Origin of the sequence: Halopseudomonas sp. (assembly GCF_038130085.1) — a bacterium.
Taxonomy (GTDB): Bacteria; Pseudomonadota; Gammaproteobacteria; order Pseudomonadales; family Pseudomonadaceae; genus Halopseudomonas.
Genome location: NZ_JAYPMU010000017.1, coordinates 1 through 56,401, shown reverse-complemented (window position 1 = coordinate 56,401; position 56,401 = coordinate 1). Strand labels below are relative to the sequence as shown.

Here is a 56,401-nt window from a genome sequence, read left to right as displayed (position 1 = left end):
AGGGTGCCATACGGCCACGGGCACTGGCCGCAGCGGGCGGTGGGCTGGGCGGCGCGGCCCACTGCTGGTTGGCGCCAAAGCTGTGAACCGGCGGCCCTCTGGGTTTTGGCGGCGCTGCCGGCGGCGGTGTCGGGCGCTGCACCACTGGTGGCGGCGGTTTAGGCACCGGGTCTGGCTCTGGCAGCGGTTCAGGCTCTGGCTCCGGTTCTGGCTCCGGTTCTGGCGGTGGTGGCGGCGGCACGTACAGATCGACGGCAATCACCTCCGTAGCAGGTAGCGGCTGGTGGCGAAATTGCGCCCCCTGCAGCCACGCCAGCAAAGCCACATGCAGCCCAATGGCAATAAACACCACGAGCAGCCTGAACGGCCAGCCGCTGCGTTCTCGGTAAGCGCTCATCAGGGCTCCAGTTCTTCCGAGGCTACCAGACTGATCTGGGCATAACCGGCCTTCTGCAGGGTGTTCATCACTTGCATCAGCGTGCCGTATTCAACCGCCTTATCGCCTCTCAGGAACAAGCGAGTGCGCAGGTCACCACTGGTAACTGCATTCACGCCGGCGGCCAGCTCGGAGAGAACGACGGCCTGCTCCTGCACGAACAGCTTCCCATCCTCCTGGACCGATACATACACCGGTTCTTCCGGCGGCGGGTTCGGGGTGGCCGCGTTACTTGGCAGGTCCACCGGCACATCGACCGTTGCGAGCGGCGCTGCAACCATGAAAATGATCAGCAGCACCAACATCACATCCACAAAGGGCGTGATGTTCATCTCGGCGTTTTCCTGGTAGTTGTGCCGTTTTACCAGTGGCCCTGAGTTCAGCTGGATACCCATATCAGCGCCCTTCATCCAGCTGACGCGAGACACCCGCAATCATCTCGGCGGAGAAGTTGTCCAGTGCGCCGACAAACCCGTTAATGTCCCGAGCAAACTTGTTGAAGATCATGACCGCCGGAATTGCGGCAAACAGTCCCAGAGCGGTCGCCAGCAGCGCTTCGGCGATACCCGGTGCGACCACCGCCAAACTGGCGGACTTGAGGGTGGCGATACTGGCAAAACTGTTGAGAATGCCCCACACAGTGCCGAACAGGCCGATAAATGGCGCCGTGGCGCCGATGGTGGCCAGCACGCCCATCATCGTCCCCATCCGGGCGAGATCCCGCTCTTGGACAATGCCGGCCGTCAGCGCAATGCGCTGCAGCAGGCGATTCACGCGATCAGCATCGTTGGCATCACCCGGCAATTTACGGTAGTGACTAAGTTCGGCCTGAGCCACCTTCCACATGCGGCCCATGGCGCTGTGTTCAAGTTGCTCGCCGAGTTGTTCAACCTGCCCCACGCGATATGCCGCGAGAAAATGCTTGTTACGACGACGGGCGTTGCCAAACACGAAGATTTTTTCGAACAGTACACCCCATGTCAGTACCGAGCAGATAACCAGCAGGATCATCACGGATTTGACCAGTGGGTCCGCTTGCTCATACATCTCACGAACCCCAAAGCTTGCATGCTCGCCCGCCGCTTCGGCGCCTGCTGATGTCAATGACGGTTTGGCAGGTACGCCGCTGTCTGGCGCGGCTGCGGTGCTCTGCTCTGCGGCAACCGGCGCTGGCTGCTCGTCAGCCTGCGCGAGTACCAATCCGGTAGCACTGCCAGCACCAATCAGCAGCACCAGCAGTGAGAGGGTTCGCAGGCGCTGTTGCCAGCGTGCCGAGGTGGGGGAAAACGAACGAATGTGCATGCCAACTCCAATTTATTGATGTTTTGGGTGAGTCAGGTGCGATGCCGTCTCAGGTATCGAGGTTCTGGGGTGCCAGAATGGCATGCAGTTCGGCCACGTACTGACCGAACGCGACACGCCCCTTGGCGCTCAGGCAAACCCGCGTACGCGGCTTCTTTCCTGCAAAATCCTTCTTGATTCGAACGTACTCGGCTGCCTCAAGCGTATTCAGGTGGGCGCCAAGGTTGCCATCGGTGGTGTCGACAATGGATCTGAGTGACACAAATTCCAGCCACTGATCAGACGCCAGCGTGTTCAGCGCCGCCATGATCTTCAGGCGCACCGGTTGATGAATGAGGTCGTTGGGCGACTGCATCAGCACCTCCGCAGCCAAAGCCCGGACACCACGAAGGTGCCGCCCCAGGTGAGCGCCAGCCAGTACCAGTAGTTGTCACCCGCAAGCAGGTAACTCAGGGTACTAAGCAGCGCGAGTGCCGCACCGATGGCGATATAACGGGGACGTGACTGGGCGCCGCGAACGATGTAAATGGTGGCAACGAAGAGAGGAACGATCATGCTGCCCTGACGCGGAGACAGCGGCCAGAAAATGAAATGCAGCAGAATATCGAACAGCAGAATGGACAGAATGACCAGTAAGTAGCGCCATGCGACACCGGGCACCGAGGGGGCGCTGCGCACAGCCATGCGAACGCCAAGTACCAACCCGACAATCACAATGCCTAGCCACACCAGCAGAATCTGATCGGCGAACAGGGTACTGCCGAGGCAGCCGAGAATATTCAGCAAGCCCCAGACAATTAATTGACTGGCTTCGAATCGGTAGTCCTGAAACCCGGCGACACGCGCCTGCACGTTACTGATCTCGCGCAGCGCCTGCGCCGCTTCTTCCCTTGACGGCGGCATGAATTGCATCCAGCTGGTTTTGTTCTTATGCAAAGCACTCTATTGAACAGAGTGAACAAACACAAGATGGCACCGAAAATTTTCCCTGCTGACAGCGTAACGTGCTTACGCTTGTGCTGCGGTGGTACCAAGCGGCCAGCTACTGCAGCAATTACGCCCCTCTTGCTTGGCCTGATAGAGCGCACGGTCTGCTCGCTCAACCAGCTCATGCAGCGACAGATTGCTGTCGGGAGGAACCGGGGTACAGCCGATGGATACAGTACTGGTGATCTGCTGTTGGCCAGCGGCGAAGGATTGCTGCTGCCAAGTAACACGAATGCGCTCGGCGAGTTGTTCGGCTTCGGCCAGGTTGGTGTTGGAAATCATCAACAGAAACTCTTCGCCACCAAAGCGGCAAGCAAGGTCCTGCTCACGCACCCGATCAAGCAGCACGTGGGCGAAGCGCGTCAGCACTGCGTCGCCTACCGCGTGACCATGACTGTCGTTAACTGATTTGAAGCGATCAAGGTCCAACAGCATCAGCACTGCGTGTTCCCCCCGGCGACGGTTAGCAGCCAACTGCCGCAGTGCAGCCTCCTCGAACGCCCGCCGATTGAATAAATTGGTCAACGGGTCGTGCATGGCCTGGGTCTTGAGCTCATCCTGCAAGCTACGCAACAGGAACATAATGCAGATCATGGTGAAGGCGTAGATAAAGACAATGCCTTCGAGATAGTTGAGCGCTTCGACGGTTTCGCCTTGCTCAAAGGTTACGGCGTTGGCATAGACAGGGTCGAAGCTGTAGAGCACCAGCCGGCGGAAGTACAGCGCGGCATGCATTAGCCAGATGCCGCACCAGGCATAGGTTAGAGTGCGCTGAGTGCTGCCAACGAGGACGATCTCACGGGCCATCAGGATGCCGACAACCACGACAATGCCGCTGTGGGTGATGATGCTGAAACGCAGCGAATCCTGCAGGAGATAGAACGCAGCACCCTGTGCGGCAAGTAATACGCCTGTCACGGTCCAGAAACCCGGCCGATCGTCCTGATGGCGATAACATCGGGCGCCCCACCAGAGCACCAGATACCCCTGCGTTATCACAACGGCGCTAATCCAAAGAGGAAGGTATGCGCGCGCAGACTGCAACAGGGCGCCGAAAACAATGACCGTCAGACCGATAGCCCAGTAACGGATAGCAGGAACCTGGGGGTTTAACGCGGCTGCAACCAACAGGCAAATCACAGCCGTCGCTGTGGTAAGCGCTAGCACCAACATCAACGTGGTCAGATCAAGCACGCAAGGGCTCCGGCTTTCGGGATATTCGCCCGACAGATTAGCCTTTGCGGTGATTAAAGGCTACGCCCCTGTGCGATTTGTCGAACAGGTCACTCACAGCGACTGTCGCCGTGTTTTACCCAAATCAACTCCTCGACCGGAAAACCCAGCTCCCCTGCCCTTTGCACGAAACGCTCACGCAGCGCCTGGTCGGGCTCAGGCTCGCGCGCCAGGAACCACAAATAATCCCGGTTGGGTCCGGAGACAAACGCGTATCGATACTTTTCGTCGAGCTCAAATACAGCGTAGGTGCCGTAAAACGGGCCAAAAAAGGATACTTTCAGAAAGCCGGTGTTGGTGTCGTTGACGAACCGAGCCTTGCCTTCGGCCTGCTGCCACTCACCGCTGTAGCCGTCGCAGCCGCGGTTGATTACCCGAATCCCGCCGTCGGCATCCTGCTGATACTCCGCAGTGACCTGGGTGAGACCACGTTCAAAACGATGATCAAGCCGCGCTATCTCGTACCACTGACCCAGATAGCGATCTGCTGCGAAGGGCGACACGGGCTCCACGCCGGTGGGCAGACGAACGCAACCACCTAACGCGAGTAGCGACAGCAGCAAGGGCATACTCAAGTAGGAAAGTTTCATTGGGGCTCCGTCAGGTAGGTTAGAACGCGATCAAGCAGCGCTGCAGTGGCCGTCAGCGCTGCATCGTCGATATCACGAATCTGCCCCGCACTTTGCACCCAGTCAGCTGGTACCAGGGCTTGCGCGTCGGCGGTAACGAATTGATCGATAAGTTGGCGGTTGGCTTCCAGGTGAAACTGCAGGCCAATGACCGAACGGCCCAGTTGAAACGCCTGATTGCGACAGGCATCGCTCGACGCTAGCAATACCGAGCCGTGGGGCAAGTCAAATGTCTCGCCATGCCAGTGGAGCACGCGCACCTCTTCCGGAAAGTGGAACGCAACACCGTTGTGGTGCGTGTTGCCAGACACCGGAAACCAGCCGATTTCAGGCTGACTGTTGGGGTAGACGCGTTGCCCAAGTGCTGCGGCGATCAATTGTGCGCCGAGACAGATGCCCAGCACCGCCTTGTCAGCGGTCAATGCCTTGCGAATAAAGGCTTTCTCGTCCCGTAGCCACGGCAGGGCTTGCTCATCATTCACACTCATCGGCCCGCCCATGATGATCAGCAGATCAACCTGGTCCAGATCGGGAAGTGGGTCCCCGGCGTACATTCTGCTACCAGAAACCTCGTAGCCTTTGGCATCCAGCCACTGCTCGATAATGCCCAGCCCTTCAAACTCAACGTGTTGTAGATAATGCGCGCGCACGCACTTCCCTCCTTTAACCATGGCTACACAACTCCAGAGTATGAACTACCAGGCAAGTTGAAGGTTCCCCGCGACTGCTTCTGGGTAATCCCGACATGTACGGTAGCCCAGATTCGCGGACCACACCGGACTCAGTCCGCGAATAAACCGCCTGTGCCTGTTGGCTGCCAGAGACAGTCGACTGGCCACGCTCGGCCGCAGCACCGGAATTTCTGCTCCCTATACTCGGTTGCATCTGGCCCATCGCAATAACAAGGACAACGCCATGCACCGCCTGATGCCCCACCTCTTGCTTCTGAGCATTGCCGGACTGATGCCGCTAAGCGCCGCCGCTGCCGTCGATACGCGGCCTAATATTCTGTTGATCGTCGCTGACGACCTGGGTTTCAGTGATCTCGGTGCCTATGGTGGAGAAATTCACACGCCGAACATCGACCAGCTTGCTGCGGCAGGCCTGCAATTCACCAACTTTCATGTCGCGGCAACCTGCTCGCCTACCCGCTCCATGCTGATGACCGGCGTCACCAATCATCTTGTCGGCATGGGCAACATGAAAGAGATCATGGCCGACAATCAGAAGGGGCAGCCGGGCTACGAGACCTGGCTGAATGACACGGTTGTCACCCTGCCGACCCTGCTGCAGGACGCTGGCTACAACACCTACATGGCTGGTAAATGGCATCTGGGTGATCGCCCACAGAGCCAGCCGGTTGCCCGAGGTTTCAAGCACTCGTTTGCCCTGATGGAAAGTGGTGCCGACAACTGGGAGGCAAAGCACTATCTACCGGGTGGCAGTGCCACCTGGATTGAAGACGGTAAGCATGTTGATCTGCCGGCCAACTTCTACTCATCTTTCACGTATGCAGACAAGCTGATTAGCTACATCGACGGCGGACGCACTGACGGCAAACCGTTCTTTGGCTACCTCGCGTTTCAGGCCGTACATGCCCCGCATCAAGTACCCGAGGAATATATCGAACGCTATGCCGAGACATACAATCAGGGCTGGGACGTCATCCGAGAGCAGCGCCATCAGCGCCAATTGGCCAGCAGCTTGCTGCCGGATACCGGAGAGAAAGTCGTCACTGATGACTGGGGCACGTTCTATGCCCGCCGACACATCGACTGGAATAGCCTGAGCGAAGAAGAAAAGGCCTATCGGGCGCGGCAGATGGCCGTGTTCGCAGGCATGGCCGAAGCGATGGACCAGAGCGTGGGCAAGGTCATCGACTACCTCAAGGAGATCGGTCAGTACGAGAACACGCTGATCCTGTTCATGAGTGACAACGGCGGCGAGTCGACCGTACTGCGCGAAGTCGCACCGCTGTTTTATCGCCTGCGCTACAACACCGATGTTGATTCACTCGGTGCTCCCGGCAGCTACAGCGAGTACGGACCGGGCTGGGCCTATGCATCCAACGCCCCCTTCTATTCCTTCAAGGGCTCGCCATTCAGTGGTGGTATGCGCGTGCCACTGATCGTCAGCCAACCCGGCCGGGTGACTGCGGGGACACGCACAAACAGCTTCGGATATGTCACGGATATCACACCTACCCTGCTTGATGTGGCTGGCGTAGCGCAGCCCGGCAGTGAGTACAAAGGCCGCGAAATCAACCCGATCATGGGTGAAAGCATGCGTGACCTGATTGAGGGGCGTGCTGACCGGGTACATGGTGCCGAGCGCACCACCGTCTACGAACTGGCCGGTGGCATCGCGGTGTGGCGTGGGGACTACAAACTGGTTACCTCGAGCACCAACGCCATTCCCGCGCGCAGCGGTCCGCAGCTGTTCAACACGACGAACGACCCGCTGGAACGTCACAACCTGGCAGAACAGCACCCGGAGATCGTCACTGAGCTATATCAGGCCTATCGCGACTACGTTGAGCGCTACCACGTCATTGAAGTCCCCGGCGACTACCGCGCCTGGGAGCAGGTGAGGAAGAACGGTCGCCAGCAGTTCATCGCAAAGAACCGGATCCCCTTGGCAATCGCCGGAATGGTTCTAGTGCTGCTTGTGGTTATTGCTGGACGTCGGCTGCTCAAAGGGCGCCAGAGTTGACCCGGCGCCAATAAGCCCGCGATCAGACTTGGCTGATGTACATGGTGATATCCGCCCGGAAAACGAGTTTGTCGCCAACCCGAGCCTCAACCGGCACTACAACGTTTCCTGGAGAGTTCCAGTCGATCCCACTTCCGTCGGCGACGGCGCGCACGTCGCCGTCTGCTTTTGCTAAGTATTCGACTGTCATCCCACGCGGAATCCACCGTAGTCCATCACCAACGGAGGCGTCTGACATAGTGCCGGCGGCCAGTTCCGCTGCATTACAGAGTGCTATTGCGTGGACTGTGCCCAAGTGGTTTAACACCTCCTTGCGTTTTGCAAAGCTGACCTCGGCACGGCCTGGGCGCAGATCACTGAAAACAGGGGCTATCGTTGCGAAGTAAGGAGCGGTTTTGGCGATCATCTCACCGAACGCCTCAGGGCCTGCCTGCTGGTACATCTGCAATATTTGCCTCATGGTTTGTTTCCTCAGAGATAAATTGTCGGGATGTGGCCACGGAGTTATCATGACGCAAGCTAGAATACATTTCTAGAATATTGTTCTATTTTGTTTTCCGGATATTATTGATGGCGCGCGAAAGCCGTAAAGACAGCATCCTCAAGGCAGCATTGTTTTGCTTCACCGAGCACGGGGTAGAAGCCACGACGATAGACATGATTCGTGAAGCATCAGGTGCCAGTATTGGTAGCCTGTATCACCACTTCGGTAACCGAGAACGCATTATCGGAGCCTTATACCTTGAGGGAATCAGGCGCTACGGGTTGGTGCTCAACGGGGCATTTACCACAGACAGCACTACTGAACAGCGCGTGCGATCGGTGGTGCTTGGCTACCTTGGCTGGGTAGCTGAAAATCCGGACTGGGCCCGTTTCCTTTTCAACAGCCGTGGTCAGGTAGAAGCTGGGCCGCTAGGGGATGAGTTGAAATCTATCAACGCCCTGCATGTGTCACGGATGAAAGCGGTTTGGGAAGAGATGCAGACGCACGGAGATCTGCGCACCATCCCCGCGCCCTGCATTCCGGCACTGATCACCGGCCCAGCGCAAGAAATTGCCAAGGCCTGGCTGGCAGGCAGGCTGAAGGGGGCCCTGCTTGATTATGCAGAGCCACTAGCAGAAGCAGCTTGGCGCAGCGTCCGTGCCGACGATATCAGCAGCGGAGATGAAGGTAGATTCCGTGCATGATTCAATCTCGCTTGAGCCGTCTGCGCAGGCTAGGGTTTGACTCCCCCTAGCCCGCCGAGGAATGCCACGTGAGTCTGGCCAAAGCCTTTTTTGATGTTGGTCTGTTTACCAATCAACGCTCGGCCCAGCAGCGGTTCTGGGCCGAGCGCGTGGGCCTGCCGTTCGACCATACCCTTAAGCTTGGCGGCGGTGTGCTGCAGCACCGCTATAACGCAGGCAAGGCGGTCCTGAAGCTGAACGATGCCCGTGACCCTTTGCCCATGCCGGCGCACAGCCCGATCAGGGAGCTATTGGTCGCGGTCGAGGGCATGCGCGAGCGCCAATCCCTGCAGGACCCGGATGGCAACCGGATTACCCTGCTCCCCGCTGGCACCGACGGGATTGAGGGACTAGCCGTGCGTTTGCAGGTAACCCACTTGGAAACGAGCCAGCAGTTCTACAGCAAGGTGCTTGGCTGTGAACTGATTGCAGCGGGTGTGCTTAGCTGCGGTCAGGCGACGCTGTTGCTGGAACAAAGCGAGCCACAAGCAAACGACGAGCAGGAAGAATTGGCAGCCGTTGGTTTGCGCTACCTGACGCTCCAGGTGTTCGACTGTGACGAGGCTTACGCCGAGGCGCTGAGCAATGGTGCTCGGGGCGTGCGTGAGCCGGTTACCTTGGGTACAACGGCTCGCATAGCCTTCATCCGTGATCCCGATGGCGTCTGGATCGAGCTGTCGGAGCGCGCCTCGGTGACCGGCAAACCGGTCGCCTGACGCGCCGCTGGCACCTTATCCGCAGAGGTAGGTACCGGTACCGACGGCAATCAACGTACCGTCGTTGGAATGCAGCTCGGAGCGAACTACGCCAACCTTGTTGCCGGAGCGCAGCGGGACGGAGGTGCAGACAAACTGCTCACCGCGGCCGGGGCGCAGATAATCAACGCGCAGGTCGATAGTGCCGAGCTTGGATAGCCGTACCATCCGTTCCTGAACTGTCAGATGGGCGTGGCGATCAAAGGCACCAATCAATGCCATCGCGCCGCCGCAGACGTCAATCAAGGAGGAAATCGCACCGCCATGCAGGATGCCTTGGGTGAAGTTACCGATCAGATCCGGACGCATCGCCAGACTCATCGCTACGCAGTCTCGGCGCAGTTCGTCGATCTCGATGCCGAGCAGGCGATTGAACGGAATGCGATTGAAGAAACCGTATACAGCCTGCGACAGCTCCTCAGGCAGCACGTCGGTTTCAATCTCATCGGAAGGGGTAACAATGGCAGATTCGGTCATGACTTACTCCTGAAACAGACCCTAAACCCTGCCTCATTTGCCCGAGCCGCGCCAGAGCCCAGCACATTGCCGTCCGGCATTTGGCGCTTTAGCCCTGCTCAGTGCCCAACACACCCTGCACGGTGGGCAGCGCCTCGGCGTTAAACCACTTCAGTTTGTCGTGCAGCGATACCACGTCGCCGACAATCAGCAGCGTCGGCGGCTTGATAGTCTCGCCAGCGACCCGTTCGGGCATATCCGCCAGAGTGCCTATCAGTACACGCTGATTGCTAGTGGTGCCCTGCTGAACGAGCGCGATCGGTGTCTCACCGCTGCGACCATGGGCAATCAACTGGGTGCAGATATCCGGCAGACCAACGAGCCCCATGTAGAACACCAGCGTCTGCCCGGTGGCGACCAGTTCGCTCCACGGCAAGTTAGTCGTGCCGTCCTTCAAGTGGCCGGTGACAAAGCGCACCGACTGAGCATAGTCACGATGGGTCAGCGGAATGCCGGCGTAAGCCGAGCAGCCGTTGGCCGCAGTAATGCCCGGTACTACCTGGAACGGCACCCCGTGAGCGGCCAGTTCTTCGATCTCCTCACCGCCGCGACCAAAAATAAACGGGTCGCCGCCCTTGAGCCGAAGTACGCGCTTGCCCTGCTTCGCCAACCGCACAAGCAGTTGATTGATTTCTTCCTGCGGCACAGCGTGATCGCTACGCGCCTTGCCGACGTAAATGCGGTCCGCGTCGCGGCGGCAAAGATCAATGATGGCTGGAGCCACCAAGCGGTCGTGCAAGACCACATCGGCCTGTTGCATCAGGCGCAGCGCCCGGAAGGTCAGCAGGTCCGGGTCACCAGGGCCGGCGCCAACCAGATAGACCTCGCCGCGATACACCTGTCCCTGTTGGCCATTCAACTCGTCTTCAAGCAGCTGCGCTGCCTCGTCGTCCCGCCCGGCAAACACACGCTCTGCAACCTCGCCCTGGAAGATGTTCTCCCAGAATGCACGCCGCTGGTTAATGGTCGGCAGCGCCTCTTTGACCTGCTGTCGGAAGCGCTTGGCCAACTGTGCCAGGCGACCGTACGCGGCCGGAAACAGCGTTTCGATTCGAGCCCGGGACAAACGAGCCAGCACAGGTGCGTGGCTGCCGCTGGAAACCGCAATCAACAAGGGGGAGCGATCAACGATCGCCGGAAAGATAACGGTACACAGGTGGGGCGCGTCTACTGCATTGACCGGAATCCGCAGCGCCTGTGCGTCTGCCGACACTTGCGCGTTCAGCACCTCATCGTCGGTCGCGGCTATCGCCAATACCGCCTCAGCAAGATCACTCGGCTGATAGCCGCCCTCCCGAATCGTGCCGTTGCCACTGGCAACCAGCTCGCGCAGTGCCGGTTCGACCTCAGGCGCAACCACGTACAGCGCAGCGCCTGCTTCGCTGAGCAAGCGTGCCTTGCGCAACGCAATTTCGCCGCCGCCAACAACCAGCACACGGCGGCCGGCCAGATTATGAAACAGGGGCAGGAATTCCATGCTCGCTTCCTCGACAGACTTCATCAAAAGGCAAAGCGGGAGCCAATGGCTCCCGCTGCTGGTAACGCGTTGGCTGACGGCTTAGCCGATACGCTCAACGCCACCCATGTAGCTGCGCAGGGCCTGCGGCACTTCAATACTGCCGTCTGCCTGCTGATAGTTCTCGAGCACCGCCACCAGCGTACGACCCACGGCCAGACCTGAGCCGTTAAGGGTGTGAACTAGCTCCGGTTTGCCGGTTTCCGGGTTGCGCCAGCGCGCCTGCATGCGGCGAGCCTGGAAGTCGCCACAGTTAGAGCAAGAGGATATCTCGCGATACTTGCCCTGGCTCGGAATCCACACTTCCAGATCATAGGTCTGCTGAGCACTGAAACCCATGTCGCCTGTACACAGCGCCATGGTGCGGTACGGCAGCTCCAGACGCTTGAGTACGTCTTCGGCGTGACCAGTCAGCTCTTCGAGCGCTGCTGCTGAGTCTTCCGGGCGGACGATCTGGACCATCTCGACTTTGTCGAACTGATGCTGGCGGATCATGCCGCGGGTATCGCGACCGGCGGACCCTGCCTCACTGCGGAAGCACGGGGTGTGGGCTGTCAGCTTGATCGGCAACTCTTCGGCGGCAACGATGCTCTGGCTGACGATGTTGGTCAGCGAGACTTCGGCGGTCGGGATCAGGTAGAGGTCGCGTTGGTCTTCACCGCGCTGAATCTTGAACAGATCTTCCTCGAACTTGGGCAGCTGGCCGGTGCCCTGCAGGGCTTCGGCCTGAACCAGGTAAGGGGTATAAGCCTCTTCGTAGCCATGCTCGTTAACATGCAGATCCAGCATGAACTGCGCCAGCGCGCGATGCAGACGTGCAATGGGGCCGCGCATCAAGGCAAAGCGGGCGCCGGACAGCTTGGCGGCTGTTTCGAAGTCCAGATAACCGTGCTGCTCGCCCAGCGCGACGTGATCTTTGACCTCAAAGTCAAATTCCCGCGGAGTGCCCCAACGGCGCACCTCCACGTTCTCGTCTTCGTCTTTGCCGACTGGCACGGTTTCGGCCGGCAGGTTCGGCATGCTCAGCAGCATGGCATCCAGTTCGACCTGAATCGATTCCAGCTCCTGCTTGGCTTCAGCCAGTTCATTGCCCATGCGGTCAACGTCAGCCAGCAGCGGCTGAATGTCTTCACCGCGCGCCTTGGCCTGCCCGATCGACTTGGAGCGACTGTTGCGTTCAGCCTGCAGACTTTCAGTGCGGGTCTGAACTTCCTTGCGCCGTGATTCCAGCGCTTCAAGCTGACCGAGGTCGAGCTCATAGCCGCGGGTTGCCAGGCGCTCGGCGAGCAGTTGCGGTTGGGTACGAACGAGTTTTGCGTCAAGCATGGGTCATCATCTTCAACAGTTTCAGGTGGCAGCCGGTCAGCGCGCGAGCGACAGGCCGGCCCAGGTGGCGAGCAATCCAACGCACACACTGAGCAGAATATAAGCCAGAGCCATCAGGCCTTCGCCATTCTCCAGCATCCGCAGAGTGTCCAGAGAGAAGGTCGAGAAAGTGGTAAAAGCGCCAAGAAAGCCGACCACCAGCGTTTGTCGCAGCATGGGGGACAGGTCTGGGCGATCCAGCCAGAGGCCGTATAGTACACCGATAAGCAGGCATCCGAGCAGATTCACGATCAAGGTCGGTAAAGGAAACAGCTTTGGCCAGTGCGTGACTGACCACTGTGCAACGGCGTAGCGCGCAACTGCGCCGAACGAACCACCCAGCATCACGGCCAGATACAGCTTAATCATCCTTCCTCCGTTGCCTGCTGCTCGCGGCGTCCAGTGCACGCAGGTGCTGAAGTTTCTGGGCAATCTTCAGTTCCAGTCCACGTGGAACCGGCTGGTAATACTGCCGGGGATCCAGATCCTCCGGGAAATAATCCTCTCCAGCGGCGTAGGCCTCCGGCTCGTCGTGGGCGTAACGATAGCCCTCGTTGTAACCCAGCTCTTTCATCAATTTGGTTGGCGCGTTGCGCAGATGCATCGGCACTTCAAGCGAGCCCTGCCCTGCGACGTCGCGCATGGCGGTATTGAAGGCGTTGTAGACCGCATTACTCTTGGGCGCACAGGCGAGATAAGTAATGGCCTGCGCGACCGCCAGTTCGCCTTCCGGGCTGCCCAGCCGCTCCTGCACATCCCAGGCGTTAAGACATAGCGTCAGCGCCCGGGGATCCGCGTTGCCGATATCTTCACTCGCCATGCGCACCACTCGACGGGCGATGTACAGCGGGTCACAGCCGCCGTCGAGCATACGTGCAAACCAGTAGAGCGCGGCATCCGGGTTGGAGCCACGCACCGACTTGTGCAGCGCGGAAATCTGATCATAAAAGGCTTCGCCGCCCTTGTCGAAACGTCGGCGCGTATCGCTAAGCAGCTCGCCAAGCAGGTCTGCTTCGATCAAGCCGCCCTGCTCGACCAGGTCCGCAGCGATCTCAAGCAAATTAAGCAGTCGCCGGGCGTCCCCGTCAGACGCATCAAGCAACAGCTGACGCGCCTGCGGGGCGAGTTGCAGTTGCAGGGCGCCAAGCCCTCGCTCGGTGTCCGTTAACGCCCGATCGAGCAATCCGCTGAGCGCCTCTTCGTCCAGGCCCTTGAGGACGTAAACGCGGGCGCGCGACAGCAAGGCGTTGTTCAATTCAAAGGACGGGTTCTCGGTTGTGGCTCCGATAAACAGCAGCGTGCCGTCTTCCACATAAGGCAGAAAGGCGTCCTGCTGAGCTTTGTTGAAACGGTGCACTTCATCGACAAACAAAATGGTGCGACGGCCGTTGGCGGCGTAATTCTGGCGGGCGATGTCTACCGCCTGACGAATATCCTTTACCCCGGCAAGCACGGCAGACAGCGTTTCAAAATGAGCATCGCTGACGGTAGCGATCAGGCGTGCCAGCGTGGTTTTACCAACACCTGGCGGGCCCCAGAAGATCATGGAGTGCAGCGCACCCTGCTCCAGCGCGGTTCGCAGCGGCCGACCGGCGCCAAGCAGGTGGCCCTGCCCGGCGTACTCGTCGAGATTGCGTGGCCGCATACGCGCGGCCAACGGCTCGCGGGGTGCCGGCGCTGCGAACAGTCCGCCGTTATTCACTGATGACGTCGACCCCGTCAGGCACCTCAAAGCCGAACTGCGAAGCAGCAACCGGCTCGTTCAGGATGACGTTCTGGAACAGAATATTGGTACGCTGACCGATTGGGTCGTTGAGTTGCATGTCGTTGATCAGGCCGTCGCGGAACGACAGACGCAGAGTCTCGAACATGGTGTCGCTGGCTTTAGGCGTTAGCACGAAATCATCCACGCTGCCCCCTTGGGTCCAGCTGATGCTGAAATTATCCGTGAGCGTGCTTACATCACCGGACAGCAGTAATGCCGGGGTATGAGTCAGGCGCTGATCGAGTTGCTGAATGGTGACCTGCATCAGGTCCGGGTCATACAGCCAGACCTTCTTGCCGTCAGAAATCAGCAACTGCTCTAGCGGCGGATCCGTGTGCCAGCGGAACTTCCCCGGTCGCTGCAAGGTTACCTGGCCATTGGTTTCCTGCAGGTTGGAGCCGTTTGAGCTCAGAGTCATCTGCGAAAAGTTGGCGGTCAGGGTGTTGGCCGCGGAGAGCAACTGGTTCAGGCGCTCAGCGGCGGCGGCCGGAGTTTCCTGTGCCATCGCAGGCGTGCCCAGCAATGCTGCGCACAGCCCCAGCCAACGCCAGCCAGACAATAGGTTCAACATGGTAGGGAGTTTCTCCACTCAGTCGCGGATCGGCGGCGGTGCGATGACCTCGCGCGAGCCGTTGGTATTCATTGAGGTGACCACACCGGCCATTTCCATGGCTTCGATCATGCGTGCGGCCCGGTTGTAGCCGATCTTGAGCTTGCGTTGTACTGCCGAGATGGACGCGCGACGGCTTTCAGTAACGAACCGTACAGCCTCGTCATACAGCGCATCTTCTTCGCTATCGTCACCGCCGCCACCTTCATAGCTACTGCTGGCGGCGGAATCATCAGCGCCATCCAGAATATCCTGGATGTAATCTGGCTCACCGCGCTGTTTCCAGGCATCAACCAGACGATGCACTTCGTCGTCAGATACAAAGGCTCCGTGCACACGAACCGGCAAACTGGTACCCGGTGGCATGTACAGCATGTCACCATGCCCCAACAGTTGCTCTGCCCCACCCTGGTCGAGGATGGTGCGTGAGTCGATCTTGCTTGATACCTGGAAGGCCATGCGGGTCGGAATGTTTGCCTTGATCAGACCGGTGATAACGTCAACCGAGGGGCGCTGGGTTGCCAGAATCAGGTGGATACCTGCTGCTCGGGCCTTCTGGGCAATACGCGCAATCAGCTCTTCGACCTTTTTGCCGACAATCATCATCATGTCAGCGAACTCGTCGATTACCACTACGATCACCGGTAGCGCTTCAAGTTCCGGAGGCAGGTCCTCCATGCTTTCGCGGCGATACAGCGGATCGGTCAGCGGCGTCCCTGCTTTGGCAGCATCCTTGACCTTGCGGTTGAAGCCGGCAAGGTTACGCACGCCCATCGCAGCCATCAGCTTGTAACGGCGTTCCATCTCGGCGACACACCAGCGCAGCGCGTTGGACGCTTCCTTCATGTCTGTAACGACCGGTGCCAGCAGGTGCGGGATACCCTCGTAAATCGAAAGCTCCAGCATCTTCGGGTCAACCATGATCAGGCGCACTTCCGAAGGCGTCGCCTTGAACAGGATGCTGAGCAGCATCGCGTTTACGCCCACCGACTTACCGGAGCCAGTGGTACCCGCTACAAGCAGGTGCGGCATCTTGGCAAGGTCAGCCATCACCGGATGACCGCCGATGTCGTGTCCCAGTGCCAGGGTAACAGGGGACTGCGCTTCGTCGAACTCGCGGGTTTCCAGCACCTCAGACAGGCGCACAATCTCACGGTCTTCGTTTGGAATCTCGATGCCGACGGTCGTTTTGCCCGGAATAACCTCAACAACGCGAACGCTGATAACCGCCAGCGATCGGGCAAGGTCTTTCGCAAGATTGGAAATCTTGCTGACTTTTACGCCGGGCGCCGGCTGGATCTCGAAGCGGGTAATCACCGGCCCCGGTTGAACCTTTTCAACCTGCGCCTCGACACCAAAGTCCTTGAGTTTGATCTCCAGCAGACGTGACATACCTTCGAGCGACTCGGCAGAGAAGCCTTTGGTCTTCTTGCTGGCCGGATCGAGCAGAGAAATCGGCGGCAACGAGTCAGGCTCCGCGGCATCGGTAAACAGCCGGGTCTGTTTCTCTTTCTGGGTGCGTACGCTGGATTCAACCGGCTTGGTATCCAGCGGCACAATCTCAGGCGGTGTGCGGTTTTCCTGCGAAGCAACGTGCTTGGCGAGCGCTTCCTGGCGCTGCGCCCGGGATGCATCAGCGCGGCGCTGCTCTTCGGCGCTGAACGAGGGCTCCTGACGTGGCGCAGGCACTGGACGCGCCTCGCGGGCAGGAACGGCGGCCTTGGGCGCTTCGGCGCGACGACCGCGCCAGCTAACCCACGCGCGTTTGAGCAGATCAAACAGATCCAGCGTCAAGCGACCGGTGATATCCATCACCTTGAGCCAGGACAGGTTGGTGAAGACGGTAAGACCAAACAGAAACAGCGTCAGGTACAACAGCGTGCTGCCCTGCAGGTTCAGTACGGGGCGGCTCAAGCTGCTCAGCAGCTCCCCGAGCACGCCGCCAGCGCCCGCCCCTTCCGGGAAGTTTGCACCGGGCGTGCCGTGCAGTGCTGCCAGTGCAGTACCGGCAAACAGCGTCAGCACAAACCCGATCAGGCGCCAGGAGAACAGCCAGCCGTTCCAAACCATTGGCTCGTGCCGGCGGCGAAACATCTGGTAGACCTTCACCGCAACAATGAGCGGAAACAGGAAAGCCAAATAACCCAGCGTGAGCAGCAGCACATCGGCTATCCAGGCACCCATCGCGCCGCCAGCGTTCTGCACCAATGCACTGCCGCCGCTGCGGGTCCATCCGGGATCGCTCGGATCGAAGGTGAACAGCGCCATGCACAGGTAAAGGCACAGGGCGATCATCGCCAGCAAGGCACCCTCGCGCAGGCGCAGCGTCAGCTGTTCGCGCCATGGCATCGACATTTTCTGGGCTGCAGTATCCTTCAAAACAACGCTTCCATTTGGATTCAGGCGGTCATTGTACGGCCTGATCAGACCGTTTTCACAACCGCAGAGCACATTACTCGGATAGCAGACCACCCGGGACGCTGGATGTTCCACTTGGCTGTCCTGCTTTATTCATTCAGGACAATAGCTTATAACCTGATTCTGATAAACCATTTGAATTACTGAAGCGGACCCGGAGCACGTATGGCGCAACTGACCTGGCTGACTGGGCACGACATCACCTTCCCGCCCGCCGAGCGAGCGATGAGCGAACCAAACGGACTGCTTGCCGCGGGCGGTGATCTCTCGGTAGCGCGCCTGATCAACGCCTATCGTCATGGCATTTTCCCTTGGTACTCCCCCGGCCAACCCATTCTCTGGTGGTGCCCGGACCCGCGAACGGTTGTGCGGCCAGCGCATTTGCACGTCTCACGCAGTATGCGCAAACTGATCCGTCAGAGCCGTATGCAAGTGACCTTTGATCGCGACTTTGCCTCGGTCATCCGTGCGTGCGCAGAGCCGCGCCATTATGCGGACGGCACCTGGATCACAGCAGAGATGCAGGCTGCCTATCACGAGCTGCACCGCGCAGGTGTGGCTCACTCGGTCGAGGTTTGGCAGGACGACCAACTGGTAGGCGGACTCTATGGTGTTGCGCTCGGAAAGGTCTTTTTTGGCGAGTCGATGTTCAGCCGCACAAGCAACGCGTCCAAGCTGGGCTTTATCGTACTGGTTGAGCAACTGCAGAGCTGGGGCGTTGAACTGATCGATTGCCAGATGCCGACGGATCACCTCTTCAGCCTGGGCGCCGAGAGCATGTCACGCGATGCCTTCTTGCGTTCACTGGTTGAGCTGTGTCCGGAAGATGCGTCCAGCGCCTGGCAAACGGGGGCACTTTGAACCAAGCTGACACGGGCCTTATACTCGGGCGATTGCTGCCCGGGAAGACGCCATGACCGACCTGTCGCAACTCAAGTTTTACGCAACGCACCCTCACCCTTGCAGCTACCTGCCGGAGGAGAGAGCGACCACGCTATTTCTTGACCCCCAGCAGCCGATCGATCTGGAGACCTACAGTCAGCTGTCCGAACTTGGCTTCCGACGCAGCGGCGATCACCTGTACCGCCCACACTGCAAACAGTGCAGCGCCTGCATTCCCGCCCGAATTCCGGTCGACGCCTTTACGGCCAGCTCGGCCCAAAAGCGCATTCTGAAGCGTAATAGGGATCTTCAGGTTGTTGAACTGAAGCCTGAGCTGACAGACGAGATCTACGCGCTGTATGAACGGTACATCTGCGCTCGACACGCCGATGGCGACATGTACCCGCCAAGCAGAGACCAGTTCGCGTCCTTCTTGGCTAAAGACTGGGGCTTTTGTCGTTTCTATGCCTTCCGGCACGAGGGGCGCCTGCTTGCTATCGCTGTAACCGACCAGTTGAGTAACGGCCTATCCGCGGTTTATACCTTTTTTGATCCTGATGAAACCCGTCGCAGCCTCGGTCGCTTTGCCATTCTCTGGCAGATTGAGGAGACTCGCAGGCAAGGCCTGGAGGCCGTCTATCTGGGCTATTGGATCAAGAACTGCAGGAAGATGAGCTACAAGACCGAGTATCGCCCCCTCGAGATGCTGGTCAACCAGCGCTGGGTTCGCCTGACCTGAACAGACATAAACGGTAAAAATTGCCAGCCAACCTTGGCTCATGTGCTGTTTTCAGGCACAATTGGCCACCTTTTTTGTGGGTAACCATCCAATCGCCCACCCAGAATCCACCCCGAGAGGTCGTTGCTTAATGGCAAAAGAAGACAGCATTGAAATGGAAGGCACCATCATCGACACCCTGCCGAACACCATGTTCCGCGTTGAACTGGAAAACGGCCACGTCGTGACTGCCCACATTTCAGGCAAGATGCGCAAGAACTACATCCGCATCCTGACTGGTGACAAGGTACGTGTCGAACTGACCCCCTACGACCTGACCAAGGGTCGCATCACCTACCGCGCCCGCTGATACCGCAGCACCTCGCCGGGCACCCCTCCTCGCCCGGCTGATCGCAACGCCACCCAGAATCCATCTCATCCGAGCTGCTCGGGTGCGCGTTGTTGCTCCTGCGTTTTACCTGTTCCGGCAGGCAATAAAAAACCCGCTCCGGAGAGCGGGTCTTTTTTACTGCACAGCCATCACTTGCGCGGCATGTACTTGCCGACTTCCAGTTTGCCGATCGCCGCACGGTGTACTTCGTCCGGACCATCAGCCAGGCGCAGAGTACGCTGCATGGCGTACATGTAGGCCAGCGGGAAGTCTTCGGATACACCAGCACCGCCGTGCATCTGAATGGCGCGATCAATGACGTTCAAGGCAACGTTAGGTGCAACCACCTTAATCTGGGCAATCTCGCTCTTGGCGATCTTGTTGCCCACGGTATCCATCATGTACGCCGCATTCAGGGTCAGCAGGCGAGCCTGATTGATTTCGATGCGCGACTGGGCGATCAGATCAATGTTGCCGCCCAGGTGAGCCAGACGCTTGCCGAATGCTTCACGCTCAACGGAACGCTTGCACATCAGCTCCAGTGCGCGCTCAGCGGCACCGATCGAGCGCATGCAGTGGTGGATACGGCCCGGGCCAAGGCGACCCTGAGCGATCTCGAAGCCGCGACCCTCGCCCAGCAGGACGTTGGAGTACGGAACGCGGACGTTTTCCAGCACGACTTCAGCGTGACCGTGCGGCGCATCGTCGTAGCCGAAGACCGGCAGCGGACGAATCACTTTGACGCCGGGAGAGTCCATCGGTACCAGAATCATGGAGTGCTGCTGGTGACGCGGCGCATCCGGATTGGTCAGGCCCATGAAGATCATGATCTTGCAGCGCGGATCGCAAGCGCCGGAAGTCCACCACTTACGACCGTTGATGACCCACTCATCACCTTCGCGGCGAGCGTTGGCTTGCATGTTGGTGGCGTCGGAAGACGCAACGCCCGGCTCGGTCATGCCGAAGCAGGAACGGATTTCACCAGCCAGCAGGGGCTTCAGCCACTTTTCTTTGTGCTCTTCGGAACCGTAGCGAACGATGGTTTCCATGTTGCCGGTGTCCGGCGCGCTGCAGTTGAACGCTTCGGAAGCCAGGCCAGAACGGCCCATCAGCTCAGCCAGCGGCGCGTACTCGAGGTTAGTCAGGCCAGCACCCAGCTCGGACTCAGGCAGGAACAGGTTCCACAGACCGGCAGCGCGGGCTTTGACTTTCAGCTCTTCAACGATGGCGGTGGGCTGCCAGCGGTCGCCTTCTGCCACCTGCTGGTTAAAGATGTGCTCGGCCGGGAACACGTGCTCCTGCATGAAGCTGTCCACGCGCTCGCGCAGCTCTTTGACCTTGGGGGAGTATCCGAAATCCATAGTAATTGCCTTTGTTTGGTTGGGTATCGACGAAGAAAATGCTAGATGAGGCAAATGGATTTATCTAACCTATTTTTGCCGTGTATTAACATTCATAAGCGATATATACTTGGCCCTTCTGCTGAACTGCCTTGTCTCGACTTGAGTCAATTAACGAAAGGAAGTTGCGATGAACCTCAGTAAGGTCGATCTGAATCTGTTCATTGTCTTTGACGCGATCTATACAGAAGCCAATCTGACAAGGGCTGGCCAGATTGTCGGCATCACTCAACCGGCGGTCAGTAACGCCCTCGCCCGCTTGCGTGAAACCTTCAATGACCCGCTGTTCGTGCGCACCGCCCAAGGCATGGTGCCCACGCCGATGGCGCAGAACATCATTACACCGGTCCGCAACGCACTGCAGTTGCTTCGTGTTTCGGTGCAGGAAAGCCGCAGCTTTGTACCCGAGCAGGCAACCAAGACCTATCGCATCAGCATGACCGACCTCACCGAGGCCGTTATCCTGCCGCACCTGGCTTCGCGCATCCGCCGCTCGGCTCCGAATATCAACATCGACAGCTTTCTGATCAAGCGCCGCGAAACCACCAAAGAGCTGGCTGCTGGCCGCTTGGACTTCGCCATCGACGCCCCACTGAACACCGATACCCAGGTGCGCCATGTCAAGCTGTTCGAGGATCGCCACGTTTGCGTTATGCGCAAGGGCCATCCGCTAGCGAAGAAAGACAAGATCACGCTGGACGACTACCTGGCCCAGTCACACATCCACATCTCCAGCCGCCGCAATGGTCTTGGCCATGTTGATTTGGCGCTCGGCAAGATGGGCATTCAACGTCGTGTAGTCATGCGTTCACAGCATTATCAGATGGCCCCGCTGGTGCTCGAATCCACCGACCTAATCATGACCGTGCACGAACGCTTTGCTCAACGCCACAATCTGCACTGGACCACGCTGCCGATTGAGGATGTGCCGGCCATCGAAACGCACCTGTTTTGGCACGAAAGCACCGATCAGGACCCGGCCAACCGCTGGATGCGTGAGCAGATTATCGAGCTGTCGCAGAAACTGACTCGTGAACACCAGAAACTGCGCGAGAGTGCCAACGCGGCTGCTGCTGCGGGCCAGTAAGCCAACTTCGTCGCAGCAAAAAAGGCCTGCTTACGCAGGCCTTTTTGCTTTAGGAATGAGCGTTATCCAAATGATTTAAAAGGAAAACGTCTTTTCATTGCTTGTTGCTGCCTCGCCCTCGAAACGCGCAGTTTCCATAATCAACTGCCGAGCAAGGACGCCCAGGGTCATTACCGCTTGCTCAGTCGCACGATTCCAGGGGATGCCGCAGTTCAAGCGCAGGCAGTGGTTGAACTGATCCGAGTTACTGAACACCACGCCGGGTGCAATACTGATGTCATGCTCCATGGCACGATTGAACAGCGTCAGTGTGTCTACACCGCCCGGCAAGCTGACCCAAAGGATAAAGCCACCCTTGGGGCGTGTGATCTGCGTCCCTTCTGGGAAGTACTGCTGGACCGCCAGTTGAAACTGGCTCAGGTTCTTGCAGTACTCCTGGCGAATATGCCGTAGATGCCGGTCATACCCTCCGTTCTCAAGGTACGCGGCGACAGCCATCTGGCTGACGCTGCACGCCGACAGCGTGGTAAACGTCTGCAGTTGTTCGATCGCCTCCTGATAGCGCCGCGTCACCAACCAGCCTGTGCGCACCCCAGGTGAAATGGTTTTCGAGAAACTGGAGCAATAGATGACCGTATCAGAGCAGTCGAAGGCTTTCAGCGCCTTGGACTGTCCATGATCAAACATCAGCTCGCCGTAGATGTCGTCCTCAATAATCGTCAGCTGCCGCTGCGCCATCATCGACACCAGCTTGCGTTGGCGCCCCTCCGGCATAGTCGCCCCCATCGGGTTGCCAGCCCTCGCCGTCAGCACCAGCGCCTTGATCGGCCACTTATCGAGTGCGCGTTGCAGGGCCTCCAGGCTGAGGCCGCTGTCGGGGTCAGTCGGAATCTCAACTACTTTGAGATCCAGCAGCTGGCAGAGCTGAACCAGCCCGTAATAGCTTGGAGATTCGGTGGCAATCAGGTCGCCAGGGCGAGTCACCGCCCGCAGCGCCAGTTGCAGCGCTTCAACGCAGCCATTGGTAATCACCACATTGGCCGGATCCACCATTGCGCCGGCATCACGCATGCGTATTGCCACCTGTCGCCGCAATGGTTCGTAACCCGGGCTGAAGGTATAGCTGAAGGCCTGCTGGCTATGAAAGCGCGTTACCTTGCTCATCTGCTGATGCAGTGCGCGCAGCGGCAGGTATTCGCTGGACGGCACCGCAGCCCCCAACGGGATCACGCCTTCGCGACGCGCCTGCGAAAGAATTTCAGTGATGATGCTGCTACGGGTAACTGCATAGGGCGCCTCGACCTTGGCAATTTGCGGGGTCGGTGCAGTCAGTGCGGGGGTTTGGTGGACATAATAGCCGGACTGCGGACGGGCATGAATCAGTCCCTGATCTTCGAGCGTAGCGTACGCCTGCAGCACGGTGGCGTGGCTGACTCCTTTCTGGGTGCTGAGCTTGCGCACTGAGGGCACTCGCTCTCCCGGTCGGTAGACGCCCTTCTGAATATCCTCTGCCAGCTGCCGTGCAATTTTTTGGTAGAGCAGACTGGTCATGCTGGCTTCCTCCGACAGAGCTTCATCTAATCGCTCACACTAGCGCACTGTATTGCCGCCATAACAGCTACAGATGCAGTACAGTTGACCAGTACAGATTAGCAGATGGATATCTGTTCAAAATCCGAGCAATGCGCTTGCTACTCAGAGACGGGAATCTCCACGGCCTCTGCTGTCGGCTGAAACGGAGCGGCCCAGAACTGGCGGTACTTGTCGAGCAGGCGGCTAGCCTGGTTTCGTTGCGCCAGCTCCTGCATTCCCAGCGCAAGCGCGGAGCGCAATGCCGGAGAGTTGCATACGGAATTGTGAGAAATTGCTAGGTACAGTGGCGCATTAATAAAGGAGCCCTCGAGCGTATCCAGCTGCGCATCAACGCCCATCTGTTGCGCCAGTGCCAACCCCTGATAGCGTTCAAGCACCACATAGTCCAATTGACCCGCAAGCAGTTTGCGCAGCGCGGATTCGCCGCTGCTCAGCCGTTGCAGCTGCAGGTGGTCAGCCGCGTAAGTATCAAATGACAGACCGAAGCGACTCCCCTGCTGAGCGGCGCCGCGCTTGCCTTGCAAGTCCTGCCAGCCGCTGTAGGGAAAAGCGGAACCCCTACGCACGAAAAATACGCTCGGCACGTCCATGATTGCCGGGTATACAAAGTCGAGTGCGCTTAAGCGCTCTCGCGAGAGAAATACGCCAGCCATCACGTCCACCTGACCAGCCTCTACCGCCTCTAACGCCTTGGACCGGGAGCCCAGGTCAATCAGCTCGACAGCAATCCCTGAGTCCTTCAGTGCCAACTGCAGCATCTCGACAGCAACGCCGGTCAGTTTTTCATCGCCCTCGGTAGCCCAAATCAGCGGCGGATAATCCGGGTTGCCCGTCACCACGATGCGTTCACAGCTGCTTTCAACCGCCGCATGGGTAAAGCCGCTTACCAGCAAAGCAGTCGCAGCGCAGGCACGAAGCACTGAAGATAGACGGGAATTACCCAAAATAGCCGACTTGAACATATCAATCCCTTGCTGAGAAAACAGAACGCGCCGAGTAATGACCCACCTGCGCACCTGAGAGTTCAGTGTTCAGGCCGCAACGCCACTGTGGAAACGGAATTCAGCATCATCAGCGAAAATAGCCTCACGCTCAACGCTGGCAAAGCGCGCCACATGCTCTTCAATCGGCTCGTCAGCGTAAGCCTTGGCCAACCGCAGGTAATCCTGATAATGCCGCGCCTCAGACTTGAGTAACGAACGATAGAAATCGCCCAGCTCTTCGTCCAGATGTGGCGCGAGCTTGGCGAACCGCTCACACGAGCGCGCCTCGATAAAGGCACCAACAATCAACGTATCGACTAGCCTACCGGGCTCTGTGGTGCGCACGTGCTGCCGCAACCGCTGCGCATACTGACTGGCCGAGAGTCCGCGGTAACGGATACCACGCTTGAGCATGATGGCCGTGACCTGCTCAAAGTGCCGCAACTCTTCCCGGGCCAGGCGCGACATTTTCTGCAGCAAATCGGGTTTGTCCACATAACGGAACATCAGCATCAGCGCGGTAGAGGCGGCTTTCTTCTCACAATTCGCGTGATCTATCAGTAGCTCTTCGGGATGAGTCAGCGCCTGCTCAATCCAGGCATCGGGGGTTCTGCAGGGCAGAAAGGCAAGCAGTTCTTCGGGCAGCATGGCGTCCGTCATAAGTAAATTCGTCACGCCGCGCAGTATACCCGCTGCGAGGCACCATCAGCAGCCCGAATAGACTTGGATCAACACAATGTCGGCAAAAAAGAACTACATTGAATTCAACGGTCACAAACGTTAAAAAAATGAAGACAGGGAGAACAGCATGCAAGCCGTCAAACGCATTCTAGTGGTTATCGACCCAACCCAGGAGGAGCAGGTTGCACTCACTCGCGCCAGCCTCATTGCGGGCTTTATCGAATGCGAGTTGCATCTTCTGGTGTGCGAGGATCGCCAGGACTACAGCGACCTTCTGGCGCGTCTGCGCGTTGAACAAGACGCCAAGGGTGTTCGCTGCAGCGTTACTCAGGACTGGCACCACAATCTCACCGACACCATCTGCCGGGCGGTGACTCGCGAAGGGTGTGATCTGGTCGTCAAGCAGCATCGTCCTGACAATCCGTTGCGCAAGGCGTTGCTCACACCTGATGACTGGAAACTCCTGCGCTACTGCCCTGCTCCGGTGTTGATGGTCAAGACTGGTGATAGCTGGCTGAAAGGCAACGTGCTGGCAGCCGTCGACGTGGGCAACCACGATGATCAGCACCACATTCTGCACGACACCATTGTCAGCCACGCGGCCGACATCGCCGAGATGGTCGGAGGTCAACTCCATTTGGTCAGTGCACACCCTGCGCCGATGCTCTCTTCTGCCGATCCGGACTATCAGCTGAAGGAACGCATTGCCGCCGATTATCTGGAGAAGGCTGGCCAATACACCGACCAGTACGGCATTGACGCGGCACACCTGCACATCGCCGAAGGCCCTGCGGATTTTCTGGTACCGGACGTTGCCAGCAAGATTGGCGCAAGCGTAACCGTTATCGGCACCGTCGCTCGCAAGGGGTTGGCTGGCGCGCTGATTGGCAATACCGCTGAGGTCGTGCTCGATCAGTTGGGCAGTGACGTTCTGGTGCTCAAGCCAGAGGACACGCTAGCTCACCTTGAGTCACTGCTGGAGAAGTAAGCTGGCTTTACGCGACCGGCGGCATCCGCCGGTCGTAGTAGGCCTGCGATAAAGCGAAAAACGTTTGATCCACCTCGTCACGGAGCTGACGGGTTGTCATGCCGCCCCACTCACCACGAACCCTGAGCCCAGCAGATTCCAGCGGTTCATCACCAAGCCGGGATACCAGGCGCAAGACCTTCATGGCCAGCGGCATTGCAGCATCCACCGCTACTTTCCGACTTTCCAGCGCTTGCTCAAGTTTCACGGCCGAGATCAGCTCGACCCGAGCCTGGATGACTTGCTCAAGCAACTGCTCAAGCCGTAACCAGACCGCGGCACGCTGGCTCTCGCTGTACCGGTTCCAGTCAACGATCTCGTGACTGAATCGTTTGCATCCGCGGCAGACCTGATCCCCGTAAACCGTGGAGCACAGCCCAACACAGGGTGTTTTACTGAAATAGGCGGCCTTGTTCGCCATACGTCAACCTGCTCTAGATAAAGGCAGCATGATAGACGAGGCGCACCGGCAGGCCCAGCCAACTGACTCACACGGGATACAACCGCGCTGCAACTTAACTTTGCGCTCCGCATCCTGTAGAATCAGCCCGCCGTTAGGGCTGTGTTTCAGGCGTTCGCCCGCAACCCGTTACGTATCTGCCATCAGTTACCCAGGTTGCCCCCCACCAGAACGGGCAGACGTCTGTAACAGTCTTATTGTCGGCACACTTTAGGGAAGCACTGAATAACTCCCTTGGCCAAGATGCTTATTCAGTGCTTCCCGGAGTCCGAAAGGATGATCGTTCCGCCACGAGTGGAACAGACTGATGAGGGTAATAACTGTGCTTGAAGCCTATCGCAAACACGTTGAAGAGCGCGCTGCTCAGGGCGTCGTTCCTCAGCCGCTGAACGCCGAACAAACTGCAGGTCTGGTTGAACTGCTGAAAAACCCGCCGGCAGGTGAAGAAGCGTTTCTGCTTGACCTGCTCACCAATCGCGTCCCGCCGGGCGTTGACGAAGCCGCCTACGTCAAGGCCGGTTTCCTCTCCGCTATCGCCAAGGGCGAAGCAACCTCCCCGCTGCTGACCAAAGAGCGCGCGGTTGAGCTGCTGGGCACCATGCAGGGCGGTTACAACATCGCCACTCTGGTCGAGCTGCTGGACGACGCTGCCTTGTCCGCTACCGCAGCTGAACAACTCAAGCACACCCTGCTGATGTTTGATGCGTTCCACGACGTTGCCGAGAAAGCCAAGGCTGGAAACGCTAATGCCAAGGCCGTAATGCAGTCCTGGGCTGATGGCGAATGGTTCGTCAACAAGCCTGCTGTACCGGACAAAGTATCCCTGACCGTCTTCAAGGTTCCGGGCGAAACCAACACTGACGACCTGTCTCCTGCACCGGATGCCTGGTCCCGTCCTGACATCCCGCTGCACGCGCTGGCCATGCTGAAAATGGCCCGTGATGGCATCGAGCCGTCCGAGCCGGGCGCTGTAGGTCCGCTGAAGCAGATCGAAGACGCCAAGGCCAAAGGCTTCCCGGTTGCCTACGTTGGTGACGTTGTGGGTACCGGTTCTTCCCGTAAGTCTGCAACCAACTCGGTTCTGTGGTTCTTCGGCGACGACATTCCTTACGTACCGAACAAGCGTGCTGGCGGCTTCTGCTTCGGCACCAAGATCGCTCCGATCTTCTACAACACCATGGAAGACGCCGGCGCTCTGCCGATCGAATTCGATTGCACCAACCTGAACATGGGCGACGTCATCGACGTTTACCCGTACGAAGGCAAGGTCTGCAAGCACGGTACTGACGACGTCATCACCACCTTCGAACTGAAGACTCAGGTGCTGCTGGACGAAGTACGCGCTGGCGGCCGTATTCCGCTGATCATCGGCCGCGGTCTGACCGAGAAGGCCCGTGCTGAACTGGGTCTGGGTGCTTCCGACCTGTTCCGCAAGCCTGAGCAACCGGCTGACACTGGCAAGGGTTACACCCTGGCTCAGAAAATGGTTGGTAAGGCCTGTGGCGTTGAGGGTATCCGCCCCGGCACCTACTGCGAGCCGAAGATGACCACCGTTGGTTCTCAGGACACCACTGGTCCGATGACCCGTGACGAACTGAAAGACCTGGCGTGCCTAGGCTTCTCTGCTGACCTGGTAATGCAGTCTTTCTGCCACACCGCAGCCTATCCGAAGCCGATCGACGTCAACACCCACCACACTCTGCCTGACTTCATCCACAACCGTGGTGGTGTTGCGCTGCGTCCGGGTGACGGCATCATTCACAGCTGGCTGAACCGCATGCTGCTGCCCGATACCGTTGGTACCGGTGGTGACTCTCACACCCGCTTCCCGATGGGCATCTCCTTCCCGGCCGGTTCCGGTCTGGTCGCTTTTGCTGCTGCCACCGGCGTTATGCCGCTGGACATGCCGGAATCCGTTCTGGTTCGCTTCAAAGGCAAGATGCAGCCCGGCATCACCCTGCGTGACCTGGTTCATGCGATCCCCTACTACGCCATTCAGGAAGGTCTGCTGACTGTCGAGAAGAAAGGCAAGAAGAACATCTTCTCCGGCCGTATTCTCGAGATCGAAGGTCTGGATCATCTGACTGCAGAGCAGGCGTTCGAGCTGTCTGACGCCTCCGCAGAACGCTCCGCTGCCGGCTGTACCATCAAGCTGAGCGAAGAGTCTGTTGCCGAGTACCTGAAGTCCAACATCGTCCTGCTGCGCTGGATGATCGCCAACGGCTATCAGGATCCGCGCACTCTGGAGCGCCGCGCCCAGGCAATGGAAGAATGGCTGGCCAACCCGAGCCTGATGTCTGCCGACGCCGACGCCGAGTACGCTGCCGTGATCGAAATCGATCTGGCCGACATCAAAGAGCCGGTACTGTGCGCGCCGAACGATCCGGATGACGCTCGTCTGCTGTCCACCGTTGCTGGTGAGAAAATCGACGAAGTATTCATCGGTTCCTGTATGACCAACATCGGCCACTTCCGCGCTGCTGGTAAGCTGCTCGAGAAGAACAAGGGTGCCATCCCGACTCGTCTGTGGCTGGCTCCGCCGACCAAGATGGACCAGTACCAGCTGACCGAAGAAGGCTACTACGGCATCTACGGCAAGGCCGGCGCTCGTATGGAAATGCCGGGCTGCTCGCTGTGCATGGGTAACCAGGCGCGTGTTGCTGCCAAGTCGACTGTTGTCTCCACCTCCACACGGAACTTCCCGAACCGTCTGGGTGATGGCGCTGACGTCTTCCTGGCTTCTGCCGAGCTGGCATCGGTTGCGTCCATTCTGGGCAAGCTGCCGACCGTTGAGGAATACATGGAATACGCCGCGCAGATCGACAGCATGGCGAGCGATGTCTATCGCTACATGAACTTCAACGAAATCGAGTCCTACCAGAAAGCCGCTGCGTCCATCCCGGTCGCACAGCTCTGATAGCTGACCCGAAAAAAGCCCCGCACTAGCGGGGCTTTTTTTTGGCTGTTTGTCAGCGCGCCATTACCAGGTAAGGGCTTAGGCCTTATTCCAACAGCGAAGCTCCAAGCTTGAGCGCCGTTTCTGTCACCGTCTCCACCGAGTGCGCATAGCCGCTCGCCATCCAGTGCAGAGCGATATGAATAACCCCGCCAAGAATGCCGGCTTGGAGCATTTCATCGAAGTGCTCGCCCGGATGCGCGAGCGCGCGGGTCATGTCCTCACTGCTTGCCTTCAGTGCCTGGTCGATCGCCTCGTCGACTGCAGGGCTGATACCCCGAATGTCGACAAATAACAGACGAGCCAGCTTGGGGTTGTCACGCAGGTAGCTGAAATACGCATGCAGCATCGCCCTGCTGCGCTCCATCCGGTCCTCTCCCGCAGCCTGGGCAGCGGCCATATTGAGTTCGCGCACCTTGCGAGCGGCCTGCTCGTAGCACGCAATCAGCAACTCGTCGCTGTGGCCGAATGATTCATAGAAGTAACGCTGAGTTAGCCCTGCGGCATCACACACTTGTTTGACACCGGAATGGCGATAACCAAACTCACCATAGATCTGGGTAGCAGCGTCGATAAGCTGCTGACGACGCAACGCTCTGCGCTCTTCGGTGGAGGAGCCGCGATAGCGACGTTTGACTGAGGTAGCTGTATTCATGCAGTGAATTCTGACAACAAGGATTGCCAAAGAGTATATGACAATCTAGATTGTCACCACTACCCACGTTACGGGAAACAACAATGACACAAGAACAACAAGCATTTGAACCTGTACCACTGGACGTCCTTATCATCGGCGCAGGCCTCTCAGGCATTGGCGCGGCCCACGCGCTGAGTGCCCAATGCCCTGACAAACGCTACCTGATCCTCGAGCGTCGCCAAGCGATCGGTGGCACCTGGGATCTGTTTCGCTATCCCGGCATCCGCTCTGACTCCGACATGTACACGCTCAGCTACAGCTACAAGCCCTGGACCAACCGCAAGTCCATCGCTGACGGCCCCGACATCAAGCGCTATATCGAGGAAATCGCCGAAGACTCCGGCGCCATTCACAACATCCGTTTCCAGCGCCGTGTGATCTCAGCCAACTGGTCAAGCGAGCGGGCGCGTTGGGAAATCGTCGCCCTGGCTACGGATGAGTCTGGCGCTGAGCATGAGGAACGCTACGAAGCCCGCTTCCTGCTCTCCTGCTCAGGCTACTACAGCTACGACGAAGGCTACCGTCCTGAATTCCCTAACGAAAAGGCCTTCAAGGGGCAGATCCTCCATCCTCAGTTCTGGCCGGAAGATCTCGACTACAAGGGTAAGCGCGTCGTTGTAATCGGCAGTGGTGCCACCGCGGTCACCTTGGTGCCGGCGATGACCAAAACGGCGGCGCACGTTACCATGCTGCAACGGACGCCCAGCTATGTGGTAACCCGCCCCCAGCGCGACGGGATAGCGCAATCATTGCAGAAATGGCTACCACTGCAGACTGCGCACTCGCTGACGCGCTGGAAAAACGTTTTTCTTACTCAGTTCTTCTTCCGCATTGCACGCAATCGCCCGGAGCAGTTCAAGGAGCGCGTCCTGCACATGGTCAAGACGCAGATCGGCGATGTCGATATGAAGCACTTCACCCCGGACTACAAGCCTTGGGACCAACGCGTTTGCGCGGTGCCTGATGGCGACCTGTTCCGCGATGTGCGCGCAGGCCGTGCCAGCGTCGTGACCGATACCATCGACAGCTTCACCGAGAACGGTATCCGCCTCAGTTCTGGCGAGACGCTGGAGGCCGACATCATCGTTACCGCGACCGGCCTGAAGGTAAACGCATTGGGCGATGTGACCGTTTCCGTCGACGGCACGCCAATGCCGTTCAATGAACGTATGTCATACAAAGGCATGATGCTCAGTGACGTGCCGAACATGATCGTCACCTTTGGCTATACCAATGCCTCCTGGACGTTGAAGGCCGAGCTGACCGCCAGCTATACCTGTCGGCTGCTGCGCTATATGGACAAGTACAACTACCGGACTGCGGTAGTGCGTCGCGATGCATCCGTTCAGGAACAACCCTTCCTCGACTTCACTTCAGGGTACGTTCAGCGCGCGGCCAACGTGCTGCCAAAACAGGGAGACCGCGCGCCCTGGCAGGTCAATCAGAACTACCTCAAAGATAAGTTCACCATTCAATACAGCCGTATCGACGACGGCGTGATGCAGTTTCAATAATAAGGAAAACAGACGAAATGCAGACCAAAGATCGTGTAGCAGTACTGACCGGTGCAGGCAGCGGCATCGGACGTGCGCTAGCCAATGCCCTGGCGCGCACCGGCTGTAATCTGGCGCTAGCAGACGTAAACCCGGACTCGCTCGCGGAAACTGCGGCGCAGGCGCGGGCAATGGGTGTGCGCGTCAGCGAGCACCCGCTGGACGTATCGGATCGCGCCGCGGTTGCAGCACTGCCGGCTGCGGTCGTCGCCGAGCACGGCAGCGTCGATCTGCTGATCAATAACGCTGGTGTGGCCCTGGGCGGTAACTTTGATCAAGTGAGCGTGGAAAACTTCGATTGGCTGATGTCCATCAATTTCGACGGGGTCGTGACCATGTGCCGCGCATTCCTGCCGCTGCTCAAACAGCGCCCTGAGGCACGCATCGTCAATATTTCCAGCCTGTTCGGCCTGATCACACCCGCTGGCCAGACCGCCTATTGTGCAAGCAAGTTCGCAGTTCGGGGCTTCTCAAACGCCTTGCGCCTGGAACTACTCGATAGCAACGTGGGTGTTACTGTCGTTCACCCGGGCGGTGTTGCGACGGCGATTGCAACCAGTGCGCGCTCACCGGAAGACGCCAGCGACGCAGACAAGCAGAAGAAGCTCGACCGAGCGAACCGCCTGCTTCGGATGCCGCCCCCCAAGGCAGCGCAGATCATTCTCAACGGTATTCAGCGCAACAAGGCACGAGTACTGGTGGGCAACGACGCACGCATTCTGTCCTGGCTTGAGCGCCTGATGCCGGTCAATTACTGGCGTCTGCTGGCGGGTCTGGCTACCAAAGACGAATAAACACCCACCTGATGCAAAGGATCTTAATGTGAACTATCTGTTCAGTATTCTGCTGATTGCACTGCTGCTGGGTATTGCCGGGCTGTACCTCTATACGCTGTTCATTGCCAAACGCGTTGAACTGGGTATGCCGCCGGAAGGCAGCTTCGTCACCGTGATGGGCAACCGTATTCACTACATCGAGCAAGGCAGCGGCCCAGACACGATCCTGCTGATCCATGGCCTGAGCGGGGTCGCGCAAAACTTCGGTTATGGCGTTATCGATACGCTGGCGAAAACCCACCGCGTCGTCGCCATTGATCGCCCCGGTAGCGGCTATTCCGAGCGCCCTTCCCGCTCTTCCGCCTCGCTGGCGGTACAGGCAGATGTAGTGGCCGGCGTGATTGATGCACTGCAACTGGGCAAGCCATTGCTGGTTGGCCACTCGCTCGGTGGTGCAGTTTCCCTGGCTACCGCACTGCGCCACCCTGATAAGGTCAGCGGGCTGGCGCTGGTTGCGCCGCTCACTCACATGCCTAGCAAGGTCTCCGATGCCTTCAACGGCTTTGCCATTCGCCAACCCTGGTTACGCACACTAATCGGCTGGACCCTGGCCGTGCCCGTATCCATCCGCAAACGCGAGCAGATCATGGATATTGTGTTCGGACCGGAACCGGTACCAGCGGACTTCCCAATTCGCGGCGGCGGCGTGCTCGGCATGCGGCCTAGCCACTTCATCGCGGCCTCGACCGACATGACGGCGTTGGATGCAGTGCTGCCGCTAATGCAGCTGCGCTACGACGATCTGGATTTGCCCATCGGCGTACTGTACGGACGTCAGGACCGCATTCTCGATCCACAGGAGCAGGGTCAGGCGCTGGCTGATCGGCTTGCCACGGTCGAGCTGGAGTTGATCGACGGCGGTCATATGCTGCCGATTACTCAGCCGGACGTCACGATTGAATTTATCCAGCGTCAACTGCAGCGCCGGCAGGCTGCCTGAGGAAAGTGGGGCGCGAATGCGCCCCAACCTCCCGTGATCGGCGTCACAGCATCGCCCCCCGTCATGAACCGCCTTGCACCTCCCCAGTCACAGGTTCTGTGTTTACTGAAGGAGGAACGCCCCAATGAAACACTGGAAAGTAGTCACACTTGGCCTTCTCGGCCTGTTCATTCTTGCTGGCTGCGGCAACGATTATCTGGTGCGCACCAGCGACGGTCAGGTGATGGAAGCCGAAGACAAACCGCAGATCGACGAAGACACAGGCATGATCGAGTTTGAAGACGCGACCGATCGTGACCGCCAGATGAAGCAGGAAAACGTCGAAGAAATCATCGAGCGTTGAGCTTCATCGGGGCTGCCCCGGGTGGCCCCACGTCTTTCCTTCCCCGTTGACCGCCCCCTGCCCTTCGACCCACATCACGCCTGCCGTTAGATTATTAGCGTGGTACGCGTCTTGGCAGGCGCACTGACATCAAGTACGCAGTCTGTCGGCTAGTCTATTCCGAGCATGCCGCGAAGGTGGCGAGCACGATAGCTCGACGATAAAATACGCGGTTTCCAACGATAGGCAGTCACTGCCACCGCTCTCCGTGAGGTCCCTGATGTCCACCCCGTCCAACGCCCCAAAAGTTGGCTTTGTTTCACTCGGCTGCCCGAAGGCATTGGTCGATTCCGAGCGCATCCTTACCCAGCTGCGCACTGAAGGCTATCAGGTGGTTCCCACCTACGAAGACGCTGACGTCGTGGTGGTCAATACCTGCGGTTTCATTGATACGGCCAAGGCTGAATCACTGGACGCCATCGGCGAAGCCATCGCCGAGAACGGCCGCGTTATCGTGACCGGCTGCATGGGTGTTGAAGAGAATGCAATCCGTGACGTTCACCCAAGCGTGCTTGCGGTGACCGGCCCGCAGCAGTACGAGCAGGTGGTCAATGCCGTGCACGAAGTGGTGCCGCCGAAGCAGGACCACAACCCGCTGATCGATTTGGTGCCGCCGCAGGGCGTCAAGCTGACTCCGCGCCACTACGCGTACTTGAAGATATCGGAAGGCTGCAACCACAGCTGCAGTTTCTGCATTATCCCGTCGATGCGTGGCAAACTGGTCAGCCGCCCGGTCGGTGAAGTGCTGAGCGAAGCTGAGCGCTTGGCCAAGGCGGGCGTGAAGGAGGTGCTGGTCATCTCTCAGGACACCAGCGCCTACGGCGTCGACATCAAGTACCGCACCGGCTTCTGGAACGGTCGTCCGGTCAAGTCACGCATGACGGAAATGTGCGAAGCTCTCAGCGAGCTGGGGATTTGGGTGCGCCTGCACTACGTCTACCCCTACCCGCACGTGGATGAGCTGATTCCGCTGATGGCCGAAGGCAAGATTCTGCCGTACCTGGATATCCCCTTCCAGCACGCCAGCCCGACTGTGCTCAAGGCCATGAAGCGCCCGGCCTTTGAAGACAAGACGCTCGCACGCATCAAGAAGTGGCGCGAGATCTGCCCCGAGCTGACGATCCGCTCGACCTTTATCGTCGGCTTCCCGGGCGAAACAGAAGAAGACTTCCAGTACCTCCTCGACTGGCTGACCGAAGCCCAACTCGACCGCGTGGGCTGCTTCAAGTACTCCCCTGTCGAAGGCGCCCCTGCCAACGATCTGGGCCTTGAGCCGATTCCGGAAGAGGTGCAGCAGGAGCGCTGGGAGCGCTTCATGGCGCACCAACAGGCGATCTCCACCGCGCGTCTGCAGCAGAAGATCGGCAAAACCATTCAGGTCATCATCGACGAAGTCGACGAAGAAGGCCCAATCGGCCGCTCTATGGCTGACGCCCCCGAGATTGATGGCAACGTCTATCTGGACACCGACGAAGACCTGAAGCCGGGCGACATAGTTAGTGTCGTTGTCACCGATGCGGACGAGTACGACCTCTGGGCGCAATTGGCCTGAGTCGTTACACCGGCCACCGCACTTCTGTGTGGTGGCCGGCCAACAGCCGCAGCCTTAGTCCAGCAGTTGACGATGCTGATAAAGCTGCTGCCAGTGTTCGCCGTTCTTGGTGCTGACTTCAGTATCAAAGTAATGCCTCACCCGCCGACGATCCTGCGGGTTATCTTTCAGCGCCGCGCCGATGATGAAGTGCAGCAGGTCCTCCGGCGCCATTTTGCCTTCGCGGTAATACCAGGCGTACACCATCAACGCGTGAGCAACAGCCACTGCTTCGGCGGTCGACATAACGGCCGCGGCCAGCCGGTCGGTGCTGCGACCGCTTAGCGTTTGTCCGCCACGCAACTCATGAAAAATGGTGACGAGCATCTCCAGGATGGCGGGCTCTGGCGCCATATCGACCCCCGACTGACGAGCCAGCATGGTTGCCTCGCGCAGCACAATATCCAGCTCCGCGTCGAGGTCATCGATCGGTTCTATGGTTTCAAAATTGAGTCGCCGCTTGAGCGCCGCGCTCATATCAAACAAGCCGCGGTCCAGTGAGTTCGAGGTGGCGATGACGTTGAAACCCTCGCGAGCGTAAAGCACGCCGTCGTCCCCCTGTAGCTCAGGAATCTGCAGCTGGCGTTCGGAGAGAATCGACAGCAACGCGTCTTGTACGAGCTGCGGACAACGCGCCAGCTCCTCGAAGCGCACCAGCTTGCCCTGTTCCATACCGATGAACAGCGGCCCAGGGATCAGCGTCTCGCGGCATGGTCCGAGCTTGTCTAGCAGGCTGGTATTCCAGTCGTAGATCAGTTGCCGATAATGGGAAATGGTGCCGCCCTGAATAGTCAGTCGCGACTGGCCTGATACGCCACAGGCAATCAGCTCCGACAACCAGGACTTGGCGGTACCCGGCTCACCGATCAGCATCGCGCCGCGATTAGTGGCCAGCGAGACGATTACCCGGCTGACCATCTGCCGCGGCGCAACAAATTTGCGCTCGATACCCAGTGCCTCGTTGCCGAGTACAAAATGCTCGATAGCCGTGGGAGACAGGAGCCAACCTGGCGGTACTGGCCCGCGATCCCATTGCTGCAGCTTGATCAGTTGATCATGAAAACGGTCTTCCGCCGCTGGCCGCTGGATAGCCTTGTCTGTCATGTCCATTCTCCTCAGGCCTTCCACTGACCGCGTTTTTCCGGCGCCATGCGCTCCTGCGGCAGAATTCGCGGCAGCTCGCTGAGCGGAATATTGCCCTGAATCACGTGATCCAGCGCGCTGTCGCGCATCGTGTAGAGTCCGGAGTCGAGCGCAAGCGCCCGCAGCTCGCCTACCGGGGTATGCCTCGACACGGCGTTGCGCAATTCGCCGTTGAACTGCAGGTATTCAATCACCCCTACCCGACCACGGGTGCCCGTGCCATTGCACTGCGGGCACCCCTTGCCGCGAAAGCAGCGAAAGCCCTTGGGGATTGCCTTGGGGAAAAGCTCCTTGAGAATCTCCGGGTCCGGCTCGTCCTCCACCTTGCAGTGCTCGCATACCCGCTTTGCCAGCCGCTGGGCGATTACTGCCAGCAGCTCGCTGGCCAGCGAGTTGGGGTGTACGTTGAGATCGAACAGGCGCTGAACCGCGTCAACGGCGTCGTTGCAGTGCAGCGTCGAAAGCACCACGTGGCCGGTCTGCGAGGCACGAATGGCTTCTTGTGCAGTCTCGTGATCGCGGATTTCGCCGACCAGAATTACGTCCGGATCCTGACGGACGAATGAGCGCATGGCATCGGCAAAGTTGAAGCCGATATCCGGCCGCACGCGGGTTTGCTGGATGTTATCGATCGAGTACTCGATCGGGTCTTCGACTGTGATGACCTTGCGCGTGGTGTCCTCGGCCAGCAACTGCAGACCGGCATTGAGGGTGGTGGTTTTACCTGAACCGGTAGGCCCTACCACTAGCACCAGCCCGGCGGGATTGCGCAGCAATCGCCGGTAAGCATTGGCGATATGCTCCTGCATGCCCAGCTTTTCGATGCTGATCAACGACGAGTTCTGCGGCAACAGGCGAATGACCACGTGTTCGCCGTGCAGCGACGGCTGCACCTGCACCCGCAGATCAAACCGCGCATCGCCAACCCGTGCCTGCGAGCGGCCGCCCTGCGGTAACCGGCGTTCGGCGATGTTCAGCTCCGAGCGCAGTTTGACCACGTTGATCAGCCCTGCGTATTCCGCTGGCGTGATGTAATAGTGGTTCAGATCGCGCAGCTCTCCATCTACCCGCAGGCGTACCCGGATGTTGGCGCCGTAGCGCTCCAGATGAATATCGCTGGCCCGATCGGCGACGGCATCCAGCAGCAAGGCTTCATACAGATTGACCAGCTTGGCTTCGCTGTTATCGCCCTGCGAGGCCAGCAGATCACTGTCGCTGCTACTGAGGGTCGCCTGCTCGGTTCGATCGAGGGTCTTGCCACCGCGCTCCAGCGCGCCCCAGATGCGCCGATAATCAACTGGCGTTACCAGCACCCGGTTAATCTGCAGTCCGGGAAACAGCTGCTGAACCTCCGCCATTGGCGCATTGGGATCGCGACAGGCGACCGTTACCGCCTTGCCATCTGAGCTGATCGGAATGATGTGTTCGTGGCTAAGGTAGGCGCGAGACAGGTTGGCGTGCAATTTTGGATCGATACGCGCCATCACCTCGTTGGCACTCAGCAACGGCAAGCCATACTGGTCAGACAGGGCGCGGTAGAGCTTTTGCGCGTCGAGATTTTGCAAGCGGCTGATTTCATCAACGACCAGAGTGCGGTTGCGCGCAGCCTGCGTCCTCGCCTCGCGCAGCATTTCTGGGGAGACAAACCCGAGCTCGACGTAGATGTCGTCGCCATTGGTGACGAATTCGATAAATCCGTGCTCACTGCGCGCAATCCGCTTATTGCCGCGGTTGATGTATTTGATTAGTACCTGGCGGGAGGCGTCGCCGATTTCGATGCAAAGGAACTCACCGCGCAGCGCCAATTGATCCCACAGCGGCTCGCGGGTAGTGATCTTTGGGGTGGATACCAGAATCAGATCAAAGGGGCCAAGTTCTGCTGCTCCAAGCGCGGCGTCGGCACAACGCACGGTGACATTTGTCAGCCCCTGCGCTGCGAGAGCTTGCCGAGAAAAATCGGCCAGCGGCTGTAAACGCTCCACCGCCACGACCTCTTTGGCCAGCATCGCCAGTACCGCGGTCAGATAACCTGAACCTGAGCCCAGATGCAGCACCCGCGAGTCAGGCTCGATCCGGCACGCCTCCAGAATCTGTTCGACCGCTTTCTGCGGGGGGATACCACGACCAGCAACGCGCGGCTGCCCGTCACTGAGAATAAACGCCTTGCGATCAACGCTCCCCAGTGCGTGTGCGTTGCGCTCAGCCCGTTCTTTGATCTGCAAATCAGCCCCCTGTAACTGCCAAATACAAGCACTGCACTACGCATATTTAGTACCGAACGAGACAAAGTGTAGTCCCGCCGGGCAGTCAACAAGCTGACCTTGATCAATAGCCCTATGCCATCAATCACTACAGTAGCCTATTGATACATACTTAGTACTTTGTAATTAAGCTCTTTATTTGCCATATTCGATACGCCCGCGCCCATTTATACGCTGGCACCGCACCGTTGGTTTACTTCGGTGTACCGAGCAACTAAAGAGACCAGCAAATGGCAATGGACCGCAGCTCCGCCGATACGACCGGCACCACCTTGCGTGCCCTTTTTGACTCCGTTGGCGCCTATGTTTACGCCAAAGACCGGCAAGGACGTTACATTTACGCCAACAAAGCGGTCTGCGATCTCTACGATCAACCGCAGCAGGACATTCTCGGCCGAGACGACAGTGCCTTCATGGATATGACGTACTCGGAGTCGCTGGTTCGTAATGATCGCGAAGTGCTGGAACATGGCGCCGAAATTCACGAAGAAGAGCAGATGCTGCTCTTGCATGAGAGCAAACCGCGGGTATTTTGGACCATCAAGGTGCCGATTCGGGGCGAAGATAACCAGATAATAGGCCTCAGCGGGATCTCCTCCGAGCTGAACGACAGCTTCCTCAATACCACAAACTCCATTCGCCACAACCGGCTGCTAAATACCATCCTCTCCAACGTCGACGCCTATATCTACGTAAAGGATTTCGACGGCACCTACCTCTATGCCAATCAACGCGTAGTCTCGTTATACGGTCAGCAGAACGAGGATATCGTCGGTCGGACTGACATGGATGTGCACGAACCCGATGTGGCGCGTCGATTGATGGCGCTGGACCGCGAGGTGCTCGACTCTCAGAGTCGTCAAACCAGTGAAGAGCTGTTGGTCGACATCGACGGTAAAGTTCGGCATTTTTGGTCGATCAAGATGCCCATTCATCTGCCAGGCCACCCCAACGCCCTGATCGGCTTTTCGTCTGAAATCACCGAGCTGCTGGCCCTGCGTCATAACATCGAACAGGCGCGAACCACAGACCCGTTGACCGGGCTGTTCAATCGCGTGGCATTCGACGAGCTGCTGGACCGGCAGATAAACTCGGTCGATCAGCGCGGCAAGAAGCTCGCGGTGATCGTGCTCAATTTGGATCAGTTCAAGTATTTGAACAACACGCTCGGGCAGCACGCTGGCGACGAGGTACTGCGTCAGGCAGCCCAGCGCCTGGAGTCTGCTAGCTGGCTAAGCGGCCACCTCGGCCGAATGGGCGGCAATACCTTCGCGGTGTTGTTGTCAGGCCTGGCTAACGCTGGCTAACGCTGGCGACGCGGCGTCGCTCGCCGAACGGATTCGTCTGCGCCTGAACGAACCGTTTCAGATCAACAACCAACCCTTCCATCTCACCGCCAGCCTGGGTGTCAGTCTGTATCCCGATGACGGCGACAGCGCGCAGGCGCTCATGGCCAATGCCGAATCTGCGATGTATCACGCCAAAGATCTGGGGCGAAACCAATGGTGCTTCTACTCGACCTCGCTGGGAGCTGCCGTCAGTGAACGACTGGACCTTGAGCGGGACCTGCGCGCAGCCTTACCAGCGGACCAGTTTGAGCTCTATTACCAACCCAAGATCGCCGCAGCCGACGGCGCAGTTACCGGCGTCGAGGCACTGTTGCGCTGGAGTCGCCCGGGGCACGGCATGGTCCCGCCCGACCGTTTCATACCCTTGGCCGAACAGCTTGGCCTGATCGTACAGATAGGCGATTGGGTCATCAGCGAAGCCTGCCGTCAGATGGCAGCATGGGCTAGCGAGGGTCTCAATATCTCAATCGCAGTGAACTTGTCCCCGGCTCAGCTGGCGCAATCTGAGCTGATCACGCGGGTTACTGCATTGATGAAGCAGTATCAGATTGGGCCAGACATGCTGCACATGGAAGTCACCGAATCAATGATGCTGCACGATCCCGAGATGGCGATTGCCAACCTGCAGCGCCTGCGTGACCTTGCTGTGGTGCTGTCGATAGATGATTTTGGTACAGGGTATTCGTCCATGGCATATCTGAAGCGACTGCCGGTAAACAAGATCAAGCTGGACCGCAGTTTCATCCAGCAAATTGCGAGTGATCCACGCGAGGCAGACCTCTGTGCTGGCATCATTGCACTGGCCCACAAGCTTGGTTTACTGGTCGTAGCCGAAGGTGTTGAAACCATCGAGCAGCAGCAAATTCTCGCTGCGATGGACTGCGATATATTTCAAGGCTACCTGTTCAGCAAGCCGCTGCCGAAGGATAAGGCCACTCGTTTCCTGCTGGATACAACGGCAGTGGCATGTGCCCGTTAAGCGGCACCGTGGTACAACCGAAGAACCCAATGGCAATACAACCCTGCGCTGGTCTTTACTAAGATCAAACCGTCGAACAAGGAACCGTTTCATATGGATAACCTCGCGCTGCAATGCCGCTGCGGCCACGTCAAAGGACGTGCGATCAAGGTATACCCCAGCGAAGGTACTCGGGTGGTCTGTTATTGCCGCGACTGCCAGGCTTTTGCTCACGCATTGAACGCCGCAGACGTGGTGCTCGACGCACAGGGGGGTACTGATATTTATCAACTGCCGCCAGCACGACTGCAAATTCATCAGGGCCACGATCAAATCCGCTGTCTGCGCCTGAGTGAGAAGGGTCTATACCGCTGGTAAGCCGGATGCTGCAACACCCCCATGGCCAACACTCTTGCACCGCGAGTTCCACTGGTGGGCCTGCTGCACAGTTTCATCAGCGACCCCGATGCCGAATGCAAAACTGGGCCAGTGCGTGCGCGGGTGAACCTGGGCGGAGCGACCGCAGAGGTGCCACGCGAGCAAGTCCGGGCGACCCCCTCACGCGGCTATATGCGCAAAATTCTGTTCAAAATGCTTAGCTGGAAGCTGACTGGCAAAAGTCGGCCAAACCCGTTCTTCTCTGGTAGCACCCCCGTTGCGACGCCAAGAATCATGAACCCTGGAGAGCAAATAGCGCAGTCGCGGAATAACTGAACGCTTGGTACAACCTGAACACTCAATTAATATTTGCTGGCCGAGTGCCATGACGACGCTCGTAATCTATCGATATGGATGATCCTCAATGGGTGTAAGCCGTACCTTGCTGCAGTTTTACCTGCTTATGCTGCTGAGCTGCGGCGTGGTCGCCGAACCGCGCATTCAGATCGAGTCCCCTGAAGTAAACCTCACAGACTTTCGTATCGGCTATTACATCGATGACAGCTGGGAGTTGAGCTACGACCAAGTCCGTCAGCAGCAATTCAAGGAAACCAGCAGCACAACCACATTGGGCACTAACGCCAGGGTTACCTGGTTCCGCCTTCCGATCGAGAACCAGAGCGGCCAGACCCTGGCACTGAACATTCACCTGCCTCATGCGTACCACGTGCGATCGGTTGATTTTTTCGAGGAACGTGACGGCGCGCTAGTGCACAGCGCCGAACTGGATCTTGAGCAGGCGCATGACAGCCGCATAATGTTCCGCGGCAATGCGGTTTACCCTCTTACCCTGCCCCCGGACAGCAGCACCACCCTGTATATCCGTAGCTTTGCCTATTCACACCAGTGGTTTGCCATCGACATCCTCGATCAGGAGCACTCACGCCGCGCGCTGGTAGGTGTTGCCAACGATGTTGCGCTGCTGGTCGGCATGATGCTGGCACTGGTGTTCTACAACGTGCTGCTGTATTTCGCGACCAGCAAAATCGAGAACATCTACTACTCGTTTTACCTTATTTCGGGTCTGGTCTGGATTGCCCTGTCATACGGCCTCGTCGCCAGCCTGTTCGACGTCTATGGCTCGGAGGTATTCATGTTGAATATCTCCCTGATCACGATGCCGATCTTCTTGCTGCTGTTCATGATGGCGATCTTTGAAACCCGCCAGCAATACCCGCTTGAGCACCGCTTTCTGCAAGCCGTTCTGGTGCCGCTGTGCGGCATGTTCGTGTGGGGCCTGTTTGATATTTCCGGGGCACTCAAGCCGGCGAGCAGCATGGCCCTGGTGATGATGATCGTGACCCTGTCGGTCAGCATCTCGCTGTTGCGCAAGGGCAACCCCTTGGCCAAGTACTTCCTGATTGGTCACCTGCTGTTCGTGCTGTTCAATGTGCTTGCGGTGATCTTCTACAAGGGGCTAATCAAGCCGAACTACATCGTCAGTCATGGCACGGGGCTTGGCATCATGCTCGAAGCGCTGATGCTGGCGTTCATCATCTCTCACCGTATCAAGATTCTGGAGGGTATCCGCGCCTCTCAGGATGAGTTAAAAAAGCAGGCGTCCACCGATCCCCTGACACGCTTGCATAACCGTCGCCACTTTGCAGCCGAAGCGGAATACCTGTTGGCGCTGTGCCAACAGCAGAAGCAACCGATGACGATCATGATTGCCGACATTGATCACTTCAAACAGGTGAATGATCGCTGGGGGCATCCTGCTGGCGACAAGGTGCTGGTGCGTATCGCCCAGACGTTGAAAAATTGCAGTCGAAATCGTGACCTGCTGGCCCGTTTTGGCGGCGAAGAATTTGTCATATTGCTCCCCGACGCCGACTTGAAACAGGCCATGCTCTGCGCCGAACGGATACGCACATCGGTTGAACGCACCCTGTTTGAAAGCGGCACTGATGCGCCGCTGCACGTCACGCTGAGTCTCGGGGTCACGCAGATCGACACCGAGCACGACAGCATCCAATCCGCTCTCGCCAGAGCGGATCGAGCGCTGTACGAGGCCAAACACAGCGGCCGCAACCGGGTGTGTATCAGTGAACAAGCGCCGTCATTGGCGTAGGCTGCGCCGCTCCACTCTGACTCAGTAGCCGAGTGTGAATGCCTTGCGCACGTGCCGAGGCTGTTCCACCTCATCAATCAGTGCGACCGCAAAGTCTTCAATCGAAATGTGCGATCTACCCTGGCTATCCGTCACCAACGTGTCGCTCCCCAAGCGATATTGACCTGTTCGCTCCCCGGCCTGCAGCATTGCCGCGGGTGAAACGTACGTCCAGTCCACCCGCGTCTCGTCAAGGCAGCGTTCATACTGACGCTGGCATGCCGTGGCGATGGGTACGATTTCGGGCGGCAGAAAACCGGGTGTCGTCAGCACCGTCTTACCACCCTCGCCCGGCACCAACAGGCGGGCCGCGCCACCGACCACCAGCACCCGCGAGCCAGACGCTGCAACGGCATCCAGTACTGCACCAGTCAGTTCTGGCAGGGTTTCTTCCTTGCCCTCTGTCGGACGCAGGGCACTGATAACGACGTCGTACCCATCCAGCGCCGCCTCCAGAGTGTGCGCATCTCCAATCTCGGTAACCACGATGGTGACTCCCTCCGGGATATCTGCCGCCCGACGCGATGAGCGCACGAACGCAGTCACCCGATGGCCACGCTGCAACGCCTCGCACACAACTCTGCTGCCTACGTCTCCGGTAGCACCCAAAACTGCAATATTCATGATCCGTCTCCTTGCGAGCGAGTTAAAAATCAACGTAAAACTTTGCCAAAGGTCAGCAGCGCAACGCCCGTTCCGATAAGTAGCGCCCCCGGCAGCAACCCGTGCGGTGGCGCTTCGCCTTGCAAAAAAATGGCGACCGGGACCGCGGTCAAAGCTCCGACCGAACCAAGCAAGCTCAGTAACACCGGCCCTCCGGTCTTTTGCAGCACAAACAACAACTGAAACATCGCCGCGAACACCAGCGAATGAGTGGCGATAAGGATCAGCACCGGAGCTTGATTCAGCGGGACGCGCAGCGAGAGACCGGGGAAACTTGCCGCAGCGGCCAGCAGGATGGCTGCCGCCACCAACATGCCCGGGGCCAAGGCGCTGGCAGACGCCCCGACAGGCCAGCGCAGCGTGCGATACAAATTACCCGCTGCCAGCATCCCAGTTCCGACCAGCACCGGCACAATCCACCACCGGTCACTGCCGACAGTCGAGAACTTCCCAGCGGCCAAGACTGCGGCGCCCGCCAGCGCGACGACGACGCCCGCGGCTCTCAGCCATTGGAAGCGCTCCATCTTGAGCGACAGCGCACCTGCGTATGTCAGCAAAGGAGGTAAACAGATCAGCAGCGCGACAAAACCCGCACCAACGTGCGGAACGGCGCTGAAGAACAACAGGTTGGACCCGGCGACGCCCAGCAATGCCGACACCAGGTAGTACTCCAGCGATCGCGCATTGATTGGCGGTAACTCGCGCCTGCCTGCAGCAAGGCTCAACAATATCGCTGCCGCTCCGACAACAGACCAGAACAGAAACGCCAATGGAGAAAGGCTCATCTCGCTGGCCGTTTTGGCTAGATTGGTCGACAGGCCAAGCAGCACTCCCCCACCAACCAGGCTGAGAAGCGGCACCGCCCATTTGAAACGGAGCGCGGGGGCAACTGTGGTTTCAAGATTGATCATGGCTACTCCTGAATTTATCTTGAAGCCAAGATAAATAGATTCAATCTTGACGTCAAGATAACTCCGTGAAAAGCTACGCCCCATGGATCACATTGAACGCATTCTCAGCCAGTGGCGACGCGAACGCCCCGACCTGGACGTCGCGCCTATGGGCACGATCGGCCGAATAAAGCTGCTGAACCAGATACTGGTTCAGGCGATGGAAAAGACTTGGGGCGGGTTCGGGCTCAACGGTGCCAGTTTTGACGTACTGGCAACGCTGCTTCGCGCAGGGCCACCCTATGCCCTGTCGCCCGGTGACCTCATCGCATCGACCATGGTCACCTCAGGAACGATGACCAACCGCATTGATCAGTTGGTAAAGTCTGGGTGGGTTGAACGGGTGAAGAATCCCAATGACGGCCGAGGTTTTCTGATCTCGCTAACGCCTGAAGGCCACAAGCTGATTTCTGCAGCCATCGCCGCGCACGTAGAGACCCAGCATCAGCTTGTGGCCCCGTTGCCCGAAGACCAGCTTCTGCTGCTTGATCAGGCGCTGGCAGGGTTTCTTGCTGCGCTGCAGAAGTCGTAACCTTCGCCGAATCAGATAGTGGCGAGCGTGGAAGGTTATCCGCGGCACTAGTGACTGTTGCTCTTTTACTGGTTGATATCCCAACATCGCGACGCCGCGCACCGTCCTGCTCTCTGGTTCCGCAGCATCGGGGGCCTGGAGGGAATCGCGTATCACACCGGGCTGTGCGTCTCGGTGCGACCAATCCCCATGTTGTTGGCTACCCGCTCATACTCAACGAGAGCGCCCCGAAAACCGCTCTGATCGGCGCTAGGCGGTTACTGGAACGTAAGCGCCAAAAGCACGGCTCACGGACAGTAGGCGCCACTAAAGCTTCCTCTTTGCGCCACGCTGCTGCGCCGCAAAGGACATCCCTGCAGGTGGCAAGTGCTGCTGGACTTTGCGCCTTTTCACCAGCAAAATCGGGTCGCCATGGAGGGCACAGTGCTATCACGCGTGACTCCTGGTTTAGCGTTTACCAGCCTTGATGATGTATGCCGCACTAGATGAAAAAGGAATCGTACGTGAAGAAATACGGAAAGATTGCTGCACTTGCCGCTTCCGTGGCACTGATGACCGGGTGTGCCACTGGCCTCAACTCCATTCAAGAACGTGAATACAGCGCCATGCAAGCCAAAGGCGTGTTGGTTGAGGAAAAGAATCCAACCACAGGAGCTGTGCTTGGCATTCTGCCAGGTTTTGGCTCGTTCTACGCTCGGGAACCGGGCTACGGCTTCGTAAACCTGCTGTTCTGGCCGCTCTCCGTTTTTTGGGATCCAGTCAGCGGCTACGACGGCTCCAAAACCATCAACTACGACATCACCAAGCACAAGTTGAAGCGCGAAATGGATGCGGAGCTATCTGCTCTCGACGACAAGCTGACAGTGGGTGAGATCGACAGCGCGACCTACATCCTCAGCAAGCGCGAGATCGAGCAGAAGTACACCTTCTACTGATCGTCGCAGGGCAAGCGCTAAAAACGCGTTTGCCCTGTTCCAGTAAGCTGCATAGTGCGCCACTTTCCGCCATCGACAGACTGTGCTTGACTGGGCTCTGATCCGGTACGCGGGAGCCGCACATGTCCGTTCGAGTCATCATTCTGTTGTCTTTGGCCCTACTCGGTGGGTGCAAACAAGAGCTTGAATCCGTTCCGCTACCGGAGTTCGTCCAAAGCTGGACGAAGAAGACACAAAACGACGATCAACGCGTCTGGGACGGGGTAGTTGGCAACTGGTACGGATCGCTTGTGCGCGAGGATGGCTCCCGCCACCAATGGCTTAACCGGCACTACGGTGACGGAACCTATGAGGTCGACTTTCAAACCACCAATGCAGACGGCGAGGTGAACTTCTCTCGTGAAGCGGGTCAATGGGGTGTCGCAGCGGGTGTCTACTTCACCATTTTTCGTGGGTGGCTTTATGACGATGCGTTCGACCCCTCCGATCCGAGTGACGCCTTCAACTACGACGCCTACCGCATGCTCGAACTGCATCCTGACCGTTTCATATACGAGAGTTTGAAGACGCAAACCCGCTACGAAGCCCATCGCGTACCAGCGGGATTTCGCATCCCCGCCCCCGAAGACGAGGCAGAGATCTGATAGATTTCGGCAGCATCCATTAGCTTTACATACCATTGCAAAATCCCGCTTGGGTCTAGTATCCGCAGATGCCATGATCTCGCCCTCCGCTCTGCGAGACGCGCCATGCTTGCCCTCTTTTTCACCGCTGCTGTGTTAGGCCTGATATTCAATGCTGCTCCCGGTGCTGTTTTCGCCGAGACCGTGCGCGAAGGCGTGCGCGGCGGTTTCCGCTCGGCACTGGCGGTGCAGGTGGGATCGCTGGTGGGTGATGCGACCTGGGCCATTCTCGGCCTGGCTGGCGTTGGCCTGCTACTGCAGATGCAGGCCCTGCAATTGCCGATTGGCATAGCGGGCACGGCATATTTGCTCTGGCTATCGTGGGACTCGTGGTCCGCCGCCAGTCAGGAGTTTGTGATCGAAGGTGCCAACAGCCATGCCGATACCCGTCGCGCGCTGCGCTCCGGGGTGCTGCTGTCTATCACTAATCCACAGAACGTTGCCTATTGGGCCGCTCTTGGCAGCGCCATGGGCGCGGTTGGTGTGGCAGAACCGACGCTGACGCACTACAGCCTGTTCTTCGCGGGGTTCATGGCGTCCTCGCTGGTTTGGTGCGTGGTGTGCGCCTCGATCGTTGATCGGGTCTTCCGTAACACAGGTCAGCGCTGGGCCAGGCTCACCTATCGCCTGTGCGCAATCGCGTTTCTGTTGTTGGCGCTGTCGTCGATCAAAAATCTGCTGCAACCTGCCATCGCCGGCGCTCCGCCAAGCGAGCAGGTTCAAGCCCCGGAGGTCAGCCGAGGCAATTGAGTTTTCGCCACCCGGCGGTCATGCGCCTTGCACTGGGCATTTATTGCACAATTTTTTGTACGCCCTCTTGGTTGCCAGCGCGACAAATGACATCATGCCGCGCCTGAATTCGCCGGATACATCATGCTTACCCTGTTTTTCGCTGCTGCTGCCCTTGGTCTGATCTTCAACGCTGCGCCCTGCGCGGTCTTCGCTGAAACAGTGCGCGAAGGTATCCGTGGCGGTTTCCGCTCGGCGTTTGCTGTGCAGATCGGCTCGTTGGTTGGCGATGCGACCTGGGCCATTCTCGGTCTGGGCGGAGTCGGCCTGCTGTTGCAGATGGAAGTGTTGCAGATTCCGGTAGCGATAGCCGGCGCAGCCTATCTGCTGTGGCTGTCATGGGAGTCGTGGTCGAGTGCTGATCAGGAGTTTTCGGTGGATGCCCAGTCCGGGGGCTCTTGCCGCAAGCGCGCCTTACGCGCCGGCGCTGTGCTGTCGCTGACCAACCCCCAGAACGTCGCCTACTGGGTAGCACTGGGCAGCGCCATGGGCGCGGTAGGTGTTTCCAATCCGACACTTACCGATTACGGCATGTTCTTCGCCGGTTTTATGGCCGCCTCGGTGGCGTGGGCGTTTGTCTGCGCAGCGATTGTCGATCGGGTCTTCCGCAATGCCGGCCGCCGTTGGGCACGACTGACCTACCGTATCTGCGCCATCGCGTTTCTGGCACTGGCTTTGGCGTCAATCAAAAACCTGCTGCAAACGGGCACCAGCGCCGTAACTGAGACAGTCGTCGCGGCGCCCCCGTCCCAAAACGTCTGAGCATCTTGTCAAAGGCTGTTAGCTCGCGCGAATATCCGCTCACATCCAATGCAAGGCCAGCGCTGAGCAAGTCCGCACCTTTCCTTTCGAGTAGCCTCCATGCACCCTGTGCTGATCTCCATTGTGCTGCTGACCTTCAGCAATATCTTCATGACATTTGCCTGGTACGCGCACCTCAAGGAGCTTAACAACAAGCCCTGGATCATCGCCGCACTGGTCAGCTGGGGCATCGCACTGTTTGAGTACCTGCTGCAGGTACCAGCCAACCGAATCGGTTATGGCGTCCTGTCGGTCGGGCAGCTGAAGATCATCCAGGAAGTGATAACCCTCTCGGTGTTTGTGCCATTTTCGGTGATGTATCTCAAAGAACCGCTGAAACTTGACTATTTGTGGGCCGGGCTCTGCTTGCTGGCTGCGGTGTACTTCATGTTTCGAGACAAGCTGGGTTAACCTCCACGCTGATCCGACCTAATCCGCTACCTCGCCTGCAAGGAACGCTCGTGCTGATCCCTCTACTGCTGAATCTGATCCTGCTGTTTGGTGCTCTGGTGCTGTTCTTCGCTGCGTGCGGCATCGCCAACAATTGCGACAACCTCAGTCCGCTGGAGGACAAGATCCTCAACAGCAGTCTGTTTGTGCCGGGTCCGCTGCATCTGGTAACGCTGCTGGTCATCGCGCTGGATGCGCTTTCAATGCTGCAAATTCAGGATCCACGCTGGCTGTACGTGCCAGTTACCGTGAGCCTTGCGTACTGGATCATTCTTATGACGATCAACGCGCGTAAAAACCGGTACCTGCGCGGCGATTAAACCTATTGCAATGACGCACTGCGGACTTCCGCCAGGCTGACACAATCGCAGCGATCTGACGGGAGGTTACAAGCTTGCGATGATCACGTCTTAAGATGCCGCTTTACACTGTATTTTCATACAGTAGAATAGCGACAAGTCAGATCGGCAGCGCCGATTACCCCACTCGCCAACAAGCCAGAGGTGCACATGGCCGTTGAAATTGTTTATCGCAGCAGCAGAGACCCGGAGCAACTTTTCATGGATAAAGCCCAAGCCGATCGTCATGACAAGATGCTGGAACTGGCGGAAACCCTGAGCGAGGTATTGCAGAAGGCTGTCCCACAGCTGGGTGAACAGCTAGCCGAAGAAGTGAGCATTTACATGGCTCGTAACCGGGACCTGTTCGCTAAAGCGTTCAAGAGCAATCCGGAAGCCCTCGCCGAGCTGGAAGAGCCCGGCGCGGCCTGAGGCGACGTAACTTTACTGGTACATCCAGAAGTTAGGATGCGCCAATTCGGGCTTTGCCGACTGCTCTGCCGCCCCGCGTTTGATGATGCGCTTGAGTATCCTCATGGTGTTGCTCCCCCGCTGATTGTGTTGAACATGGGGAGCATCATCAGGCAGCCCGGATGTTTAGGAAAACGAATTAGCTCTATGTAATTTATTGAGAAAAATAATCACATCCTGACGCTGACGGGTGAACCCATCCTTCAAGCGGCTCATCGCACTGCTTCAACATCCCCTCTTATCCAAAACGACGCCCATCAACACATTCTGCGGTCTCGCTTTTTCCCGTGCCTGCTACGCTGACAGAAACGCAAGAATAATAGCTTTGCGCCATGCCTGACCGGCACCGTTGCGCTAATGGCATATCCCCGGGAGCTTTCGCCATGAATATGCTGCGCCGCTTCTCCATTCTCCAACGCCTGATAACCGTCACCCTGCTGGTGTTGCTCATTGTGCTGGGGCTGGTCACGGCCTTCGCAATCGACTATCGCAAGAGCCTGCTGGACGGCCGCGCGATGAAAACCCAGCACTTGGTTGAATCGGGTCTCGGGGTAATCCAGTACTTCCATCAACAGCAGAAGAACGGCGAGCTGACCGAGCAGCAGGCGCAACAGCAAGCGGCGAGCGTTCTGCAAGGTATGCGCTACGGCGGCAATGAGTATTTCTGGATACACTCCAACGACCTGCAGATGGTCATGCATCCCTTCAGCACTCAACTGGTGGGTAACAGCGTCGCCGAAATCCAGGACCCTAACGGCAAGTACCTGTTCCGCGACATGGTCGCGGTGGTGAAGGCAGAATCAGCCGGTTTTGTTGAGTACATGTGGCCAAAACCTGGCGTCACCGACCCCGTGGCAAAAATTTCCTACGTTGCGGGCTTCGAACCTTGGGGCTGGATTCTGGGGTCGGGCATCTATCTGGATGACGTCAGTGAGACCTTCTGGGCCGATATGCTGCCCAAACTGACCGTTGCGGCGCTGGGCTTACTGCTTTTGGTGGGTATTAACCTGCTGATCGCTCTGAGCGTCAGTCGCCCTCTTGCCCACGCAGTCTCAGCGATGCACGACATCGCGACCGGTGATGGTGATCTCTCGCGCCTTTTGGACGCCAGCGGCAACGATGAGGTAAGCGAGCTGGCCATGGGGTTCAACGCATTTACCGACAAGCTGGCACAAGTGATCGATGAATTACGCGACGTTGTGGCGAACAACCGCCGCATCGCAACCGATGTTGGCTTGGCAATGAGCAAAGCAGAGGCCTCTTACAACCAGCAAAACAGCGAGCTCGACACCATTGCCTCGGCGGTTGAAGAGATGAGCGCAACCTCGGACGAAGTAGCGCAGCGCATGTCCGATTCCGCCGACGCAGCCAGACAGGCCAATAGCCATGCTGCTGACGGCCAGCGTGCTGCGGATACCACAGCCCAAACCATGCGTGTGCTTGCCCGGGATATCGCCCAGGCCGGCGCGGCAGTGGACGAATTGAACGCACAATCCCACACCATCGACTCCGTGCTGGAGGTGATACGTTCAGTTGCAGAGCAGACCAACCTGCTGGCGCTGAACGCAGCCATCGAAGCCGCAAGAGCTGGCGAACAGGGGCGCGGCTTCGCCGTGGTAGCCGATGAGGTTCGAACCCTCGCCAGCCGGACGCAGGCGTCCACCGACGAGATTCGCAGCATCATTGATTCATTGCAGACCGGCACCGCCAAGGCTGTCAGCTCAATGCAGGGCAGTCACCGGCAGTCGGAAGACATGCAGCAGCAGGTGGAGAACTCGCGTTCTGCACTGAAATCCATCGCCGATTCGGTAGATACCATCACAGATATGACCAGTCAGGTCGCTGCGGCGGCCGAGCAGCAATCGCGCACCAGCACCGAGATTTCCGCGAGCCTGAGCCAGCTCAGCAATCTTGGTGACAGGGTGCTGCGCGAGCTGCAGGACACGGCACTCAATACCCAGCAACTGACTGACTCGGCGCAGCAACTGGAGCAACTGATCGGCCAGTTCAGAACCAAACGGCATTGAGCCAATCTCCGGATCGCCTATCGGGCGTGCGCTGACCGAAGCTGAAATAAACTGGGCCGCTGCATGCTGACTGCCCTGGCAACAGCCAACCAGCTCACAGATCCAGCGAATGACGTGTAGCGTTTTGTTGCCAATTCAATAGCGCCAGATTTTTAACGCTACAATGCGCGCCGCTTCTGGCCACGAAGCCGTTTCTCTAATTAATACAGCGCAAATCGGCTCGCCCATGGCATTGCAGCTCGGTTTGCAAGGAGCACGACGATGCGCACGATGATTGCCTCACTGGCCTTGGCTGTTGCTACCAGTCAGGTTCAGGCCAAGGTAGACCCCAGCCAGGCTGAACGACTGGGACGGGATCTCACTCCACTTGGCGCCGTGCAGGCGGCTAACGCCGACGGCAGCATCCCCGCATGGACCGGTGGCGTCACTGCTCCGGCGGGCTACCGCCCCGGCATGCATCATCTCAACCCATACAGCAGCGACCCGGAACTGTTTTGCGTCGATGTCGCCAATCTCGGCCAATACCAAGAGCAGCTCCCTGCCGGCCTGGTCGACTTGCTTAAGCGCAACCCTGAGTATTACTTGCGCGTATTCCCCAGCCGCCGCAGCGCCGCTGCGCCAGAGCGGATTTATCGCGCGACCCGCGCCAACGCCACTCGCGCCGAGCTGATTGCCAACGGCAACGGACTGCGCGGAGCCGCCGCCGGCATTCCGTTCCCGATCCCGCAGGAGGGAATGGAAGCCATCTGGAACCATATCTTGCACTACAAGGGCGAGCAGACCCGCTTCGTGAACAGCCAGGCCGTGGTGATCAACGGCAAGGCTAACCTGATCAAGCGCGACCGGGCGATCTACTACGTCTACAACCGCGAAGGCATGACCACCGAGCGGTTGGACAACACCCTGCTCTACTACAAGTATGTTGTCACTGCACCGTCAAAGCTGGCCGGGACGGCACTGGTGGTGCAGGATCCGCTTGACCAGGTTCTGACCACCCGCCGCGCCTGGCGCTACAGTCCCGATAGCCGTCGTGTTCGTCGCCTGCCCACGCTGGCGTATGACTCCGTGCAGCCAGACACCAGCGACCTCGCCACCGCGGACGTGGTCGACTCGTTTAACGGCGCGCCGGATCGCTACGATTGGAAGCTGATCGGCAAGCAGGAAATGCTGGTGCCTTACAACAGCTATCAGGTCCATCAGCAGGGCATTCCCTACGATCAGATCGTCTTGCCACGAACGCTAAACCCGGAACTGTTGCGTTACGAGCGACACCGGGTCTGGGTTGTGGAGGCGACCCTGCGCACTGGCTACCACCACCCTTACGCGGCGCGGCGCTTCTATCTCGATGAGGACAGCTGGCAGATTCTCGCTGTCGACCTGCGCGACAAGGATGGCGAGCTTATCGGCCTGCAGGAAAGCCACCCGATCAGCTATTACGACGTGCCAATGTTCAGCAGCACCTTGGAAACCCTTTATCACCTGCGGGAGGGTAATTACTTCGTCGACGGTCTCGACAATAACGAGCCGATGTACGATTTCAACGCCGTATTGTCACCGCGCGACTTCTCGCCGCAGGCGCTGCGCCGCGAGGGCAATTAGGTCGGTTTGGGCAGGGGCGCAATGCCCCTGCCCAAACCGCCCGACACGGGCTATCAATCACCTGACATTGAGCAGACCGGATGTCGTGCGGCAGACATTTTCTGCGCCCTGGCGGATCTCCTGCATGATCGAGCTAACCTGCAGAACCCGCCCGTTACCCTCCTCAGCCGTAAGGCTTGCCGACCCGATTGTCTCGGTTACCTTGCGGGTCAGATCACGATTACGCTGAACCACGTCGGCGATTTCCGCAGTGGATTTGCTGGTTCGCGCAGCCAGCTGCCGCACTTCGTCGGCTACCACAGCAAAACCGCGACCCTGCTCACCTGCGCGGGCCGCTTCGATAGCCGCATTTAGCGCGAGCAGATTAGTCTGGTCAGCGATGGCCGAAATGGTCGCAACAATCTCTTCGATATTTTTGGACTGCGCATTGAGCTGCGCAATCAATTCGGTTGCATCTGCCATCTGCGCGGCAATACGTGCCGATGTCTCGACCGCCGCTTGCAGCGACGCCATGCCCTGCTGTGCGATGGCAGCAGTTTCTTCGGAGGTGCTGCTGGCGACCTCGGCAGCCTGACGCACCGCCTGACTCTGCTCGATCCTGTCGGTGATGTCGGTGGCAAACTTGACGACCTTTATGACCCTTCCCCGCTCGTCGACAATAGGGTTGTAGGTCGCTTCCAGCCAGATAATACGGCCCTGACTGTCTATACGATCAAACTGGCCAGACTTAAATTCGCCACGTCCCAGTTCTGCCCAAAAATGTGGGTACTGCCGGGCAAAGGTGTCAGTACAGAACATCCGGTGATGTTTGCCTGTTATCTGCTGCAGCGAGTAACCAACAGCCGCCAAGAAGTTACGGTTGGCGGTAATAATCTCGCCGTTTGGGGTGAATTCGATCACCGCAAGCGACTTGTCCAGTGCAGCCATCAACGCCTTTTGATCCATCCCTGCCGCACGCTCGGCAGTCACATCACTGGCCAGCATCACCACCTTGTTGATTGTGCCGCTTGCGTCCGGCACCGGCACATAGGTCGCTTCCAGCCACAAAGGCTGTCCGTCGGCGCGCAGTCGTCGATAGGTTCCAGCGCAAGCTCTCCCCTGTGCCAGCGCAGCCCAGAACTGGCGGCGAACCTCGCCCGTAACCTCCTCGGATCCACATAGCAGGTCGTGCGACTGATTGATCAAGCGTTCGTGTGAATAACCCAACAACGCAAGCATCTTCGAATTGGCATCGACAATCTCGCCATTCAGCGTGCACTCCAGGCAGGCCAAGTGGGTTTCCAATGCCGAAATGTGCGCTTTTTGCTCCGCCAAGTCACGTCCTTGAGACTTGTACAACATTTTAAGTTTTCGATTAAACATGTAAGTACGCTCTGCGGCTGAGGAAGGAGCAAATACGGACTAGAAAACGTTGGTAAACGCGTATTCCGCCCGCATATAGGCATCTAATCCGTGATAATCCCTACGACGGGATGTTAATTTCCGGCGATGCGAAAGCTATCAAAACCTATACAAGATGTATGCAGAATGCAGATAAAGGCCGTACAAGACCACCTCGCGTGCGGAGAAACAGTGCGAGTCGTTGGATAGGTGGGGGTATTAGCGAAGGACGCCAGTCGCCGACGTCCGAGCATCGGCGGCTGGTAACAGGGGGCGTCAGTTTGACGGCAAATGCGGCTTGAGAATCTCGTATAGAACCGGGCGGTTGGCCTTGATTTCTTCTGCGCTCAGGCCTTCCAGCGAATGCGGATACTTGAGCCAGGCGTCGGTGCTGTGCAGGTAGTAATGCGGCTCCCAATCCAGTTCGTTGCGGCTGGGCTTGTAGTACGGTACCGCGACCCGGATATCGTGGGGCGTATTCAGGCGCGCCTTCTGGCGCAGCTCGTTAATAATGGCTTCCAGCGAGCGCCCGGTATCAAATACGTCATCGACGATCAGCAATGAATCCTCGTGAGTCACGTGTTTGACCAGATAATTCAGGCCGTGCACGCGCACCTCCTTACTCTGCTGGTCGATACCGTGGTAGGACGAGGTACGAATCGCGATATTGTCCGTCTGCACGCCGTGGTAATCCAGGAACTCCTGAACGGCGATACCCATAGGCACACCGCCACGCCAGACAGCGATCATGAACGTCGGACGAAAGCCCGAATTGAGCACCTGCGCGGCGAGACTGAACGCGTCTTCCAGCAGACTTTGTGCACTAAGGAAACGCTGATCAAATCAGATTTGCGCATCACCCGCGCCGATCAACTG

55 protein-coding genes and 2 pseudogenes (1 of these 57 cut by a window edge) are annotated in these 56,401 nt (G+C 58.4%); 29 read left to right on the top strand and 28 right to left on the bottom strand.

Features of this window, described 5'->3' with window-relative positions; translation table 11 throughout:
- From AAFM31_RS13155 to AAFM31_RS13120, 8 genes are all read right to left on the bottom strand, one after another.
- Positions 1 to 397 carry the 5' portion of a TonB family protein gene (locus tag AAFM31_RS13155; RefSeq protein WP_341708380.1) on the bottom strand. Its footprint begins 308 nt before the window's first position, so 397 of the gene's 705 nt are visible here — the first part of the coding sequence; it begins with the start codon at positions 395 to 397; the stop codon falls past the left edge of the window.
- A complete protein-coding gene (gene exbD / locus AAFM31_RS13150) occupies positions 397 to 831 on the bottom strand; it encodes a TonB system transport protein ExbD (protein WP_341708379.1) in 435 nt (144 codons plus the stop codon). The genes AAFM31_RS13155 and exbD overlap by 1 nt, the downstream gene beginning before the upstream one ends.
- Position 832: 1 nt before the next feature.
- The gene (locus AAFM31_RS13145) at positions 833 to 1,738 is read right to left on the bottom strand and encodes a MotA/TolQ/ExbB proton channel family protein (protein ID WP_341708378.1); all 906 of its coding nucleotides are present in this window, start codon (positions 1,736 to 1,738) and stop codon (positions 833 to 835) included.
- Positions 1,739 to 1,787: 49 nt separating this feature from the next.
- Positions 1,788 to 2,093 (bottom strand): transcriptional regulator, encoded by a 306-nt coding sequence (locus AAFM31_RS13140; RefSeq protein ID WP_088274242.1) that lies wholly within the window; start codon positions 2,091 to 2,093, stop codon positions 1,788 to 1,790.
- Positions 2,093 to 2,641: a hypothetical protein gene (locus AAFM31_RS13135; protein ID WP_341708377.1), complete on the bottom strand. Its 549-nt coding sequence runs from the start codon at positions 2,639 to 2,641 to the stop codon at positions 2,093 to 2,095. The genes AAFM31_RS13140 and AAFM31_RS13135 overlap by 1 nt, the downstream gene beginning before the upstream one ends.
- A gap of 105 nt (positions 2,642 to 2,746) precedes the next feature.
- Complete coding sequence (locus AAFM31_RS13130; RefSeq protein WP_341708376.1) at positions 2,747 to 3,643, bottom strand: GGDEF domain-containing protein; 897 nt, start codon at positions 3,641 to 3,643, stop codon at positions 2,747 to 2,749.
- A 365-nt stretch (positions 3,644 to 4,008) separates the two neighbouring features.
- Positions 4,009 to 4,548, bottom strand: a complete 540-nt coding sequence (locus tag AAFM31_RS13125; protein WP_341708375.1) for a lipocalin family protein — start codon at positions 4,546 to 4,548, stop codon at positions 4,009 to 4,011.
- On the bottom strand, positions 4,545 to 5,237 hold the full coding sequence (locus tag AAFM31_RS13120) for a gamma-glutamyl-gamma-aminobutyrate hydrolase family protein (RefSeq protein WP_341708374.1): 693 nt from the start codon (positions 5,235 to 5,237) through the stop codon (positions 4,545 to 4,547). Before AAFM31_RS13120 ends, AAFM31_RS13125 begins: the two co-directional genes overlap by 4 nt.
- 265 nt (positions 5,238 to 5,502) lie before the next feature.
- Here AAFM31_RS13120 and AAFM31_RS13115 point away from each other — a divergent pair, with 265 nt between their 5' ends.
- A complete protein-coding gene (locus AAFM31_RS13115) occupies positions 5,503 to 7,299 on the top strand; it encodes an arylsulfatase (RefSeq protein WP_341708373.1) in 1,797 nt (598 codons plus the stop codon).
- A 22-nt stretch (positions 7,300 to 7,321) separates the two neighbouring features.
- On the opposite strand, the gene AAFM31_RS13110 is transcribed toward AAFM31_RS13115, so the two are convergent.
- Positions 7,322 to 7,759, bottom strand: a complete 438-nt coding sequence (locus AAFM31_RS13110; RefSeq protein ID WP_341708372.1) for a hotdog fold domain-containing protein — start codon at positions 7,757 to 7,759, stop codon at positions 7,322 to 7,324.
- Between the two features lie 110 nt (positions 7,760 to 7,869).
- Between AAFM31_RS13110 and AAFM31_RS13105 the strand changes: the two genes are divergently transcribed.
- The gene (locus AAFM31_RS13105; protein WP_341708371.1) at positions 7,870 to 8,487 is read left to right on the top strand and encodes a TetR/AcrR family transcriptional regulator; all 618 of its coding nucleotides are present in this window, start codon (positions 7,870 to 7,872) and stop codon (positions 8,485 to 8,487) included.
- Between the two features lie 68 nt (positions 8,488 to 8,555).
- Complete coding sequence (locus tag AAFM31_RS13100) at positions 8,556 to 9,242, top strand: VOC family protein (RefSeq protein WP_341708370.1); 687 nt, start codon at positions 8,556 to 8,558, stop codon at positions 9,240 to 9,242.
- A gap of 15 nt (positions 9,243 to 9,257) precedes the next feature.
- Here the strand turns inward: AAFM31_RS13100 and AAFM31_RS13095 are convergent, their stop codons facing one another.
- The 7 genes from AAFM31_RS13095 to AAFM31_RS13065 form a co-directional block, all read right to left on the bottom strand.
- Positions 9,258 to 9,758 (bottom strand): thioesterase family protein, encoded by a 501-nt coding sequence (locus AAFM31_RS13095; RefSeq protein WP_341708369.1) that lies wholly within the window; start codon positions 9,756 to 9,758, stop codon positions 9,258 to 9,260.
- Between the two features lie 88 nt (positions 9,759 to 9,846).
- Positions 9,847 to 11,274: a siroheme synthase CysG gene (gene cysG / locus AAFM31_RS13090; protein ID WP_341708368.1), complete on the bottom strand. Its 1,428-nt coding sequence runs from the start codon at positions 11,272 to 11,274 to the stop codon at positions 9,847 to 9,849.
- An 81-nt stretch (positions 11,275 to 11,355) separates the two neighbouring features.
- Complete coding sequence (gene serS, locus AAFM31_RS13085; RefSeq protein WP_341708367.1) at positions 11,356 to 12,639, bottom strand: serine--tRNA ligase; 1,284 nt, start codon at positions 12,637 to 12,639, stop codon at positions 11,356 to 11,358.
- A 36-nt stretch (positions 12,640 to 12,675) separates the two neighbouring features.
- Positions 12,676 to 13,047: a fluoride efflux transporter CrcB gene (gene crcB, locus AAFM31_RS13080; protein ID WP_341708366.1), complete on the bottom strand. Its 372-nt coding sequence runs from the start codon at positions 13,045 to 13,047 to the stop codon at positions 12,676 to 12,678.
- Entirely contained in the window at positions 13,040 to 14,323 is a 1,284-nt protein-coding gene (locus AAFM31_RS13075) for a replication-associated recombination protein A (protein WP_341708398.1), read from the bottom strand. The genes crcB and AAFM31_RS13075 overlap by 8 nt, the downstream gene beginning before the upstream one ends.
- Before the next feature lie 49 nt (positions 14,324 to 14,372).
- Positions 14,373 to 15,014, bottom strand: a complete 642-nt coding sequence (gene lolA / locus AAFM31_RS13070; protein WP_341708365.1) for an outer membrane lipoprotein chaperone LolA — start codon at positions 15,012 to 15,014, stop codon at positions 14,373 to 14,375.
- 18 nt (positions 15,015 to 15,032) lie between these two features.
- Positions 15,033 to 17,432 (bottom strand): DNA translocase FtsK, encoded by a 2,400-nt coding sequence (locus AAFM31_RS13065; protein WP_371833036.1) that lies wholly within the window; start codon positions 17,430 to 17,432, stop codon positions 15,033 to 15,035.
- A 204-nt stretch (positions 17,433 to 17,636) separates the two neighbouring features.
- Here AAFM31_RS13065 and aat point away from each other — a divergent pair, with 204 nt between their 5' ends.
- The 3 genes from aat (at position 17,637) to infA (ending at position 19,441) form a co-directional block, all read left to right on the top strand.
- Positions 17,637 to 18,332 (top strand): leucyl/phenylalanyl-tRNA--protein transferase, encoded by a 696-nt coding sequence (gene aat, locus AAFM31_RS13060; protein ID WP_341708364.1) that lies wholly within the window; start codon positions 17,637 to 17,639, stop codon positions 18,330 to 18,332.
- 52 nt (positions 18,333 to 18,384) lie between these two features.
- Positions 18,385 to 19,092: an arginyltransferase gene (locus AAFM31_RS13055; protein WP_341708363.1), complete on the top strand. Its 708-nt coding sequence runs from the start codon at positions 18,385 to 18,387 to the stop codon at positions 19,090 to 19,092.
- A gap of 130 nt (positions 19,093 to 19,222) precedes the next feature.
- Complete coding sequence (gene infA / locus AAFM31_RS13050) at positions 19,223 to 19,441, top strand: translation initiation factor IF-1 (RefSeq protein WP_080050557.1); 219 nt, start codon at positions 19,223 to 19,225, stop codon at positions 19,439 to 19,441.
- A 170-nt stretch (positions 19,442 to 19,611) separates the two neighbouring features.
- On the opposite strand, the gene AAFM31_RS13045 is transcribed toward infA, so the two are convergent.
- Positions 19,612 to 20,823: an acyl-CoA dehydrogenase gene (locus AAFM31_RS13045; protein ID WP_341708362.1), complete on the bottom strand. Its 1,212-nt coding sequence runs from the start codon at positions 20,821 to 20,823 to the stop codon at positions 19,612 to 19,614.
- Between the two features lie 169 nt (positions 20,824 to 20,992).
- Here AAFM31_RS13045 and AAFM31_RS13040 point away from each other — a divergent pair, with 169 nt between their 5' ends.
- Positions 20,993 to 21,949 carry a LysR family transcriptional regulator gene (locus AAFM31_RS13040; protein WP_341708361.1) on the top strand — a complete coding sequence of 319 codons (957 nt, stop codon included), beginning with the start codon at positions 20,993 to 20,995 and terminating at the stop codon, positions 21,947 to 21,949.
- Between the two features lie 75 nt (positions 21,950 to 22,024).
- Here AAFM31_RS13040 and AAFM31_RS13035 read toward each other — a convergent pair whose 3' ends face one another.
- The 3 genes from AAFM31_RS13035 to AAFM31_RS13025 form a co-directional block, all read right to left on the bottom strand.
- The gene (locus tag AAFM31_RS13035; protein ID WP_341708360.1) at positions 22,025 to 23,500 is read right to left on the bottom strand and encodes a PLP-dependent aminotransferase family protein; all 1,476 of its coding nucleotides are present in this window, start codon (positions 23,498 to 23,500) and stop codon (positions 22,025 to 22,027) included.
- 140 nt (positions 23,501 to 23,640) lie between these two features.
- Entirely contained in the window at positions 23,641 to 24,504 is an 864-nt protein-coding gene (locus AAFM31_RS13030) for a transporter substrate-binding domain-containing protein (protein ID WP_341708359.1), read from the bottom strand.
- 69 nt (positions 24,505 to 24,573) lie between these two features.
- On the bottom strand, positions 24,574 to 25,185 hold the full coding sequence (locus tag AAFM31_RS13025; protein WP_341708358.1) for a tRNA-(ms[2]io[6]A)-hydroxylase: 612 nt from the start codon (positions 25,183 to 25,185) through the stop codon (positions 24,574 to 24,576).
- A gap of 148 nt (positions 25,186 to 25,333) precedes the next feature.
- Here AAFM31_RS13025 and AAFM31_RS13020 point away from each other — a divergent pair, with 148 nt between their 5' ends.
- Positions 25,334 to 26,194 carry a universal stress protein gene (locus tag AAFM31_RS13020; protein ID WP_341708357.1) on the top strand — a complete coding sequence of 287 codons (861 nt, stop codon included), beginning with the start codon at positions 25,334 to 25,336 and terminating at the stop codon, positions 26,192 to 26,194.
- Between the two features lie 7 nt (positions 26,195 to 26,201).
- On the opposite strand, the gene AAFM31_RS13015 is transcribed toward AAFM31_RS13020, so the two are convergent.
- Positions 26,202 to 26,654, bottom strand: coding sequence for a DUF1289 domain-containing protein (locus tag AAFM31_RS13015; protein ID WP_341708356.1), 453 nt, complete (start codon positions 26,652 to 26,654; stop codon positions 26,202 to 26,204).
- A 361-nt stretch (positions 26,655 to 27,015) separates the two neighbouring features.
- Between AAFM31_RS13015 and acnB the strand changes: the two genes are divergently transcribed.
- Positions 27,016 to 29,610: a bifunctional aconitate hydratase 2/2-methylisocitrate dehydratase gene (gene acnB, locus AAFM31_RS13010; RefSeq protein ID WP_341708396.1), complete on the top strand. Its 2,595-nt coding sequence runs from the start codon at positions 27,016 to 27,018 to the stop codon at positions 29,608 to 29,610.
- Positions 29,611 to 29,695: 85 nt separating this feature from the next.
- Here acnB and AAFM31_RS13005 read toward each other — a convergent pair whose 3' ends face one another.
- Positions 29,696 to 30,304 carry a TetR/AcrR family transcriptional regulator gene (locus AAFM31_RS13005; protein ID WP_341708355.1) on the bottom strand — a complete coding sequence of 203 codons (609 nt, stop codon included), beginning with the start codon at positions 30,302 to 30,304 and terminating at the stop codon, positions 29,696 to 29,698.
- Positions 30,305 to 30,387: 83 nt separating this feature from the next.
- Here AAFM31_RS13005 and AAFM31_RS13000 point away from each other — a divergent pair, with 83 nt between their 5' ends.
- From AAFM31_RS13000 to rimO, 5 genes are all read left to right on the top strand, one after another.
- On the top strand, positions 30,388 to 31,860 hold the full coding sequence (locus AAFM31_RS13000; protein WP_341708354.1) for an NAD(P)/FAD-dependent oxidoreductase: 1,473 nt from the start codon (positions 30,388 to 30,390) through the stop codon (positions 31,858 to 31,860).
- A 17-nt stretch (positions 31,861 to 31,877) separates the two neighbouring features.
- Positions 31,878 to 32,693, top strand: a complete 816-nt coding sequence (locus AAFM31_RS12995) for an SDR family NAD(P)-dependent oxidoreductase (protein WP_341708353.1) — start codon at positions 31,878 to 31,880, stop codon at positions 32,691 to 32,693.
- A 28-nt stretch (positions 32,694 to 32,721) separates the two neighbouring features.
- On the top strand, positions 32,722 to 33,675 hold the full coding sequence (locus tag AAFM31_RS12990; RefSeq protein WP_341708352.1) for an alpha/beta hydrolase: 954 nt from the start codon (positions 32,722 to 32,724) through the stop codon (positions 33,673 to 33,675).
- 124 nt (positions 33,676 to 33,799) lie between these two features.
- On the top strand, positions 33,800 to 34,018 hold the full coding sequence (locus tag AAFM31_RS12985; protein WP_341708351.1) for a YgdI/YgdR family lipoprotein: 219 nt from the start codon (positions 33,800 to 33,802) through the stop codon (positions 34,016 to 34,018).
- Positions 34,019 to 34,277: 259 nt separating this feature from the next.
- A complete protein-coding gene (gene rimO, locus AAFM31_RS12980) occupies positions 34,278 to 35,609 on the top strand; it encodes a 30S ribosomal protein S12 methylthiotransferase RimO (protein ID WP_341708350.1) in 1,332 nt (443 codons plus the stop codon).
- Positions 35,610 to 35,663: 54 nt separating this feature from the next.
- Here rimO and AAFM31_RS12975 read toward each other — a convergent pair whose 3' ends face one another.
- Complete coding sequence (locus tag AAFM31_RS12975; protein WP_341708349.1) at positions 35,664 to 36,752, bottom strand: AAA family ATPase; 1,089 nt, start codon at positions 36,750 to 36,752, stop codon at positions 35,664 to 35,666.
- 11 nt (positions 36,753 to 36,763) lie between these two features.
- Entirely contained in the window at positions 36,764 to 39,013 is a 2,250-nt protein-coding gene (locus tag AAFM31_RS12970) for an ATPase, T2SS/T4P/T4SS family (RefSeq protein ID WP_341708348.1), read from the bottom strand.
- Positions 39,014 to 39,282: 269 nt separating this feature from the next.
- Between AAFM31_RS12970 and AAFM31_RS12965 the strand changes: the two genes are divergently transcribed.
- From AAFM31_RS12965 to AAFM31_RS12945, 5 genes and pseudogenes are all read left to right on the top strand, one after another.
- The gene (locus AAFM31_RS12965; RefSeq protein ID WP_341708347.1) at positions 39,283 to 40,359 is read left to right on the top strand and encodes a GGDEF domain-containing protein; all 1,077 of its coding nucleotides are present in this window, start codon (positions 39,283 to 39,285) and stop codon (positions 40,357 to 40,359) included.
- Positions 40,316 to 40,495 (top strand): annotated as a pseudogene (locus tag AAFM31_RS17730) (hypothetical protein); the annotation flags it as partial. The gene AAFM31_RS12965 and the pseudogene AAFM31_RS17730, both read left to right, overlap by 44 nt.
- Positions 40,496 to 40,522: 27 nt before the next feature.
- On the top strand, positions 40,523 to 41,380 hold the full coding sequence (locus AAFM31_RS12955) for an EAL domain-containing protein (RefSeq protein WP_341708345.1): 858 nt from the start codon (positions 40,523 to 40,525) through the stop codon (positions 41,378 to 41,380).
- A gap of 93 nt (positions 41,381 to 41,473) precedes the next feature.
- A pseudogene (locus tag AAFM31_RS12950) lies at positions 41,474 to 42,073 on the top strand (DUF6151 family protein).
- 88 nt (positions 42,074 to 42,161) lie between these two features.
- Positions 42,162 to 43,868: a diguanylate cyclase gene (locus AAFM31_RS12945; protein WP_341708344.1), complete on the top strand. Its 1,707-nt coding sequence runs from the start codon at positions 42,162 to 42,164 to the stop codon at positions 43,866 to 43,868.
- A 21-nt stretch (positions 43,869 to 43,889) separates the two neighbouring features.
- Here AAFM31_RS12945 and AAFM31_RS12940 read toward each other — a convergent pair whose 3' ends face one another.
- Both AAFM31_RS12940 and AAFM31_RS12935 read right to left on the bottom strand, forming a co-directional pair.
- A complete protein-coding gene (locus AAFM31_RS12940; RefSeq protein ID WP_341708343.1) occupies positions 43,890 to 44,531 on the bottom strand; it encodes an NAD(P)H-binding protein in 642 nt (213 codons plus the stop codon).
- Positions 44,532 to 44,560: 29 nt separating this feature from the next.
- Positions 44,561 to 45,481 carry a DMT family transporter gene (locus AAFM31_RS12935; RefSeq protein ID WP_341708342.1) on the bottom strand — a complete coding sequence of 307 codons (921 nt, stop codon included), beginning with the start codon at positions 45,479 to 45,481 and terminating at the stop codon, positions 44,561 to 44,563.
- A gap of 82 nt (positions 45,482 to 45,563) precedes the next feature.
- On the opposite strand from AAFM31_RS12935, the gene AAFM31_RS12930 reads away from it, so the two are divergent.
- From AAFM31_RS12930 to AAFM31_RS12885, 10 genes are all read left to right on the top strand, one after another.
- Entirely contained in the window at positions 45,564 to 46,052 is a 489-nt protein-coding gene (locus AAFM31_RS12930) for a MarR family transcriptional regulator (RefSeq protein WP_341708341.1), read from the top strand.
- A gap of 503 nt (positions 46,053 to 46,555) precedes the next feature.
- Positions 46,556 to 46,987: a hypothetical protein gene (locus AAFM31_RS12925; RefSeq protein ID WP_341708340.1), complete on the top strand. Its 432-nt coding sequence runs from the start codon at positions 46,556 to 46,558 to the stop codon at positions 46,985 to 46,987.
- 122 nt (positions 46,988 to 47,109) lie between these two features.
- Positions 47,110 to 47,631: a hypothetical protein gene (locus tag AAFM31_RS12920; protein ID WP_341708339.1), complete on the top strand. Its 522-nt coding sequence runs from the start codon at positions 47,110 to 47,112 to the stop codon at positions 47,629 to 47,631.
- A gap of 105 nt (positions 47,632 to 47,736) precedes the next feature.
- Positions 47,737 to 48,420 (top strand): LysE family transporter, encoded by a 684-nt coding sequence (locus AAFM31_RS12915; protein ID WP_341708338.1) that lies wholly within the window; start codon positions 47,737 to 47,739, stop codon positions 48,418 to 48,420.
- 123 nt (positions 48,421 to 48,543) lie between these two features.
- A complete protein-coding gene (locus AAFM31_RS12910) occupies positions 48,544 to 49,221 on the top strand; it encodes a LysE family transporter (protein ID WP_341708337.1) in 678 nt (225 codons plus the stop codon).
- Positions 49,222 to 49,320: 99 nt separating this feature from the next.
- Positions 49,321 to 49,671, top strand: a complete 351-nt coding sequence (locus tag AAFM31_RS12905; RefSeq protein WP_341708336.1) for a DMT family protein — start codon at positions 49,321 to 49,323, stop codon at positions 49,669 to 49,671.
- Positions 49,672 to 49,721: 50 nt separating this feature from the next.
- A complete protein-coding gene (locus AAFM31_RS12900; RefSeq protein WP_341708335.1) occupies positions 49,722 to 50,030 on the top strand; it encodes a hypothetical protein in 309 nt (102 codons plus the stop codon).
- Positions 50,031 to 50,219: 189 nt separating this feature from the next.
- Positions 50,220 to 50,480, top strand: a complete 261-nt coding sequence (locus AAFM31_RS12895) for a YebG family protein (protein ID WP_341708334.1) — start codon at positions 50,220 to 50,222, stop codon at positions 50,478 to 50,480.
- A 422-nt stretch (positions 50,481 to 50,902) separates the two neighbouring features.
- The gene (locus AAFM31_RS12890; protein ID WP_341708333.1) at positions 50,903 to 52,546 is read left to right on the top strand and encodes a methyl-accepting chemotaxis protein; all 1,644 of its coding nucleotides are present in this window, start codon (positions 50,903 to 50,905) and stop codon (positions 52,544 to 52,546) included.
- 270 nt (positions 52,547 to 52,816) lie between these two features.
- Positions 52,817 to 54,145, top strand: coding sequence for a DUF1329 domain-containing protein (locus AAFM31_RS12885; protein ID WP_341708395.1), 1,329 nt, complete (start codon positions 52,817 to 52,819; stop codon positions 54,143 to 54,145).
- Between the two features lie 57 nt (positions 54,146 to 54,202).
- Here the strand turns inward: AAFM31_RS12885 and AAFM31_RS12880 are convergent, their stop codons facing one another.
- Positions 54,203 to 55,459 (bottom strand): PAS domain-containing methyl-accepting chemotaxis protein, encoded by a 1,257-nt coding sequence (locus AAFM31_RS12880; RefSeq protein WP_341708332.1) that lies wholly within the window; start codon positions 55,457 to 55,459, stop codon positions 54,203 to 54,205.
- A 342-nt stretch (positions 55,460 to 55,801) separates the two neighbouring features.
- A complete protein-coding gene (locus tag AAFM31_RS12875) occupies positions 55,802 to 56,335 on the bottom strand; it encodes a phosphoribosyltransferase family protein (protein WP_341708394.1) in 534 nt (177 codons plus the stop codon).
- Positions 56,336 to 56,401: the final 66 nt, after the last annotated feature.

Bases quoted from the DNA above. Each gene is read 5' to 3' on its own strand.
- exbD (WP_341708379.1), bottom strand. From the start codon at position 831: ATGGGTATCCAGCTGAACTCAGGGCCACTGGTAAAACGGCACAACTAC.
- AAFM31_RS13145 (WP_341708378.1), bottom strand. From the start codon at position 1,738: ATGCACATTCGTTCGTTTTCCCCCACCTCGGCACGCTGGCAACAGCGC.
- AAFM31_RS13140 (WP_088274242.1), bottom strand. From the start codon at position 2,093: ATGCAGTCGCCCAACGACCTCATTCATCAACCGGTGCGCCTGAAGATC.
- AAFM31_RS13135 (WP_341708377.1), bottom strand. From the start codon at position 2,641: ATGCCGCCGTCAAGGGAAGAAGCGGCGCAGGCGCTGCGCGAGATCAGT.
- AAFM31_RS13125 (WP_341708375.1), bottom strand. From the start codon at position 4,548: ATGAAACTTTCCTACTTGAGTATGCCCTTGCTGCTGTCGCTACTCGCG.
- AAFM31_RS13115 (WP_341708373.1), top strand. From the start codon at position 5,503: ATGCACCGCCTGATGCCCCACCTCTTGCTTCTGAGCATTGCCGGACTG.
- AAFM31_RS13110 (WP_341708372.1), bottom strand. From the start codon at position 7,759: ATGAGGCAAATATTGCAGATGTACCAGCAGGCAGGCCCTGAGGCGTTC.
- AAFM31_RS13105 (WP_341708371.1), top strand. From the start codon at position 7,870: ATGGCGCGCGAAAGCCGTAAAGACAGCATCCTCAAGGCAGCATTGTTT.
- AAFM31_RS13095 (WP_341708369.1), bottom strand. From the start codon at position 9,758: ATGACCGAATCTGCCATTGTTACCCCTTCCGATGAGATTGAAACCGAC.
- cysG (WP_341708368.1), bottom strand. From the start codon at position 11,274: ATGGAATTCCTGCCCCTGTTTCATAATCTGGCCGGCCGCCGTGTGCTG.
- serS (WP_341708367.1), bottom strand. From the start codon at position 12,639: ATGCTTGACGCAAAACTCGTTCGTACCCAACCGCAACTGCTCGCCGAG.
- crcB (WP_341708366.1), bottom strand. From the start codon at position 13,047: ATGATTAAGCTGTATCTGGCCGTGATGCTGGGTGGTTCGTTCGGCGCA.
- AAFM31_RS13075 (WP_341708398.1), bottom strand. From the start codon at position 14,323: ATGCGGCCACGCAATCTCGACGAGTACGCCGGGCAGGGCCACCTGCTT.
- lolA (WP_341708365.1), bottom strand. From the start codon at position 15,014: ATGTTGAACCTATTGTCTGGCTGGCGTTGGCTGGGGCTGTGCGCAGCA.
- aat (WP_341708364.1), top strand. From the start codon at position 17,637: ATGGCGCAACTGACCTGGCTGACTGGGCACGACATCACCTTCCCGCCC.
- AAFM31_RS13055 (WP_341708363.1), top strand. From the start codon at position 18,385: ATGACCGACCTGTCGCAACTCAAGTTTTACGCAACGCACCCTCACCCT.
- infA (WP_080050557.1), top strand. From the start codon at position 19,223: ATGGCAAAAGAAGACAGCATTGAAATGGAAGGCACCATCATCGACACC.
- AAFM31_RS13045 (WP_341708362.1), bottom strand. From the start codon at position 20,823: ATGGATTTCGGATACTCCCCCAAGGTCAAAGAGCTGCGCGAGCGCGTG.
- AAFM31_RS13040 (WP_341708361.1), top strand. From the start codon at position 20,993: ATGAACCTCAGTAAGGTCGATCTGAATCTGTTCATTGTCTTTGACGCG.
- AAFM31_RS13035 (WP_341708360.1), bottom strand. From the start codon at position 23,500: ATGACCAGTCTGCTCTACCAAAAAATTGCACGGCAGCTGGCAGAGGAT.
- AAFM31_RS13030 (WP_341708359.1), bottom strand. From the start codon at position 24,504: ATGTTCAAGTCGGCTATTTTGGGTAATTCCCGTCTATCTTCAGTGCTT.
- AAFM31_RS13025 (WP_341708358.1), bottom strand. From the start codon at position 25,185: ATGACGGACGCCATGCTGCCCGAAGAACTGCTTGCCTTTCTGCCCTGC.
- AAFM31_RS13020 (WP_341708357.1), top strand. From the start codon at position 25,334: ATGCAAGCCGTCAAACGCATTCTAGTGGTTATCGACCCAACCCAGGAG.
- AAFM31_RS13015 (WP_341708356.1), bottom strand. From the start codon at position 26,654: ATGGCGAACAAGGCCGCCTATTTCAGTAAAACACCCTGTGTTGGGCTG.
- AAFM31_RS13005 (WP_341708355.1), bottom strand. From the start codon at position 30,304: ATGAATACAGCTACCTCAGTCAAACGTCGCTATCGCGGCTCCTCCACC.
- AAFM31_RS13000 (WP_341708354.1), top strand. From the start codon at position 30,388: ATGACACAAGAACAACAAGCATTTGAACCTGTACCACTGGACGTCCTT.
- AAFM31_RS12995 (WP_341708353.1), top strand. From the start codon at position 31,878: ATGCAGACCAAAGATCGTGTAGCAGTACTGACCGGTGCAGGCAGCGGC.
- AAFM31_RS12985 (WP_341708351.1), top strand. From the start codon at position 33,800: ATGAAACACTGGAAAGTAGTCACACTTGGCCTTCTCGGCCTGTTCATT.
- rimO (WP_341708350.1), top strand. From the start codon at position 34,278: ATGTCCACCCCGTCCAACGCCCCAAAAGTTGGCTTTGTTTCACTCGGC.
- AAFM31_RS12975 (WP_341708349.1), bottom strand. From the start codon at position 36,752: ATGACAGACAAGGCTATCCAGCGGCCAGCGGCGGAAGACCGTTTTCAT.
- AAFM31_RS12965 (WP_341708347.1), top strand. From the start codon at position 39,283: ATGGCAATGGACCGCAGCTCCGCCGATACGACCGGCACCACCTTGCGT.
- AAFM31_RS12955 (WP_341708345.1), top strand. From the start codon at position 40,523: ATGTATCACGCCAAAGATCTGGGGCGAAACCAATGGTGCTTCTACTCG.
- AAFM31_RS12945 (WP_341708344.1), top strand. From the start codon at position 42,162: ATGGGTGTAAGCCGTACCTTGCTGCAGTTTTACCTGCTTATGCTGCTG.
- AAFM31_RS12940 (WP_341708343.1), bottom strand. From the start codon at position 44,531: ATGAATATTGCAGTTTTGGGTGCTACCGGAGACGTAGGCAGCAGAGTT.
- AAFM31_RS12935 (WP_341708342.1), bottom strand. From the start codon at position 45,481: ATGATCAATCTTGAAACCACAGTTGCCCCCGCGCTCCGTTTCAAATGG.
- AAFM31_RS12930 (WP_341708341.1), top strand. From the start codon at position 45,564: ATGGATCACATTGAACGCATTCTCAGCCAGTGGCGACGCGAACGCCCC.
- AAFM31_RS12920 (WP_341708339.1), top strand. From the start codon at position 47,110: ATGTCCGTTCGAGTCATCATTCTGTTGTCTTTGGCCCTACTCGGTGGG.
- AAFM31_RS12915 (WP_341708338.1), top strand. From the start codon at position 47,737: ATGCTTGCCCTCTTTTTCACCGCTGCTGTGTTAGGCCTGATATTCAAT.
- AAFM31_RS12910 (WP_341708337.1), top strand. From the start codon at position 48,544: ATGCTTACCCTGTTTTTCGCTGCTGCTGCCCTTGGTCTGATCTTCAAC.
- AAFM31_RS12905 (WP_341708336.1), top strand. From the start codon at position 49,321: ATGCACCCTGTGCTGATCTCCATTGTGCTGCTGACCTTCAGCAATATC.
- AAFM31_RS12895 (WP_341708334.1), top strand. From the start codon at position 50,220: ATGGCCGTTGAAATTGTTTATCGCAGCAGCAGAGACCCGGAGCAACTT.
- AAFM31_RS12890 (WP_341708333.1), top strand. From the start codon at position 50,903: ATGAATATGCTGCGCCGCTTCTCCATTCTCCAACGCCTGATAACCGTC.
- AAFM31_RS12885 (WP_341708395.1), top strand. From the start codon at position 52,817: ATGATTGCCTCACTGGCCTTGGCTGTTGCTACCAGTCAGGTTCAGGCC.